49 protein-coding genes (1 of these 49 cut by a window edge) are annotated in these 56,521 nt (G+C 63.4%); 13 read left to right on the forward strand and 36 right to left on the reverse strand.

Features of this window, described 5'->3' with window-relative positions:
- On the reverse strand, positions 1 to 601 hold a 601-nt coding region (gene rpiA, locus P3W75_RS21805; RefSeq protein WP_276229393.1), incomplete at its 3' end, for a ribose-5-phosphate isomerase RpiA.
- Positions 602 to 712: 111 nt separating this feature from the next.
- On the opposite strand from rpiA, the gene ilvA reads away from it, so the two are divergent.
- From ilvA to P3W75_RS21820, 3 genes are all read left to right on the forward strand, one after another.
- Positions 713 to 2,257: a threonine ammonia-lyase, biosynthetic gene (gene ilvA, locus P3W75_RS21810; RefSeq protein WP_276229394.1), complete on the forward strand. Its 1,545-nt coding sequence runs from the start codon at positions 713 to 715 to the stop codon at positions 2,255 to 2,257.
- A 112-nt stretch (positions 2,258 to 2,369) separates the two neighbouring features.
- The gene (locus P3W75_RS21815; RefSeq protein WP_276229395.1) at positions 2,370 to 2,837 is read left to right on the forward strand and encodes a DUF2269 domain-containing protein; all 468 of its coding nucleotides are present in this window, start codon (positions 2,370 to 2,372) and stop codon (positions 2,835 to 2,837) included.
- Between the two features lie 29 nt (positions 2,838 to 2,866).
- A complete protein-coding gene (locus tag P3W75_RS21820; protein WP_276229396.1) occupies positions 2,867 to 3,334 on the forward strand; it encodes a DUF2269 family protein in 468 nt (155 codons plus the stop codon).
- A gap of 6 nt (positions 3,335 to 3,340) precedes the next feature.
- Here the strand turns inward: P3W75_RS21820 and P3W75_RS21825 are convergent, their stop codons facing one another.
- The gene (locus P3W75_RS21825; RefSeq protein ID WP_276229397.1) at positions 3,341 to 4,000 is read right to left on the reverse strand and encodes an HAD family hydrolase; all 660 of its coding nucleotides are present in this window, start codon (positions 3,998 to 4,000) and stop codon (positions 3,341 to 3,343) included.
- 145 nt (positions 4,001 to 4,145) lie between these two features.
- Between P3W75_RS21825 and P3W75_RS21830 the strand changes: the two genes are divergently transcribed.
- The 3 genes from P3W75_RS21830 (at position 4,146) to P3W75_RS21840 (ending at position 8,040) form a co-directional block, all read left to right on the forward strand.
- On the forward strand, positions 4,146 to 4,625 hold the full coding sequence (locus P3W75_RS21830) for an RNA pyrophosphohydrolase (protein WP_276229398.1): 480 nt from the start codon (positions 4,146 to 4,148) through the stop codon (positions 4,623 to 4,625).
- 22 nt (positions 4,626 to 4,647) lie between these two features.
- Positions 4,648 to 6,927: a phosphoenolpyruvate--protein phosphotransferase gene (gene ptsP / locus P3W75_RS21835; RefSeq protein WP_276229399.1), complete on the forward strand. Its 2,280-nt coding sequence runs from the start codon at positions 4,648 to 4,650 to the stop codon at positions 6,925 to 6,927.
- A 78-nt stretch (positions 6,928 to 7,005) separates the two neighbouring features.
- Positions 7,006 to 8,040, forward strand: a complete 1,035-nt coding sequence (locus P3W75_RS21840; protein WP_276229400.1) for a sensor domain-containing diguanylate cyclase — start codon at positions 7,006 to 7,008, stop codon at positions 8,038 to 8,040.
- Positions 8,041 to 8,253: 213 nt separating this feature from the next.
- Here P3W75_RS21840 and P3W75_RS21845 read toward each other — a convergent pair whose 3' ends face one another.
- Complete coding sequence (locus P3W75_RS21845; protein WP_276229401.1) at positions 8,254 to 9,006, reverse strand: NRDE family protein; 753 nt, start codon at positions 9,004 to 9,006, stop codon at positions 8,254 to 8,256.
- A gap of 329 nt (positions 9,007 to 9,335) precedes the next feature.
- Between P3W75_RS21845 and P3W75_RS21850 the strand changes: the two genes are divergently transcribed.
- A complete protein-coding gene (locus P3W75_RS21850; protein ID WP_276229402.1) occupies positions 9,336 to 10,121 on the forward strand; it encodes a sulfite exporter TauE/SafE family protein in 786 nt (261 codons plus the stop codon).
- 20 nt (positions 10,122 to 10,141) lie between these two features.
- Entirely contained in the window at positions 10,142 to 10,975 is an 834-nt protein-coding gene (gene lgt, locus P3W75_RS21855) for a prolipoprotein diacylglyceryl transferase (protein WP_276229403.1), read from the forward strand.
- Positions 10,976 to 11,028: 53 nt separating this feature from the next.
- Here the strand turns inward: lgt and P3W75_RS21860 are convergent, their stop codons facing one another.
- The 3 genes from P3W75_RS21860 to P3W75_RS21870 are packed head-to-tail and all read right to left on the reverse strand — an operon-like array spanning position 11,029 to position 13,647.
- Positions 11,029 to 11,550: a dihydrofolate reductase gene (locus P3W75_RS21860; RefSeq protein WP_276229404.1), complete on the reverse strand. Its 522-nt coding sequence runs from the start codon at positions 11,548 to 11,550 to the stop codon at positions 11,029 to 11,031.
- A gap of 19 nt (positions 11,551 to 11,569) precedes the next feature.
- Positions 11,570 to 12,631 carry a hypothetical protein gene (locus tag P3W75_RS21865; protein ID WP_276229405.1) on the reverse strand — a complete coding sequence of 354 codons (1,062 nt, stop codon included), beginning with the start codon at positions 12,629 to 12,631 and terminating at the stop codon, positions 11,570 to 11,572.
- Positions 12,628 to 13,647 (reverse strand): hypothetical protein, encoded by a 1,020-nt coding sequence (locus P3W75_RS21870; protein WP_276229406.1) that lies wholly within the window; start codon positions 13,645 to 13,647, stop codon positions 12,628 to 12,630. The genes P3W75_RS21865 and P3W75_RS21870 overlap by 4 nt, the downstream gene beginning before the upstream one ends.
- Before the next feature lie 169 nt (positions 13,648 to 13,816).
- Between P3W75_RS21870 and P3W75_RS21875 the strand changes: the two genes are divergently transcribed.
- On the forward strand, positions 13,817 to 15,208 hold the full coding sequence (locus P3W75_RS21875) for a DUF2868 domain-containing protein (RefSeq protein WP_276229407.1): 1,392 nt from the start codon (positions 13,817 to 13,819) through the stop codon (positions 15,206 to 15,208).
- Complete coding sequence (locus P3W75_RS21880) at positions 15,201 to 16,574, forward strand: GTPase/DUF3482 domain-containing protein (protein WP_276229408.1); 1,374 nt, start codon at positions 15,201 to 15,203, stop codon at positions 16,572 to 16,574. The genes P3W75_RS21875 and P3W75_RS21880 overlap by 8 nt, the downstream gene beginning before the upstream one ends.
- Before the next feature lie 39 nt (positions 16,575 to 16,613).
- Here the strand turns inward: P3W75_RS21880 and P3W75_RS21885 are convergent, their stop codons facing one another.
- Both P3W75_RS21885 and P3W75_RS21890 read right to left on the reverse strand, forming a co-directional pair.
- Positions 16,614 to 17,084 (reverse strand): metallophosphoesterase family protein, encoded by a 471-nt coding sequence (locus P3W75_RS21885; RefSeq protein WP_276229409.1) that lies wholly within the window; start codon positions 17,082 to 17,084, stop codon positions 16,614 to 16,616.
- Between the two features lie 49 nt (positions 17,085 to 17,133).
- A complete protein-coding gene (locus P3W75_RS21890) occupies positions 17,134 to 18,522 on the reverse strand; it encodes a nucleobase:cation symporter-2 family protein (protein ID WP_276229410.1) in 1,389 nt (462 codons plus the stop codon).
- Positions 18,523 to 18,842: 320 nt separating this feature from the next.
- Here P3W75_RS21890 and P3W75_RS31945 point away from each other — a divergent pair, with 320 nt between their 5' ends.
- Positions 18,843 to 19,277, forward strand: a complete 435-nt coding sequence (locus P3W75_RS31945; protein WP_430765401.1) for a pilin — start codon at positions 18,843 to 18,845, stop codon at positions 19,275 to 19,277.
- A gap of 134 nt (positions 19,278 to 19,411) precedes the next feature.
- Here P3W75_RS31945 and ilvD read toward each other — a convergent pair whose 3' ends face one another.
- The 3 genes from ilvD to P3W75_RS21910 form a co-directional block, all read right to left on the reverse strand.
- Positions 19,412 to 21,250 carry a dihydroxy-acid dehydratase gene (ilvD, locus tag P3W75_RS21900; RefSeq protein ID WP_276229412.1) on the reverse strand — a complete coding sequence of 613 codons (1,839 nt, stop codon included), beginning with the start codon at positions 21,248 to 21,250 and terminating at the stop codon, positions 19,412 to 19,414.
- 244 nt (positions 21,251 to 21,494) lie between these two features.
- A complete protein-coding gene (locus P3W75_RS21905; protein ID WP_276229413.1) occupies positions 21,495 to 22,691 on the reverse strand; it encodes a class I SAM-dependent rRNA methyltransferase in 1,197 nt (398 codons plus the stop codon).
- A gap of 84 nt (positions 22,692 to 22,775) precedes the next feature.
- Positions 22,776 to 23,315, reverse strand: a complete 540-nt coding sequence (locus P3W75_RS21910; protein ID WP_276229414.1) for a type 1 glutamine amidotransferase domain-containing protein — start codon at positions 23,313 to 23,315, stop codon at positions 22,776 to 22,778.
- A gap of 191 nt (positions 23,316 to 23,506) precedes the next feature.
- On the opposite strand from P3W75_RS21910, the gene P3W75_RS21915 reads away from it, so the two are divergent.
- Positions 23,507 to 24,331 carry an HDOD domain-containing protein gene (locus tag P3W75_RS21915; protein WP_276229486.1) on the forward strand — a complete coding sequence of 275 codons (825 nt, stop codon included), beginning with the start codon at positions 23,507 to 23,509 and terminating at the stop codon, positions 24,329 to 24,331.
- A gap of 271 nt (positions 24,332 to 24,602) precedes the next feature.
- Here P3W75_RS21915 and P3W75_RS21920 read toward each other — a convergent pair whose 3' ends face one another.
- The 8 genes from P3W75_RS21920 to cysC form a co-directional block, all read right to left on the reverse strand.
- A complete protein-coding gene (locus P3W75_RS21920) occupies positions 24,603 to 26,507 on the reverse strand; it encodes a beta-ketoacyl synthase (RefSeq protein ID WP_276229415.1) in 1,905 nt (634 codons plus the stop codon).
- A gap of 281 nt (positions 26,508 to 26,788) precedes the next feature.
- Positions 26,789 to 27,721: a carbamate kinase gene (gene arcC / locus P3W75_RS21925; RefSeq protein WP_276229416.1), complete on the reverse strand. Its 933-nt coding sequence runs from the start codon at positions 27,719 to 27,721 to the stop codon at positions 26,789 to 26,791.
- A 69-nt stretch (positions 27,722 to 27,790) separates the two neighbouring features.
- A complete protein-coding gene (locus P3W75_RS21930) occupies positions 27,791 to 28,801 on the reverse strand; it encodes an ornithine carbamoyltransferase (RefSeq protein ID WP_276229417.1) in 1,011 nt (336 codons plus the stop codon).
- A 111-nt stretch (positions 28,802 to 28,912) separates the two neighbouring features.
- Positions 28,913 to 30,169, reverse strand: coding sequence for an arginine deiminase (gene arcA, locus P3W75_RS21935; RefSeq protein WP_276229418.1), 1,257 nt, complete (start codon positions 30,167 to 30,169; stop codon positions 28,913 to 28,915).
- A 17-nt stretch (positions 30,170 to 30,186) separates the two neighbouring features.
- On the reverse strand, positions 30,187 to 31,635 hold the full coding sequence (gene arcD / locus P3W75_RS21940) for an arginine-ornithine antiporter (protein ID WP_276229419.1): 1,449 nt from the start codon (positions 31,633 to 31,635) through the stop codon (positions 30,187 to 30,189).
- A gap of 603 nt (positions 31,636 to 32,238) precedes the next feature.
- The gene (locus tag P3W75_RS21945) at positions 32,239 to 33,633 is read right to left on the reverse strand and encodes a sigma-54-dependent transcriptional regulator (RefSeq protein WP_276229420.1); all 1,395 of its coding nucleotides are present in this window, start codon (positions 33,631 to 33,633) and stop codon (positions 32,239 to 32,241) included.
- Positions 33,630 to 35,423, reverse strand: a complete 1,794-nt coding sequence (locus P3W75_RS21950; protein WP_276229421.1) for a sensor histidine kinase — start codon at positions 35,421 to 35,423, stop codon at positions 33,630 to 33,632. The genes P3W75_RS21945 and P3W75_RS21950 overlap by 4 nt, the downstream gene beginning before the upstream one ends.
- Positions 35,424 to 35,467: 44 nt before the next feature.
- Positions 35,468 to 36,085 carry an adenylyl-sulfate kinase gene (cysC, locus tag P3W75_RS21955; protein ID WP_276229422.1) on the reverse strand — a complete coding sequence of 206 codons (618 nt, stop codon included), beginning with the start codon at positions 36,083 to 36,085 and terminating at the stop codon, positions 35,468 to 35,470.
- Between the two features lie 208 nt (positions 36,086 to 36,293).
- Between cysC and P3W75_RS21960 the strand changes: the two genes are divergently transcribed.
- On the forward strand, positions 36,294 to 37,661 hold the full coding sequence (locus P3W75_RS21960) for an FAD/NAD(P)-binding protein (protein ID WP_276229423.1): 1,368 nt from the start codon (positions 36,294 to 36,296) through the stop codon (positions 37,659 to 37,661).
- Positions 37,662 to 37,921: 260 nt separating this feature from the next.
- On the opposite strand, the gene P3W75_RS21965 is transcribed toward P3W75_RS21960, so the two are convergent.
- The 17 genes from P3W75_RS21965 to P3W75_RS22045 form a co-directional block, all read right to left on the reverse strand.
- On the reverse strand, positions 37,922 to 41,668 hold the full coding sequence (locus tag P3W75_RS21965; RefSeq protein ID WP_276229424.1) for a glycosyltransferase: 3,747 nt from the start codon (positions 41,666 to 41,668) through the stop codon (positions 37,922 to 37,924).
- Positions 41,665 to 43,191, reverse strand: coding sequence for a glycosyltransferase WbsX family protein (locus P3W75_RS21970; RefSeq protein WP_276229425.1), 1,527 nt, complete (start codon positions 43,189 to 43,191; stop codon positions 41,665 to 41,667). The genes P3W75_RS21965 and P3W75_RS21970 overlap by 4 nt, the downstream gene beginning before the upstream one ends.
- A gap of 90 nt (positions 43,192 to 43,281) precedes the next feature.
- A complete protein-coding gene (locus P3W75_RS21975; protein ID WP_276229426.1) occupies positions 43,282 to 44,559 on the reverse strand; it encodes a sulfotransferase in 1,278 nt (425 codons plus the stop codon).
- Positions 44,522 to 45,862 carry an ABC transporter ATP-binding protein gene (locus P3W75_RS21980; protein ID WP_276229427.1) on the reverse strand — a complete coding sequence of 447 codons (1,341 nt, stop codon included), beginning with the start codon at positions 45,860 to 45,862 and terminating at the stop codon, positions 44,522 to 44,524. The genes P3W75_RS21975 and P3W75_RS21980 overlap by 38 nt, the downstream gene beginning before the upstream one ends.
- Positions 45,852 to 46,670, reverse strand: coding sequence for an ABC transporter permease (locus tag P3W75_RS21985; protein WP_276229428.1), 819 nt, complete (start codon positions 46,668 to 46,670; stop codon positions 45,852 to 45,854). Before P3W75_RS21985 ends, P3W75_RS21980 begins: the two co-directional genes overlap by 11 nt.
- Positions 46,670 to 47,215, reverse strand: a complete 546-nt coding sequence (gene rfbC / locus P3W75_RS21990) for a dTDP-4-dehydrorhamnose 3,5-epimerase (RefSeq protein ID WP_276229429.1) — start codon at positions 47,213 to 47,215, stop codon at positions 46,670 to 46,672. Before rfbC ends, P3W75_RS21985 begins: the two co-directional genes overlap by 1 nt.
- Positions 47,215 to 48,096 (reverse strand): glucose-1-phosphate thymidylyltransferase RfbA, encoded by an 882-nt coding sequence (rfbA, locus tag P3W75_RS21995; RefSeq protein ID WP_276229430.1) that lies wholly within the window; start codon positions 48,094 to 48,096, stop codon positions 47,215 to 47,217. Before rfbA ends, rfbC begins: the two co-directional genes overlap by 1 nt.
- Positions 48,093 to 49,001 (reverse strand): dTDP-4-dehydrorhamnose reductase, encoded by a 909-nt coding sequence (gene rfbD / locus P3W75_RS22000; RefSeq protein WP_276229431.1) that lies wholly within the window; start codon positions 48,999 to 49,001, stop codon positions 48,093 to 48,095. Before rfbD ends, rfbA begins: the two co-directional genes overlap by 4 nt.
- Positions 48,998 to 50,056 (reverse strand): dTDP-glucose 4,6-dehydratase, encoded by a 1,059-nt coding sequence (gene rfbB, locus P3W75_RS22005; RefSeq protein WP_276229432.1) that lies wholly within the window; start codon positions 50,054 to 50,056, stop codon positions 48,998 to 49,000. The genes rfbD and rfbB overlap by 4 nt, the downstream gene beginning before the upstream one ends.
- A 4-nt stretch (positions 50,057 to 50,060) precedes the next feature.
- On the reverse strand, positions 50,061 to 50,987 hold the full coding sequence (locus P3W75_RS22010; RefSeq protein ID WP_276229433.1) for a glycosyltransferase family 2 protein: 927 nt from the start codon (positions 50,985 to 50,987) through the stop codon (positions 50,061 to 50,063).
- A gap of 549 nt (positions 50,988 to 51,536) precedes the next feature.
- A complete protein-coding gene (locus P3W75_RS22015; protein WP_276229434.1) occupies positions 51,537 to 52,685 on the reverse strand; it encodes a site-specific integrase in 1,149 nt (382 codons plus the stop codon).
- Positions 52,682 to 52,900 carry a DUF4224 domain-containing protein gene (locus tag P3W75_RS22020; protein WP_276229435.1) on the reverse strand — a complete coding sequence of 73 codons (219 nt, stop codon included), beginning with the start codon at positions 52,898 to 52,900 and terminating at the stop codon, positions 52,682 to 52,684. Before P3W75_RS22020 ends, P3W75_RS22015 begins: the two co-directional genes overlap by 4 nt.
- Positions 52,897 to 53,184 carry a type II toxin-antitoxin system HicA family toxin gene (locus P3W75_RS22025; protein WP_276229436.1) on the reverse strand — a complete coding sequence of 96 codons (288 nt, stop codon included), beginning with the start codon at positions 53,182 to 53,184 and terminating at the stop codon, positions 52,897 to 52,899. Before P3W75_RS22025 ends, P3W75_RS22020 begins: the two co-directional genes overlap by 4 nt.
- On the reverse strand, positions 53,181 to 54,419 hold the full coding sequence (locus P3W75_RS22030; protein ID WP_276229437.1) for a phosphoadenosine phosphosulfate reductase family protein: 1,239 nt from the start codon (positions 54,417 to 54,419) through the stop codon (positions 53,181 to 53,183). Before P3W75_RS22030 ends, P3W75_RS22025 begins: the two co-directional genes overlap by 4 nt.
- Complete coding sequence (locus P3W75_RS22035) at positions 54,416 to 56,224, reverse strand: DNA cytosine methyltransferase (protein ID WP_276229438.1); 1,809 nt, start codon at positions 56,222 to 56,224, stop codon at positions 54,416 to 54,418. Before P3W75_RS22035 ends, P3W75_RS22030 begins: the two co-directional genes overlap by 4 nt.
- A complete protein-coding gene (locus tag P3W75_RS22040) occupies positions 56,224 to 56,409 on the reverse strand; it encodes a hypothetical protein (RefSeq protein WP_276229439.1) in 186 nt (61 codons plus the stop codon). Before P3W75_RS22040 ends, P3W75_RS22035 begins: the two co-directional genes overlap by 1 nt.
- Positions 56,406 to 56,521, reverse strand: the 3' end of a protein-coding gene (locus P3W75_RS22045) for a hypothetical protein (protein ID WP_276229440.1). 175 nt of this gene lie beyond the right edge of the window; 116 of the gene's 291 nt are visible here — the last part of the coding sequence; the start codon falls outside the window, past its right edge — the gene reads right to left on this strand; its stop codon occupies positions 56,406 to 56,408. Before P3W75_RS22045 ends, P3W75_RS22040 begins: the two co-directional genes overlap by 4 nt.

Consider the following 56,521-nt stretch of genomic DNA (forward strand, 5'->3'; position numbering starts at 1 on the left):
GGCCGTTGGTGACCACGCCGACGATGTTGTTGATCTTCTGCTCCAGGTCCACGGCGCTGTCGATGCGCAGGTTGTGCACGTCGAGGATGATGTTGCCGTTGTCGGTCAGCACGCCCTCGCGGTAGACCGGGTCGCCGCCCAGCTTGACCAGCTGGCGCGCCACGTGGCTGCGGGCCATGGGGATGACCTCGACCGGCAGCGGGAAGGCGCCGAGGATCGGCACCAGCTTGCTCTGGTCGGCGATGCAGACGAACTGCTTGGCCACGGCCGCGACGATCTTCTCGCGGGTCAGCGCGGCGCCGCCGCCCTTGATCAGTTCCAGGCGCTCGTTGGTTTCGTCGGCGCCGTCGACGTAGAACTCCAGCTCGCTGACCGTGTTCAGGTCGTAGACCGGGATGCCGTGGCCCTTCAGGCGCTGGGCGGTGGCTTCGGAGCTGGCCACGGCGCCGTCGAACTCGGCCTTGTGCCTGGCCAGCAGGTCGATGAAGAAGTTGGCGGTGGAGCCGGTGCCGACGCCGACGATGCTCTTGCTGTCGAGGTGCGGGAGGATGTGGTCGACGGCGGCCTGGGCCACGGCCTGCTTGAGCTGGTCCTGGTTCATGTATCGGGTTCCGGCTGGGGAAAGGGACTTGAGCCGCGAATTATAGCGGCGACGCCCGCCGAATGTGGATTCGCCGCCCGGCCGTCCGCCGACTGGAGTAGACTGCCGGCTTTGTGCCCGACCCCTGCGAAGCCCGCCCCGATGCTCGAACAGTACGTCAAGAAGATCCTCACCTCGCGCGTCTACGACGTCGCCGTGGAAACCCCGCTGCAGCCGGCCCGCCGCCTTTCCGAGCGCCTGGACAACCAGGTCCTGCTCAAGCGCGAGGACCTGCAGCCGGTGTTCAGCTTCAAGATTCGCGGCGCCTACAACAAGCTGGCGCAGCTGAACCCCGAGGAGCTGGCGCGCGGCGTGGTCACCGCCTCGGCCGGCAACCACGCCCAGGGCCTGGCCCTGGCGGCGAAGGAGCTGGGGGTGAAGGCGACCATCGTCATGCCGCGCACCACGCCGGAGCTCAAGGTCCAGGGCGTGCGCGCCCGCGGCGGCAAGGTGGTGCTGCACGGCGACGCTTTCCCCGAGGCGCTGGCGCACTCGCTGAAGCTGGTGGAGGAAAAGGGCTACGCCTACATCCACCCCTATGACGACCCGGACGTGATCGCCGGCCAGGGTACCGTGGCGATGGAAATCCTCCGCCAGCATCCGGGGCGCCTGGACGCCATCTTCGTGCCGGTGGGCGGCGGCGGCCTGGTCGCCGGCATCGCCGCCTACGTCAAATACCTGCGCCCCGAGGTGCGGGTGATCGGCGTCGAGCCGGACGACTCCAACTGCCTGCAGGCCGCCATGGCCGCCGGCGAGCGCGTGGTGCTCGGCCAGGTCGGGCTGTTCGCCGACGGCGTGGCGGTGGCGCAGATCGGCCAGCACACCTTCGACATCTGCAAGCAGTACGTCGATGAAGTGATCACCGTCAGCACCGACGAGATCTGCGCGGCGATCAAGGACATCTACGACGATACCCGCTCGATCACCGAGCCGGCCGGCGCCCTGGCGGTGGCCGGGATCAAGCGCTACGTCGAGCGCGACGGCGTGCGCGGGCAGACCCTGGTGGCCATCGACTCGGGCGCCAACATCAACTTCGACCGCCTGCGCCATGTCGCCGAGCGCGCCGAGCTGGGCGAGAAGCGCGAAGCCATCATCGCCGTGACCATCCCCGAGCGTCCGGGCAGCTTCAAGGCGTTCTGCGAAGCCATCGGCAAGCGCCAGATCACCGAGTTCAACTACCGCTACAACACCGACAGCGAAGCGCACATCTTCGTCGGCGTGCAGACCCACCCGGACAACGACCCGCGCGCGGCGCTGGTCGAGCAACTGCGCGGGCAGGGCTTCCCGGTGCTGGACCTGACCGACAACGAACTGGCCAAGCTGCACATCCGCCACATGGTCGGCGGCCATTCGCCGCGGGTCAGCGACGAGCAGGTGTTCCGCTTCGAGTTCCCCGAGCGCCCCGGCGCGCTGTTCAACTTCCTCAACAAGCTCGGCGGGCGCTGGAACATCACCATGTTCCACTACCGCAACCACGGCGCCGCCGACGGTCGCGTGGTCGCCGGCCTGCAGGTGCCGGCCGAGGAGCGCCACCTGGTGGCGCAGGCGCTGGAAGAGATCGGCTACCCGTACTGGGACGAGAGCGACAACCCGGCCTACAAGCTGTTCCTCGGCTGACGCCACGGCGGGCGGGAACGCCGGGGCGGCCGTCGCTGTCCCAGCTCAACCCGCCGGCCGGCAGCGCTGCTAGGCTGATGGAACAGCCCGAACCGCGACAGGGAACGCCCGCATGGAAACCTACCAGACCCTCAAGATCCTCCACGGCGTCGCCGTGGCCGTACCGCTGCTGGCCATCCTCGGCCTGGGCTGGTACGGCTGGCGCAGTTGGCGTGGCGGGGATGCCGGCGTGCTGGCCAAGGCGCTGCAGCGCATCGGCCTGGCCGCCTGGCTGCTGATCGCCGGCAGCGTGATCAGCCTGCCGGTCAGCGGCTGGCAGATGGTCCATCGCGCCGGCTTCGCGTTGAGCCATACCTGGCTGCTGGCCAGCGCCTGCCTGCTGATCCTGGTGGCGGTCTTCTGGCTGCTGTTCACCAGCCGCCTGTGGCGCATCCGCGCGTTGGCGGTGAGCGCCCGCGACAGCGGCGAGCCGTTGGCCGAGCGCGCCGTGCGCGAGCTGCGCTTCGGCGCCGCGTTCTTCGTCATTGCGCTGCTCGGCTGGCTGGCCATACTCGCGCTGATGCTGGCCAAGCCGGTCTAGCTTCAGCCCCGCCCGGCAATGGAGTGCCGATGAGCCCCTACCTGCTGCTCAAGACCCTGCACATCCTGTCCGCCACCTTGCTGTTCGGCACCGGCCTGGGCTCGGCCTACTACGCCTGGCGGGCCTGGCGCAGCGGCAGCCTGGAGGCGATCCGGGTGACCTTCCGCCACCTGGTCACCGCCGATTGGCTGTTCATTGCCAGCAGCGCGGTGTTCCAGCCGCTCAGCGGCCTGGCCATGGCGCACTGGGCCGGCTGGCCGCTGGGCCAGGGCTGGCTGCTGTGGAGCCTGGGCCTGTATGTGTTCGCCGGCGCCTGCTGGTTGCCGGTGGTCTGGCTGCAGATGCGCGTGCGCGATCTGGCCGAGGCGGCGACGGCGGCGGAAGCCGCGCTGCCGCCGCGGGCCTTCTTCTATATGCGCTGGTGGTTCGCCCTGGGCTGGCCGGCGTTCCTGGCCTTCCTGGCGATCTTCTGGCTGATGGTCAACAAGCCGCTGTGACGCGGCTCAGTCGCGCAGGCTGAGCACCGGCCAGCCGCGGGCCTCGGCGGTGGCGCGGAGGACGTCGTCGGGGTCGACGGCGACCGGGTGGGCGACCACTTCCAGCAGCGGCAGGTCGTTGCGCGAATCGCTGTAGAAGTAGCTGCCTTCCAGGCTCAGCCCGGTTTCTTCCAGCCAGCGCTGCAGGCGGGTCACCTTGCCGCCCTGGAAGCAAGGCACGTCGCAGGTCTGGCCGGTGTAGAGGCCGTCGCGCATCTCGCACTCGGTGGCGATCAGGGTTTCCACGCCCAGGCGCTCGGCGATCGGGCCGGTGACGAAGCGGTTGGTCGCGGTGATGATCACCAGGCGGTCGCCGGCGGCGCGGTGCTCGGCCAGCAGGGCCTCGCCCCTGGCCAGGATGATCGGCTCGATGACCTCGTCCATGAACTGGCGATGCCAGATGGCCAGCTGCTCGACCGAGTTGCGCCCGAGGATCGCCTGGGTGAAGGCCTGGTAGGCGAACACGTCGAGGGTGCCGGCCTGGTAGTCGGTGTAGAAGGCGTCGTTGCGCGCCTGGTATTCGTCGGCGTCGACCAGGCCGCGCTGGCACAACCACTCGCCCCAGCTGTGATCGCTGTCACCGGCCAGGAGCGTGTTGTCGAGGTCGAAGAGGGCCAGACGCGGCATGGTTCACCCTTAATTGCGAAAGCGGAAAAGTCGCCTAGAGTAACGGCTTTTGCCGGCCCTGCCCATGCGCGCCAAGCCTCGCGTTGCCGCTCTCACAGGCTTTGTGGAACAATGCGGGCACACGCGTTTTCGAGGATGTCCCGCCGTGATCGATCCCGATGGTTTTCGCCCCAATGTCGGCATCATCCTCTCCAACGAGGCCGGGCAGGTTCTGTGGGCGCGGCGCATCAACCAGGAGGCCTGGCAGTTCCCGCAAGGCGGCATCAATGCCCGGGAAACCCCTGAAGAGGCGCTGTACCGCGAGCTGAACGAAGAGGTCGGCCTGGAAGAACAGGATGTGCGCATCCTCGCCTGCACGCGGGGTTGGCTACGCTATCGCCTGCCGCAACGACTGGTGCGCACCAACAGCCAGCCGCTGTGCATAGGCCAGAAACAGAAGTGGTTCCTGTTGCGCCTGACCGGCGACGAGAACCGCGTACGCATGGACGTGACAGGCAAGCCGGAGTTCGATGGCTGGCGCTGGGTGAGCTACTGGTACCCGCTGGGGCAGGTGGTCACCTTCAAGCGCGAGGTCTACCGGCGTGCCCTGAAGGAATTGGCGCCCCGCCTGCTGGCGCGGGACTGAACAAGGAGATAAGGCCCTGAGCATGCTCAACACGCTGCGCAAGATCGTCCAGGAAGTGAACGCCGCCAAGGATCTCAAGGCGGCGCTGGGGATCATCGTGCTGCGGGTCAAGGAGGCCATGGGCACCCAGGTGTGCTCGGTGTACCTGCTCGACCCGGAGAGCAACCGCTTCGTGCTGATGGCCACCGAGGGCCTGAACAAGCGCTCCATCGGCAAGGTCAGCATGGCGCCGAACGAAGGCCTGGTCGGCCTGGTCGGCACCCGCGAGGAGCCGCTGAACCTGGAGAACGCCTCCGAGCACCCGCGCTACCGCTACTTCGCCGAGACCGGCGAGGAACGCTACGCCTCCTTCCTCGGCGCGCCGATCATCCACCACCGTCGGGTGATGGGCGTTCTGGTCGTGCAACAGAAGGAAAAGCGCCAGTTCGACGAGGGCGAGGAAGCCTTCCTGGTGACCATGAGCGCGCAGCTCGCCGGGGTCATCGCCCACGCCGAGGCCACCGGCTCGATCCGCGGCCTGGGCAAGCTCGGCAAGGGCATCCAGGAGGCCAAGTTCGTCGGCGTCCCCGGCGCCCCCGGCGTGGCCGTGGGCAAGGCCGTGGTGGTGCTGCCGCCGGCCGACCTGGAAGTGGTCCCGGACAAGCCGATCGACGACGTCGAGGCCGAGGTCGAGCGCTTCAAGCAGGCCCTGGAGTCGGTCCGCGAGGACATGCGCAACCTCTCCAGCAAGCTCGCCACCCAGTTGCGCAAGGAAGAGCGCGCGCTGTTCGACGTCTACCTGATGATGCTCGACGACGCCTCCATCGGCCTCGAAGTGAAGCGCATCATCCGCTCCGGCCAGTGGGCCCAGGGCGCCCTGCGCCAGGTGGTGATGGAGCACGTCGCGCGCTTCGAACTGATGGACGACGCCTACCTGCGCGAGCGCGCCTCCGACGTCAAGGACATCGGCCGGCGTATCCTCGCTTACCTCCAGGAAGAGCGTAAGCAGAACCTGACCTACCCCGACCAGACCATCATCGTCAGCGAGGAGCTGTCCCCGGCGATGCTCGGCGAAGTGCCCGAGGGCAAGCTGGTCGGCCTGATCTCGGTGCTCGGCTCGGGCAACTCGCACGTCGCCATCCTCGCCCGCGCCATGGGCATTCCCACGGTGATGGGCGCGGTCGACCTGCCGTACTCCAAGGTCGACGGCATCGACCTGATCGTCGACGGCTACCACGGCGAGATCTACACCAACCCGTCGCCGCAGCTGGTCAAGCAGTACGGCGAAGTGGTCGCCGAAGAGAAGGAGCTGAGCAAGGGCCTGGCCGCGCTGCGCGAGCTGCCCTGCGAGACCCTCGACGGCCACCGCATGCCGCTGTGGGTCAACACCGGCCTGCTGGCCGACGTGGCGCGCGCCCAGGAGCGCGGCGCCGAGGGCGTTGGCCTGTACCGCACGGAAGTGCCGTTCATGATCAACGACCGCTTCCCCAGCGAAAAGGAGCAGCTGGCGATCTACCGCGAGCAGCTCTCGGCGTTCCACCCGCTGCCGGTGACCATGCGTACCCTGGACATCGGCGGCGACAAGGCGCTGTCCTACTTCCCGATCAAGGAAGACAACCCGTTCCTCGGCTGGCGCGGCATCCGCGTCACCCTCGACCACCCGGAAATCTTCCTGGTGCAGACCCGCGCCATGCTCAAGGCCAGCGAAGGCCTGAACAACCTGCGCATCCTGCTGCCGATGATCTCCGGCACCCATGAGCTGGAAGAGGCGCTGCACCTGATCCACCGCGCCTGGGGCGAGATCCGCGACGAAGGCGTGGACATCCCGATGCCGCCGATCGGCATGATGGTGGAAATCCCCGCGGCCGTGTACCAGACCCGCGAGCTGGCGCGCCAGGTGGACTTCCTCTCGGTCGGCTCCAACGACCTGACCCAGTACCTGCTGGCGGTGGACCGCAACAACCCGCGCGTGGCCGACCTCTACGACTACCTGCACCCGGCGGTGCTGCAGGCGCTGAAGAAGGTGGTCGACGACGCTCACGCCGAAGGCAAGCCGGTGAGCATCTGCGGCGAGATGGCCGGCGACCCGGCGGCGGCGGTGCTGCTCATGGCGATGGGCTTCGATTCGCTGTCGATGAACGCCACCAACTTGCCGAAAGTGAAGTGGCTGCTGCGCCAGATCACCCTGGGCAAGGCCCGGGAGCTGCTCGGCCAACTGATGACCTTCGACAACCCGCAGGTGATCCACAGCTCCCTGCACCTGGCATTGCGCAACCTCGGCCTCGGCCGGGTGATCAACCCGGCGGCGACCATCCAGGGCTGAAGCCCGGAACCGCCGCCCTCCCCGGAGCTGAGTCGTCCCCGGGAGCCCGTAGAAACCGGCACCGCCGGAAGTAGGCTTATGGACGAGCAGCAAGACCTCGCGGGCAGCCCCGGCGCCTCCCGCGAAGCCATCGAGAAGACCCTGCGCTACGCCCTGGAAATCGTCAGCGACGGTATCTGGGATTGGGATATCCGCAGCGACGACGTCAAGCGCAGCCCGGGCTGGTACCGCATGCTCGGCTACCCCCTCGACGGCCTGCCGGAAAGCGTCGCCACCTGGCATTCGGTGATCCACCCCGACGACTTCCCGCAGGTCATGCGCGGCTTCCAGGCCTACCTGGACGGCAGCCAGGCGACCTACGCCGAGGAGTACCGCTGCCGTTGCGCCAACGGCGACTACCTGTGGATAAGGGATCACGGCCGCTTCGTCGAGTTCGCCGAAGACGGCAGCGCCACGCGCATGATCGGCGCGCATCACAATATCCACGAGCGCAAGCTGATCGAGCTGGAGCTGCAGCGGCGCAACGAGGAACTTCGCGAGCTCAACCACAACCTCGAACAACTGGTGGCGCAGCGCACCGAAGCGTTGCGCCGCGCGAACCTGGCGCTGGCCGAGCAGGCCGCGGTGGCGGTTCGCCTGAGCGAGACCGATCCGCTGACGCAGATCCACAACCGCCGCCGCTTCGAAGGCAGCCTGCAGCACGAATGGCAGCGCTTCCAGCGCCACGGCTACGACGTCAGCGTGCTGATGTTCGACCTCGACCACTTCAAGCGCATCAACGACAGCCTCGGCCACCCGGCCGGCGACCAGGTGCTGGTGGCGGTGACCCAGGCGGTGCGCCATTCCCTGCGCGAACAGGACTGCTTCGCCCGCTGGGGCGGCGAAGAGTTCGTCGTGTTGCTGCCCAACACGCCGCTGGTGGCCGCCGGCGCCCTGGCCGAGCGCCTGCGCCTGTTGATCGGCGCAGCCGGCGGCGACTTGTTCCCACCGCTCACCGCCAGCTTCGCCCTGGCCGGCATGCGCCGCGGCGAGCCGCTGGAACAGCTGTTGCGACGCCTGGACGACGGCCTCTACCGCGCCAAGCGCCAGCGCGACTGCATCGAGGTGTGCTGATCGGGCGTTCGCGCCGATTTTGCAGGAGCGGATTCATCCGTGATCCAGCATCGCGCCGGAATATCGCGAGAGCGTGCGGCGCGCCCGGTAGGGCGTATAACCGTTCGCGGTTATACGCCGACGCCCGCCACTCCATGGCCGGGCTTGGCGTCAGTCGAGCCTTTCGAGCGGCGGATAACGCTGCGCGCTATTCGCCCTACGTATCGAGGAATCCTATAGACCGAGGTCCAGGTGGATCTCGCCCAGGCGCGCGCCCTCGGGGCCGAAGCTGCGTTCGATGAACTCACGCCGGCCGCTGGCGTGGACCCGCAGCACGCTGCTGGCACGGGTGCCGTAGTTGGCGCTGGCGATGAATACGCTGGACAACAGGCGCTCGGTGGCCAGGCCAACGCCGGTTTCCGGCAGTTGCTCGTCGGCCGGCCGCTCGCGGTCGCCGAGCAAGGCCAGCAAGGCCTGCGGATTGGCTTCGTCGAGGTGTTCGGCCAGCGCGGCACGGGCGCGTTGCAGCTTCGGCCAGGGCGTGTCGAGCTCGGCGTTGGACAGCCCGTGCAGGCCCGCCGGCAGCGCGCGCGGCGCACCGGCGCGGGGGTTGAAGTAGAACAGTTGCCGGCCGTCGCCCAGCAACAGGTTGAAGCCGGAATACTCGCTGGCGCGGCGTTGCACGTCGGCCAGGAATTCCAGCGGCGCCTGTCGCCCGCGCAGGAAACCGGCCACCAGCTCGCCCCGCGAGCGTGGCCCGAGCGGCTGGCCGGGGTCGCGTACATTGGTCAGCGCGGCGAAGCGCCCGCCGGGGCCCACCCCCATCCAGCTGCCGCCGGCCTCCAGGTCGCGCCCGGCGTACACGCCCGGCGCGTCCTCCCAGGCCGCCAGCGGCAACGTCGGGCGGGCATAGAACTCGTCACGGTTGGCCGCGACGACGAAGGGCGTGGCGTGTCCGGGGCGCCAGGCGAAAACGATCAGGCACATGGGGAAGACCGTGCGGTGGTGGTACCGGCAGGGTAGGAAACTGTCGGCGCGGACTCAATAGCTTCCGCGTCGCCCAGCGCTTCCGCGTAAGTGGATTCCCACATCGATCGCGGTGTTTGCCATATATCCCGCTAATCGCCCGACCATTAAAGTGCGCCTCCCACGGACGAACACCGGCTTCAGGACGAAGCCACCTGATTCCACCGTCGCCGGCTGGCGGAGATGAAAGTTTCTTCATCTTGCGCTGCCCGGCGCGGACCATCCCGAGGAGCGGCTGCCGCCCCGGGCGCAATTTCGGTACCATGCCGCTTTTGCCACCCGAGGTCCGCATGGAGTTCCTTCTGTACCTGGTGCTGGGCGCCTGCGCCGGGGTGCTGGCCGGACTGTTCGGCGTCGGCGGCGGGCTGATCATCGTGCCGGTGCTGGTGTTCAGCTTCACCGCCCATGGCTTCCCGGTCGACGTGCTGACGCAGATGGCGGTCGGCACCTCGCTGGCGACCATCGTCTTCACCTCGATCAATTCCATTCGCGAGCACCACCGCCGTGGCGCCGTGCTCTGGCCGGTGTTCGTCTGGATGACCGTGGGCATCGTCGTCGGCAGCGCCCTGGGCGCGCTCACTGCGTCGAAGATCCAGGGTCCGGTGCTGCAGAAGATCATCGGTACCTTCGCCGTGCTGATTTCCATCCAGATGGCCCTCGGCCTGCAGCCCAAGGCTGGCGGCAGCCTGCCGGGCAAGGCCGGGCTGGGCGCGGCCGGCGGCTTCATCGGCTGGGCCTCGGCGATCTTCGGCATCGGCGGCGGTTCGCTGACCGTGCCTTTCCTGTCCTGGCGCGGCGTCTCCATGCAGCAGGCGGTGGCGACGTCCTCGGCCTGCGGCCTGCCGATCGCCATCGCCGGGGCGATTTCGTTCATCGTGGTCGGCTGGCACCGGCCCGAGCTGCCGCAGTGGAGCTTCGGCTTCGTCTACCTACCGGCGCTGGTGGGCATCGCCGTGACCAGCATGTTTTTCGCCCGGATCGGCGCGCGCCTGGCGCACCGCCTGCCGGCCAAGGTGCTCAAGCGCCTGTTCGCCTTGCTGATGTTCTGCGTCGGCATGAGCTTCCTGCTCAAATGATTCACCCTTAGGAGAAAGCGATGCTGCCCTATCCACAGATCGACCCCGTCGCGGTGTCGCTCGGCCCCCTGAAGATCCACTGGTACGGGCTGATGTACCTGATCGGCATCGGCGGTGCCTGGCTGCTGGCCTCGCGCCGGCTCGACCGCTTCGACCCGACCTGGAGCAAGGAGAAACTCTCCGACCTGGTGTTCTGGGTCGCCTGCGGCGTGGTGCTGGGCGGACGCCTGGGCTACGTGCTGTTCTACAAGTTCGATTTCTACCTGGCCAACCCGCTGAACCTGTTCAAGGTCTGGGAGGGCGGCATGTCGTTCCACGGCGGGCTGATCGGCGTGATGCTGGCCACCTGGTGGTTCGGCAAGCGCAACGGCAAGAGCTTCTTCCAGCTGATGGACTTCATCGCCCCGCTGGTGCCGATCGGCCTGGGCGCCGGGCGCATCGGCAACTTCATCAACGCCGAGCTGTGGGGCAAGCCCACCGACGTGGCCTGGGCGATGATCTTCCCGCCCTACAGCGACCCGGCGCAACTGCCGCGCCACCCGTCGCAGCTCTACGAGTTCGCCCTGGAGGGCATCGCGCTGTTCGTCATCCTCTGGCTGTTCTCGCGCAAGCCGCGGCCGACTGCCTCGGTGTCGGGGCTGTTCATCCTCTGCTACGGCTGCTTCCGCTTCTTCGTCGAGTTCTTCCGCCTGCCCGACGCCGACCAGGGCGCCGGCGGCAACGGCGGCCCCGGCTACCTGGCCTGGGACTGGCTGACCATGGGCCAGCTGCTGTGCGTGCCGATGATCCTCGGCGGCATCGCGCTGATGCTCTGGGCCTACCGTCGCGCGGCGGCGAAGCCCCTGGCGAACTGACGCCCGAGCGCAAAAAAAGCCCGCCATTCGGCGGGCTTTTTCGTGGGCTGGGCTCAGGCGCGGTCCCACACCTCGAAGGCGTAGGCCGGGGTTTCCGGCGTGGCTTCGTGGTCGATGCTCGAGGCCAGCTGCCAGCGGCTTTCGTCCACTTCGGGGAAGTGCGCGTCGCCCACCGGGCTCAGCGCCACGCGGGTCAGGTACAGGCGCTCGGCGCTGGGCAGGGCCTCGGCGTACAGCTGGGCGCCGCCGATCAGCATCAGTTCCTCGGCGTCCTCCTCGCGGGCCCAGGCATCGGCGCGCGCCAGCGCGGCTTCCAGCGAGGCGAAGACTTCCGCGCCCTCCAGTTGCAGGCCGGCCTGGCGGCTGACCACCAGGTTGAGCCGGCCCGGCAGCGGGCGGCCGAGGGAGTCCCAGGTCTTGCGGCCCATGATGATTGGCTTGCCCAGGGTCAGCGCCTTGAAGTGCTTGAGGTCGGCCGGCAGGTGCCAGGGCAGGCGGTTGTCGACGCCGATCACGCGGTTCTCGGCGAGGGCGGCGATCATCGCCAGCGGCAGGCGGGAAGGGGCTTGGGACATCGTGGCTCCAGTCTCGTGGTCAGGGGGCGCGGTCAGCGGCAGAGGATACCAGCCGCTGGCCGGGCGCGTCGTTGGCGTAGGGCGGCACGCGCATGAAGAAGGTGCCGTCCTCGTTGACCTGGGTGATCCCGGTGGCCAGCACCTTGCGGTAGTCCTTGAGGTTGAACAGCAGCGTCTGGTCCGGCTGCTCGGCCTTGAGCAGCACCTGTGCGTAGGTGATGAGGATCTCGAAGATCTTCAGGTCGCCGGACTGTAGCCAGACGTAGGACGGCCCGGCCTGGCTCGGCGGCTCGAAGCGCGGCGGCGGGCTGCCGGCCGGGCGCGCGAAGCGCAGGTGCAGGCCCTGCTGGTCGAGCCAGGCGGCGTCGACCTTGCCGTCGATGCCCACCAGCGGGAACACCTGGTGATAGTCCAGGCGCATGGCGTTGTCGCGCAGCAGGGCGCCGGGGCGCTCCAGGCTGACCAGCGAATCCAGGTGCAGGCCGACCAGGCTCATGGCGCCGTAGGCCGGCACGCCGAGGACCTTGACCTGGTCCGGTTGGTAGAGGATCTCGTCGCCTTCCAGGCGCACGCTGCCGGCCAGCCGCAGCGGCAGCCAGGGCCCGATGCCCAGCGGCTGCACCTCGCCGCTGACCAGCAGGCGCTCGCCGTCGACGCTCATGCTGAAGTTGCGCAGCATGCTCTGTGGATAAGCCAGGATGCGCTGGTTGAACAGGTTGGCCAGTTGCTGCGCATCGAGGATCACCTCGCCCTCGGTGACCTGGATGCGCATGTCCTGCGGGCGGTCGAAGTCCACCGGCGCGCCGGCCTTGAGCGGCACCAGCCAGCCCTTGAGCTGCGGGCTGTGGAAGCCGATGCCTCCTTCGAAGTACATGTCCACGTTGTGCAGCAGCAGGCCGACGCCGTCCTGGCCGGAGTCGCGCACGCCGCCGGGACGGCTGGCCGGGTGGCTGGCGTCCGGCGGGGTCTGCTGGAACCAGCCCTGGCGCAGCAGTTGCAGTTCCTGCTGCTGGCGCTCGATGGCGGTCTGGCCCCAGGCCGGCAGGGCCAGGGCGAGAAGCAGGGTCAGCAGGCGCTTCATAGGGTTTTCTCCTGCGGCGCGGGGGCTTTCACCGGCGACACCGCGATATGCACCATGCCGTCCTGGCGCAGGCGGATTTCGCCGTACTGCAACTGCCGGCGGTAGTCGTAGAGGTTGAACAGCAGCGGCTGCCCGGGGCTCAGGCTGGTGAACAGGGCGTAGGCCTTGACCAGGATGGTGCGGGCCATCTTGATGTCGCCGCCCTGGATGAACATGTAGCTCTCCGGGGCCTGCAGCTGCGGCCATTGCAGGCTGGCGAGGTCGTCGCCGAGCAGCAGGTCCATGCCGCCGTCGGCGAGCTTCAGGCTGCGCACGGTGAAGTCCAGGCGCGGCGGCGGGAACAGGCCGTCGAGGTCGACCAGGATGCGGTTGCCGAGCAGTTGCATGTGCGCGGTGTGCAGCTGCAGCACCTCGGACATCTCGATCGAGGCGGCGCTCAGCGAGGGGGTGACGTCGACCTCGTCGACGAAGATCCGCTGCGGCACCAGGGCCACCTTCAGCGGCCCGGCCTGCTCGATCCCGGTGAGCATCCGCAGCGGTCGCCAGCGCCCCTTGCGCAGCAGCTCGCCGCGCACTTCCTGGCCATCCTTGCGGGTGCTCAGGGCCAGGTTGCGCACCGGCGCGTTGGCGTTGCGCAGCTCGGCGTTGAGCAGGGTGGCGAGGGTGGCGTCGGCGACGAAGATGTCTCCGGCCTGGATGCGCGCGACCATCGCACGCGGGTCGTCGAGCATCAGCGGGGTGCCCTTGGGACCGTTGGAGCTCATGCGGATCAGCATGCGCCGGATGAAGAAGCCGATGTCGTCGTGCAGGCGGAAGTCGGTGTGGCTTATCCACAGCTTCGACTCGTCGCTGTCGGAGGCGCGCTGGCCGACCTTCTCGTCCAGCTGGCGCGGCGGCACCGCCTGCATCAGCGGGGTGTCCGGGCCCCAGTCGGAGGGGCGGACCGGAGGCGTTTCCACGGCGGCCGCGTGGGCGGCGGCCAGCAGGAGCAGGGCGCAGGGCAGGACGCGCGGCATGGCGGGCCTCGTTGTTGTTGTTCTGGTTGGCTTTCGCACCCTATACCCGGCGGCGCGCCGGGTAAGCCCTTCCTTGGTTCGGTCCGCTTCCGCCGGTGTTACCCCGTCGGGCGGACGCGCCGCGACGCAACGGTTATGCTTGGCCCCAGGAACCCGTGCCGGAGAGCCCGTGAGCGATAGCGCCCCACCTTCCGCCTTCGACCGACTGTGGCTATGCGAAGCCGTGCGCCTGCGCGAAGAGCAGGCCGGCCCGCTGGAGGACGCCGAGGCCAACCGCCGCGCCATCGCTGGCGGCGGCGAGCTGCCCCGGCGCATCGAAACCCGCGCCCTGTGGCTGGCCGGCCGCGACGGGCTCGACGTCGCCCTGCGCCTGTGGAAACAGGGCGCGCAACTGGCCTTCTACCTGCTGATCGTCCTCGCCCTGCTCAGCGGCGGCGGCCTGGCGCTGGCCGCCCTCGGCGATGGCCAGCGCCCGGTCAATGTGTTCTGGGCCCTGGCCAGCCTGCTCGGCCTCGACCTGTTGATGCTGCTCGGTTGGGCCTGCGGTTTTGCCCTCGGCGGCGGCGAAGCGGCCGGCGCCCTCGGCCGGCTGTGGCTGTGGCTGAGCGGCAAGCTGGCGCGCGACGCCCGCGCCGCGCAGCTGGCCCCGGCGCTGCTGGTGCTGCTCGGCCGCCAGCGCCTGACGCGCTGGGCGCTGGGCATGCTGGTCCACGGCCTGTGGCTGCTGGCCCTGGGCGCGGCCCTGGTACTGCTGCTGGCCCTGCTGTCGACGCGCCGCTACGGCTTCGTCTGGGAAACCACCATCCTCGGCGGTGACACCTTCGTCTTCCTCACCCAGGGCCTCGGCGCGTTGCCGGCGCTGCTGGGCTTCCCGCTGCCGGACAGCGAGCTGGTGCGCGCCAGCGGCGACGCCCTGGTGGCCAGCGAGGCCGCGAGGCACGCCTGGGCCGGCTGGCTGGTGGGCATCCTGGCGGTGTATGGCCTGCTGCCGCGCCTGCTGCTCTGGGTGTTCTGCCTGTGGCGCTGGCGCAGCGGCCGCGCGGCGTTGCGCCTGGACCTGGCGCTGCCCGGCTACAGCCTGCTGCGCGAGCGCCTGCTGCCCAGCAGCGAGCGCCTGGGCGTCAACGACGCCGCGCCGGCCAGCCTGGTCGAGCCGCAGGCCCAGCAACCCGCCGCGAGCGCCGACGGTGCGCTGCTGGTGGCCATCGAACTGGACGACAGCCAGCCCTGGCCGCCGAAACTGCCGGCGGGCGTGGCCGACGCCGGCGTGCTCGACGACGGCGCGCAGCGTCGGCGCCTGCTGGAGCAGCTGACCCGCTACCCGCCGGCGCGCCTGGCCGTGACCTGCGACCCACGGCGCTCGCCGGACCGCGGCACCCTGGCGCTGATCGCCGAGCTGTCGCGCTGCGCCGGCGCCACCCGCGTCTGGCTGCTGCAACCACCGCCGGGCGTGGCCCTGGACAGCGAGCGCCTGGCCGACTGGCACGCCGCGCTCGACAAGCTGAACCTGGCGTACAGCGGCGCATCCCCGCTGGCCTGGCTGGAGAGCGGACATGACTGAGCCCCTCAGGCTGGCCGTGGTCGGCCACACCAACGTCGGCAAGACCTCGTTGCTGCGCACCCTGACCCGCGACGTCGGCTTCGGCGAAGTCTCGCACCGGCCGAGCACCACCCGGCATGTCGAGGGTGCGCGCCTGTCGGTGGACGGCGAGGCGCTGCTGGAGCTGTACGACACGCCGGGCCTGGAAGACGCCATCGCCCTGCGCGACTACCTCGACGCCCTGGAGCGCCCCGGCGAACGCCTGGACGGCCCGGAGAAGCTGCGCCGCTTCCTCGATGGCAGCGAGGCGCGCGGCCGCTTCGAACAGGAAGCCAAGGTGCTCCGCCAATTGCAGGCCTCCGACGCCGGGCTCTACGTGATCGACGCCCGCGAGCCGGTGCTGGCCAAGTACCGCGACGAGCTGGCGGTGCTCGCCGGTTGCGCGCGGCCGCTGCTGCCGGTGCTGAATTTTGTCGCCAGCGCCAACCACCGCGAGGAACAGTGGCGCGAGGCCCTGTCACGCCTGGGCCTGCACGCGCTGGTGCGCTTCGACAGCGTGGCGCCGCCGCTGGACGGCGAGCGCCGTCTCTATGAAAGCCTGGCGCTGTTGCTGGAGCGCTCGCGCCCGCAGCTGGAGCGGCTGATCCAGGACCACGAGGCGCAGGCCGTGGCGCGCCGCGAGGCGGGCGCCCGGCTGATCGCCGAGCTGCTGGTGGACGTCGCCGCCTGCCGCGACCTGGTGCCCGGCGACGCCGAGGCCATCCGCACGGCCACCGAGGCCCTGCGCGACCGCGTGCGCAAGCGCGAGGAAACCTGCGTGCAGGCGCTGCTGCGGCTCTACGCGTTCCGCAAGGACGACGCCCGCGCCGCCGACCTGCCGCTGCTCGACGGCCGCTGGGGCGACGACCTGTTCAACCCGGAAACCCTGCGCCAGCTCGGCGTGCGCCTGGGGGGCGGGGTGGCCGCCGGCGCGGCGGCCGGCGCCGGCATCGACCTGCTGGTCGGCGGCCTCACCCTCGGCGCCGCCACCGCCCTGGGCGCGCTGGCCGGCGGCGCCTGGCAGACGGTCGGGCACTACGGCCAGCGGCTGATCGGCAAGCTCAAGGGCCAGCGCGAACTCTCGGTGGACGACCACGTGCTGCGCCTGCTCGCCCTGCGCCAACGCCAGCTGCTGGCGGCCTTGCAGGTGCGCGGGCACGCGGCGCTGGAGGCGATCCGCGTCGCCTCGCCGGAGGACAAGCAATGGCGCGAGGGCAAGCTGCCCGAGGCCCTGCGCAAGGCCCGCGCGCACCCGGAATGGTCGACCCTCAACGGCCGCAAGCGGGTGGACAGGAGCGAGCGCCAGGAGCAGGTCGACGTCCTGGCTCAGCAGCTATTGGAACCGTAACGCGGCCATCGGCGGATAAAGCGTTCCGCTTTATGCGCCCTACGGGGTCAGCGTGAGCATGTCCACATCGACGTGGCCATCGGCGATGGTCAGGATCGCCAGCGCGATCGGCAGCTTGAAGCGCCGCGGCCCGGCGCTGCCGGGGTTGAGGTAGAGCACCCCGTCGCGCACCTCCTGCGAGGGCTTGTGCGAGTGCCCGGCCAGCACCAGGTCGAAGCCTTCGGCGCGCGGGTCGAGCGCCAGCTGCTTGAGGTCGTGGATCAGGTACAGGCGCAGCCCGCCCAGCTCCAGCGCCAGGGTTTCCGGTATGGCTTCGGCCCAGGCAGCGGTGTCGTTGTTGCCGCGCACCACGTCCAGCGGCGCCAGCTGGCGCAACCCGTCGAGGATCGCCGGCTGGCCGATGTCGCCCAGGTGCAGGATGCGCTGGCAACCGCGCAGGGCGTCCAGCGCCTCCGGGCGCAGCAGGTTGTGGGTGTCGGCGATCACACCGAGGCGCAGGGGCGTGTGCATGCCTGCAGCATAAACGACGACGCCACCCGGAGGTGGCGTCGTCGCTGACTCAGTGAGCGGCCTTGGCGGCCGGCGATTCCGGCAGGAACCAGTTCAGCAGCAGGGCGCAGATGCCGCCGGTGGCGACCCCGGACTCCAGCACGCTGCGCAGCGCCGCCGGCATGTGCGCGAGGAACTCCGGCACCTGCGAGATGCCCAGGCCCAGGGCCAGGCTGACGGCGATGATCAGCAGGGCGCGGCGGTCCAGGTGGGTGCCGGCGAGGATGTTGATGCCCGAGGCGGCGACCGCGCCGAACATCACCATGGCCGCGCCGCCGAGCACCGGCTCGGGCACCGCCTGGATGATCCCGGCGACGCTCGGGAACAGGCCCAGCACCACCAGCATGGCGGCGATCCACAGGCCGATGTAGCGGCTGGCCACGCCGGTCAGCTGAATCACCCCGTTGTTCTGCGCGAAGATCGAGCTGGGGAAGGTGTTGAATACCCCGGCCAGCAGCGAGTTGGCGCCGTTCACCAGCACGCCGCCCTTGATCCGCTGCATCCACAGCGGGCCTTCGACCGGCTGCTTCGACACCTTGCTGGTGGCGGTGACGTCGCCGATGGCTTCCAGCGAGGTGACCAGGTAGATCACCAGCATCGGGATGAACAGGCCCCAGGAGAAGCTCAGACCGAAGTGCAGCGGGGTCGGTACCTGGAACAGCGCGGCCTGGTGCATGCCGGTGAAGTCCAGGCGGCCCAGGTAGCCGGCCAGGGCGTAGCCCACGGCCAGGGCGATGACGATGGCGCCGCTGCGCATCCACACCACCGGGATGCGGTTGAGCACCACGATGATCGCCAGCACCACGCCGGACAGCAGCAGGTTCTCGCCGTTGGCGAAGGTGCCGTTGGCCATGGCGCTGAAGCCACCGCCCATGCTGATCAGGCCGACCTTGATCAGGGTCAGGCCGATCATCAGCACCACGATGCCGGTCACCAGCGGGGTGATCAGGCGCTTCACGAACGGCAGGACGCGCGACACGCCCATCTCGACGAAGGAGCCGGCCATGACCACGCCGAAGATCGCCGCCATCACCTGTTCCACCGGGGTGCCCTGCTTGACCATCAGCGCGCCACCGGCGATCAGCGGGCCGACGAAGTTGAAGCTGGTGCCCTGGACGATCAGCAGCCCGGCGCCGAACGGCCCGAAGCGCTTGCACTGGACGAAGGTGGCGATGCCGGAGATGACCAGCGACATCGACACGATCAGGTTGGTGTCGCGCGCCGAGACGCCCAGCGCCTGGCAGATCAGCAGGCCGGGGGTGACGATCGGCACGATGATCGCCAGCAGGTGCTGCAGCGCGGCGAGCAGGGCGACGGGCAGGGTGGGACGGTCTTCCAGGCCGTAGACCAGGTCGGGCTGGGCCTGGTCGGCGCTGACGGGGTTCTCGAGGGAGCTCATGGCGGCGGTCCGGAAAAAAGAGCGAGATTTTACGGGGCGGCGGCGTGATCGCCCAGTGCCATAGGGCAGGGATTTCCGGCGTGGGTGTCGAACTTCGGCGGAAAGTGACGGCTGTGGGGGCAACTTCTGCCGTTCAGCGGCGCAGTGCCGATGGCCTAATTGAGAGTTTTCGAGCGATTTTCGAGATTGGGGATGTTTCGCTGTCGTTCCAAGGAAGGGGACTACATATCTGGCTTATCCGTGGGGAATTAAATCCGCATCTCCCTCCAGTTCCCGCGTGGGGATGGGGGGCTTCAGACGAGAACCCATGGAGTAGTGAAATGAGAAATTATCGGGCAACGCAGAAAGGCTTCACGCTTATCGAGTTGATGATCGTCGTGGCGATCATCGGGATTCTGGCGGCGGTCGCGATTCCGCAGTATCAGAACTACATCGCTCGTAGCCAGTTTTCGGAAGCTCATAGTTTGATGAGCGGAGCAAAACCAGCGGTTCAAGAGAAGATTGACCAGGGGTTAGCTATCACGGCCGTATCCCTGGGCCTGCAGCTGAACGGAAAATATGGCGCAATTGCATCTCCCACTGATGCGCAAGCAGGCGCGACTTCATACACGTTGACCTATACGTTTGCTGGGGCGAGCCCGAATCTGAATGGAAAGACCGTTACTTACAGCTATAGCCAGGCTGCAGGTGTTTGGAGTTGCGCTACCAATGTTGAGCAAAAGTTTGCGAACAACTGCAGCCCTCAAACTCCATGATTTTGAACGCGCTTAGTCTGGAAGGTTTTTGGGGTTTGCCTTGAGGGGCGCCAAATTCAGACATCAGGAGCGTTTGTTTGATTAGGAATAAAAAGCCCGGAGCAAGTCCGGGCTTTTTGTTTTCTATGGAACGATCAGCCGTCCAGCAGCGCCTTGTTGCGCACAGCACCCTTGTCGGCACTGGTAGCCAGCAGGGCGTAGGCCTTCAGCGCGGTGCTGACGCGGCGGGCGCGCGGTTGCGCCGGCTTCCAGCCCTTCTTGTCCTGCTCGATACGGCGGGCGGCCAGTTCTTCATCACTGACCAGCAGGTTGATGCTGCGGTTGGGGATGTCGATCAGCACCTTGTCGCCGTCCTTGACCAGGCCGATGGCGCCACCGGCGGCGGCTTCCGGGGACGCGTGGCCGATGGACAGGCCCGAAGTGCCGCCGGAGAAGCGACCGTCGGTGAGCAGGGCGCAGTCCTTGCCCAGGCCCTTGGACTTCAGGTAGCTGGTCGGGTAGAGCATTTCCTGCATGCCCGGGCCGCCTTTCGGGCCTTCGTAGCGGATGATCACGATGTCGCCCGGCTTCACCTCGTCGGCGAGGATGCCCTTCACGGCGCCGTCCTGGCTTTCGAAGATCTTCGCGCGGCCTTCGAACACGTGGATCGACTCGTCGACGCCGGCGGTCTTCACCACGCAGCCGTCGAGGGCGATGTTGCCGTACAGCACGGCCAGGCCGCCTTCCTGCGAGTAGGCGTGCTCGACGCTGCGGATGCAGCCTTCGGCGCGGTCAGCGTCCAGGGTGTCCCAGCGGGTGCTCTGGCTGAACGCGACCTGGGTGGGGATGCCCGCCGGGCCGGCCTTGAAGAAGGTGTGGACCTTCTCGTCGCTGGTCTGGGTGATGTCCCACTGGGCGATGGCGTCGGCCATGCTCGGGCTGTGCACGGTCGGCACGTCGGTGTGCAGCAGGCCGCCACGGGCCAGCTCGCCGAGGATGGAGAAGATGCCGCCGGCGCGGTGCACGTCTTCCATGTGGTACTTCTGGATGTTCGGCGCCACCTTGCACAGCTGCGGCACCTTGCGCGACAGGCGATCGATGTCGCGCAGGTCGAAGGCGATCTCCGCCTCCTGGGCCGCGGCCAGCAGGTGCAGGATGGTGTTGGTCGAGCCGCCCATGGCGATGTCCAGGGTCATGGCGTTCTCGAACGCCTTGAAGCTGGCCACGCTGCGCGGCAGCACGCTCTCGTCGCCCTCGCCGTAGTAGCGCTGGCAGAGCTCCACGGCCAGGCGGCCGGCGCGCAGGAACAGTTGCTCGCGGTCGGCGTGGGTGGCCAGGGTCGAACCGTTGCCCGGCAGCGACAGGCCCAGGGCCTCGGTCAGGCAGTTCATCGAGTTGGCGGTGAACATGCCGGAGCAGGAACCGCAGGTCGGGCAGGCGCTGCGCTCGTACTCGGCGACCTTCTCGTCGGAGCAGGAGTCGTCGGCGGCCACCACCATGGCGTCGACCAGGTCCAGACCGTGGCTGGCCAGCTTGGTCTTGCCGGCTTCCATCGGCCCGCCGGAGACGAACACCACCGGGATGTTCAGGCGCAGCGCGGCCATCAGCATGCCGGGGGTGATCTTGTCGCAGTTGGAGATGCAGACGATGGCGTCGGCGCAGTGGGCGTTGACCATGTACTCGACGGAGTCGGCGATGATCTCGCGGCTGGGCAGCGAATAGAGCATGCCGTCGTGGCCCATGGCGATGCCGTCGTCCACGGCGATGGTGTTGAATTCCTTGGCCACGCCGCCGTGCTTCTCGATCTCGCGGGCGACCAGCTGGCCGAGGTCCTTCAGGTGCACGTGGCCGGGCACGAACTGGGTGAAGGAGTTGGCGATGGCGATGATCGGCTTCTTGAAGTCTTCGTCCTTCATCCCGGTGGCGCGCCAGAGGGCGCGGGCGCCGGCCATGTTGCGGCCGTGGGTGGAGGTTTTCGAGCGGTAATCGGGCATGACGAGTTCCTGCGGCTGATCAGGCTTCGGTAAGAGTCTTATCGTGAGCGTCGTTCGAAGCACATGCAAACGGCAGATGGAGCTGCATGCTCGGAGGGGGCTGCTAGGCGTGGCGGGGTCACCGCCCGCGCGGCCGGGGCTCACGGGCCCGCCGGGGGATGTTGGCGAGGGATGGTCAGGATTCTACGCCTGCCGCCGCCGCCAGGGAAAGGCTGGCGGTCGGCGGGGCGTCTTGCGGCCGGTTTCAGCTGTTGGGCAGCAGGCGCACGGTCAGGCTCTTGATGTAGCGGGTCTCGGGGATGGCCGGGTGCACCGGATGGTCGGGGCCCTGGCCGCCGCGCTCGAGCAGCTGGATGTTGCGGTCGAGATGGCGGGCGCTGCCGAGCAGGATGTCCTGCAGGTCGTCCTCGGGCAGGTGCATCGAGCAGGAAGCGCTGACCAGGATGCCGTCCTTGTTCAGCAGGCGCATGGCCTGTTCGTTGAGGCGGCGGTAGGCGGCCTCGCCGTTCTTCAGGTCCTTCTTGCGCTTGATGAAGGCCGGCGGGTCGGCGATGACCACGTCGAAGCGCTCGTCGGCGGACTTCAGCTCGCGCAGGGCGTCGAACACGTCGCCTTCGACGCAGGCGACCTTCTCGGCCAGGCCGTTGAGGGTGGCGTTGCGCTCGACACCGTCGAGGGCGAAGCCCGAGGCGTCCACGCACATCACTTCGCTGGCGCCGAAGGCCGCGGCCTGGATGCCCCAGCCGCCGATGTAGCTGAACAGGTCGAGGACGCGCTTGCCCTTCACGTAGGGCGCCAGGCGGGCGCGGTTCATGCGGTGGTCGTAGAACCAGCCGGTCTTCTGCCCGGCCAGTACCGGCGCTTCGAACTTCACGCCGTTCTCTTCCAGCGGAACCCACTCGGGAACTTCGCCGTAGGCGTTCTCCACGTAGCGCTCCAGGCCTTCGGCGTCGCGCGCGCTGGAGTCGTTCTTCCACAGCACGGCGCTGGGCTTGAGCACCTGCAGCAGCGCGGCGAGCACGTCGTCCCGGTGGCGTTCCATGGTGGCCGAGGCCAACTGCACTACCAGCACGTCGCCGAAGCGGTCGACGACCAGGCCGGGCAGCAGGTCGGAGTCGCCGTAGACCAGGCGGTAGCAGGGCTTGTCGAACAGGCGCTCGCGCAGGCTCAGGGCGACGTTGATGCGATGAACCAGCAGCGATTTGTCGAGAACGTGCTTGGTGTCGCGGGACACCAGGCGCGCGCAGATCAGGTTGTTGGGGCTCACCGCCACCACGCCCAGGGGCTTGCCGTTGGCCATCTCGAGGATCGCCTGGTCGCCGGCGGCGAAGGCGTTCAGCGGGGTGGCCTGGACGTCCACCTCGTTGCTGTAGACCCACAGGTGGCCGGCGCGCAGGCGGCGCTCGGCGTTGGCTTTCAGACGCAAGCTGGGCAGGGTCATGGGAGAGGCTCCGGCAAAAGAGCGCGATTATAGCGCAGCGGCGCGCGCCGCCGGAGCCGGGCGCGCGCCTTTCGGTCGGGCCGCCTAGGCGGCGAGGCTGTCGATCAACTGCTTGCTGAAGGCCGGGATGTCGTCCGGTTTGCGGCTGCTGATCAGGTGGCCGTCGCGGACCACCGGGCGGTCGACCCAGTGGCCGCCGGCGTTGCTGATGTCGTCCTTGAGCGAGTTCCAGCTGGTCAGGGTGCGGCCCTCGACCAGCCCGGCGGAAACCAGCAGCCAGGCGCCATGGCAGATCACCGCGATCGGCTTGCCGGCGTGGTCGGCGCGCTTCACCAGTTCCTGGGCCTTGGGCAGGCTGCGGATCTGGTCGGCGTTGAAGACGCCGCCGGGCAGCAGTACGGCGTCGTACTCGTCGATGCGTGCCGTCTCGAAGGTGCCGTCGACCTTGAAGGCGTCGGCCGGCTGGTCGTGGTTCCAGCCGCGCACCTGGTCGGTGTTGTCGGAAAGGATGTGCACCGTGGCGCCGGCGTCTTCCAGCGCCTGGCGCGGGCCGGTCAGTTCCACCTGCTCGAAGCCGTCGGTGACCAGGACGGCGACGGTCTTGCCTTTGAGTGTCTGGCTCATGGCGGGTCTCCCATTTCGTCCGCTGGGTGTAAAGGTTCCGACACTCCCGCCGATGAAAGTTCAGTCTAAAACGCCAGTTCCAGAAGTCCTCCGTCTGGGTAAACTGTGCACCTCGTCAACTTTCCAGACCGCCCACCATGGTCCAAGAACTTTCCGCCGAACAGATTCGCCAGGCTCTGCAGGGCATCAGTGTGCCGCCGCAGCCGCAGATCATGGTCGATCTGCAGATGGAACAGGTCATGCCCAACCCCGACCTGAAGACCATCGCCAAACTGATCAGCCAGGACCCGGGCCTCTCCGGCGCCCTGCTGAAACTGGTCAACTCGCCGTTCTTCGGCCTGGCCAACCGCATCACCTCGATCCAGCGCGCGGTCAACCTGCTCGGCAGCCGCTCGGTGATCAACCTGATCAACGCGCAGTCGATCAAGGGCGAGATGAGCGACGACACCATCGTCACCCTCAACCGTTTCTGGGACACCGCTCAGGACGTGGCCATGAGCTGCCTGAACCTGGCCAAGCGCATCGGCTACGAGGCGGTGGACGAGGCCTACGCCCTGGGCCTGTTCCACAACTGCGGCATCCCGCTGATGCTCAAGCGCTTCCCGCACTACATGGCGGTGCTGGAAGAGGCCTACGCCAGCGCCAGCGACGAACGCCGGGTGGTGGACACCGAGAACCGCGTGCTGAACACCAACCACGCGGTGGTCGGCTACTTCACCGCGCGCTCCTGGCGCCTGCCGGAGCACGTCTGCGAGGCCATCGCCAACCACCACAACGCCCTCTCGGTGTTCAGCGACGAAAGCTGCCGCGACACCCAGCTGAAGAACCTCCTGGCGATCCTCAAGATGGCCGAGCACATCTGCGGCTCGCACCGCGTGCTGGGCAACCAGCCGGACGACCACGAGTGGGCCAGCATCCGCCCGCTGGTGCTGGATTACGTGGGCCTGACCGAGTACGACTTCGAGAACCTGAAGTCGAGCATCCTCGAGCTGGGCGTGGGGCAGGGCAGCTACTAGCGAGCGCGGATGGAGCCCGCTCCGGAAAACGGAGGCGGGCGGGGCGTAGGGCGAATAACCGTTCGCGGTTATCCGCCGCTACACCTTCGTTGCCGACAGCGTTGGCGCCTACCCAGCCAGCGCCAAGCCCAACAGCGAGCTGGCCGGCAGCCAAGGCCAGGCGGCGGATAACGCCGTAGGCGTTATGCGCCCTACGGGCTGGAGCGGCGCAATGGAGATCGCTTCAATGAAAAAGCCGGGCAGATGCCCGGCTTTTTCATGTGCGCGGCGCTCAGTCGAGCATGTCGCTGAAGCGTTCGTCCTTCTTGTACACCAGCGGCTTGGCGAAGCCCGGCACGCTCAGCTGGTCGGCGCCGATCTGGATCTCGCGGTCGTCGATCATGTCGTTGCCGAAGTTGTAGATGATGTCGAACTGGCCCTTGAGCGCCTGTTCCTCGTAGCGCCGGGCGGCGGCGCGGGTTTCCTCGCGGCGCGCCTGGTAGGCGTCGAAGGCGGCGGCGCCGTGGCGCTTGCGCAGCATCTTCTCGGCCACGCGCGGGGACAGCAGCACACCGGTGGCGTTGTTGCCGCCGAAGCCCTTGGAGTTGATGAAGCAGACGTCCAGGTCGTCGCGCTGGCGGTCGGTGTTGGACAGCGCGAGGCGATCCTTGTGCACGTCGTCGGCGAAGCGTTCGACGGTCTTGATGCCCGGCAGCAGGCCGTACTTGAAGGTGCCGAGGGCGGAGACCAGCTGGTCGGCGCTGGCGGTGGCCAGGGAGTGGCCGACGAAGGCCTTTGCCGCGGCCACCGGCCAGTCGCTGATGCCGAAGGCCTGGGCCACGCGGTCGAGGATTTCCGACTCGGTGACGCGGTTCGCCGGGGTGCTGGAGCCGTGGGCGTGGACGAAGCTGTGGCGGCGCACGCTGTCTTCGCCGACGATCTGCGCGGCGGCGGCCACGGCCTTGGCCATGGTCAGGTAGTTGCCAGGGCCGGGCGCGGAGATGGACTTCTTGAAACCGTCGGCGTTGGTGAATACATCGGTCACCGCGCCATGGATGTCGGCGCCCAGCTCCAGGGCCAGGGCGTCGTCCATCAGCACCACGTACTGGCTCGATTCGGCCAGGGTGAAGCCGCAGTTCTCGCCGAACGGGCGGCTGGCGCGGCGGAAGTCGACTTCGCCGCCGTCGCCCAGGTTGCGCAGGCCTTCTTCGGTGGCCAGCGCGCTCATGGCGGCGTAGCCCTCGACGACTTCCGAGGTGATCGGCGCTTCGCTGTTGCCCACCACCACCACCCGCGCCTGGCCGGAGGTAATCACCTCGATACCCTTCTGCAGGTTGTAGAGGAAGGTCGCGCAGGCGCCGGTGATGCTGCCGGTGAGGCCGACGCTGCCCAGCACGTAGGCGTTGATGAAGTCGGTGGGCATGCTGTTGAAGCCCAGCGGCAGCTGCTTGGCGCTGACCCGGTGGCCGCGCAGGCGCGACTGCAGCAGGCCGCCGAAGCCGTTCTCGTCGAGCTGGCTCATGATGCTGCTGGAGAACACCGCGATCTCGTCGGGCTGCACGTGGTCGACGATGCGCTGCCAGTCGATGCCCACCGAGCGGATCGCGTCGGTGGCGCCGACCACGGCCATCTGCAGGCCGCGCGGGTGGAAGCGCGAGGCGTACAGCTCGCCCGGCTCGAAGCCGGTGGGCAGTTGGCCGGCGGACTTCACCGGCATCTCGCGGTAGCTGTCGACCTTGACCTCGACGCTGTCGTGCAGGGTCACGCGCACCTGGTTGTCGGCCAGCTCTTCCACCGACCAGTTGGCCGGCAGCGGCTCGGGCAACTGCTTGCGCACGGTGACGAAGCTCAACGGCTGGGCGGCGCTGGCTTCAAGGGTGAGGTTCTTGTGCCAGTGCGCGGCGTCGACGTCGAAATACTGCGCCTCGATGCGGCGGATCAGGGTCGAGCCGAGGATCTGCGCGGCGTGGCGCTGTTCTATGGCGGCCAGGTCCAGGCGCTCGCCGTCGGCGGCGTCCAGATAGTGGCCGTCTTCGAATTTCACCAGCTTCATCATCACGGCCAGGCCGGCGAGGGTTTCCTGGCGGGCGCGCGCGTCCAGGGACTCCAGGACGGTACGGCGGAACGCGTGGTGGAAGGAACTGCGACCCGCTGCGTTATACCCACCAAAACCTACGATGACCGGTAGTCGAGACATCTCTCGCAAACTCCTTCATATGGGCCCGTCCTGTGCAGGACCGGATGGCGCGACCGGGAGCGTACGCGAGACGCAGGGGCGGCATCACGGATCGGGGCACAAGCCCGGCGGCAGTTCTGTGATTGGAATGCTTATGCTGACGAGGATGATGACTGCCGAGTCACGCTTTTGGCCAGGGATTGACAGCGAAAGGCGACGAACTTGCACGGAAGGGGGCGGGCGCGCGGTTGCGCAAGGGCGCCGGGAGCCAGGACGGCTCCCGGGCGGGGTGTTGCGAAGACTCAGCGGTACTCGATGCCGGGCTTCTTGGTGCTGACGCGAGTGCCGGACTTGCCCTGGGTGATCGCGACGATGTTCTCCAGCGAGCCGATCACCGCGTCCTTGCCGGTGGCGCGGGCGAACTCGGCGGCGGCCTGGACCTTCGGCCCCATGGAGCCGGCGGCGAAGCCGAGGCGTTCGAGTTCGTCCGGGTGGGCCTGGGCGATGCCTTTCTGGGTCGGCTTGCCCCAGTCGATATAGGCGGCGTCCACGTCGGTGGCGATGATCAGGATGTCGGCGTTCAGTTCCTGGGCCAGCAGCGAGGAGCACAGGTCCTTGTCGATCACCGCCTCGACGCCGGAGAGTTTCTTCCCGGAGTCGTCATACATGGTCGGGATGCCACCGCCGCCGGCGCAGATGACGATGGTGCCTTTCTCCAGCAGCCATTTCACCGGGCGGATCTCGAAGATGCGCTTGGGTCGCGGGCTGGCAACCACGCGGCGGAACTTGTCACCGTCCGGAGCGATGCTCCAGCCTTTTTCCTTGGCCAGGGCTTCGGCTTCTTCCTTGGAGTAGACCGGGCCGATCGGCTTGGTCGGCTTCTGGAAGGCCGGGTCCTTGGCGTCCACCTCGACCTGGGTGAGGATGGTCGCGAAGGGGACTTCGAAGGGCAGCAGGTTGCCCATTTCCTGTTCGATCATGTAGCCGATCATGCCCTCGGTCTCGGCACCGAGGACGTCCAGCGGGTAGGGCGCGACCTTGTCGTAGGCGGCGCCCTGCAGGGCCAGCAGGCCCACTTGCGGGCCGTTGCCGTGGGCGATCACCAGCTCGTTGCCGGGCGCCACTTTAGCGATCTGTTCGGCGGCGATCCGCACGTTTTCGCGTTGATTGTCCGCAGTCATGGGTTCGCCACGACGCAGCAGGGCGTTACCGCCCAATGCGACGACGATACGCATAGTCATTTCCTCCTGAAGGTGAAAACGCCCCCGGGCCAGTGCAACCGGCCCGGGGAGCGCATCCGTCGATCACATGTCGGCGAGGGTCGAGACGAGGATCGCCTTGATGGTGTGCATGCGGTTTTCCGCTTGCTCGAAGGCGATGTTGTACGGGGATTCGAAGACGTCTTCGGTGACTTCGATGCCGTTCTTCAGGTTCGGGTACTGGGCGGCGATCTGCTGGCCGACCTTGGTTTCGCTGTTGTGGAAGGCCGGCAGGCAGTGCATGAACTTCACGCGCGGGTTGCCGGCGGCTTTCATCATCTCCATGTTCACCTGGTAGGGCAGCAGTTCCTTGATGCGTTCACCCCAGGCTTCCACCGGCTCGCCCATGGACACCCAGACGTCGGTGTGGATGAAGTCCACGCCTTTGACGGCGGCCTTCGCATCTTCGGTGATGGTGATCCGGGCGCCGCTTTCCTCGGCGAATTTCTTGCAGGCGGCGACATGCTCGTCGGTCGGCCAGAGCTCCTTGGGCGCGGCGATGCGCACGTCCATGCCGAGCTTGGCGCCGATCAGCAGCAGCGAGTTACCCATGTTGTTGCGGGCGTCGCCCAGGTAGGCGTAGCTGATGTCGTGCAGCGGCTTGTCGCTGTGCTCGCGCATGGTCAGCACGTCGGCCAGCATCTGGGTCGGGTGGTATTCGTCGGTCAGGCCGTTGAACACCGGAACGCCGGCGTACTTCGCCAGTTCCTCGACGATCTCCTGCTTGAAGCCCCGGTACTCGATGGCGTCGTACATGCGGCCGAGCACGCGAGCGGTGTCCTTCATGCTCTCTTTGTGGCCGATCTGCGAGGAATTGGGGTCGATGTAGGTGACATTGGCGCCCTGGTCATAGGCGGCGACCTCGAAGGCGCAACGGGTGCGGGTGGAGGTCTTCTCGAAGATCAGTGCGATGTTGTTGCCTTTCAGGTGCTGTTGCTCGGTACCGGTGTACTTGGCGCGTTTCAGGTCGCGGGACAGGTCGAGCAGGTAGCGCAACTCGCGAGTGCTGTGATGCATCAGGCTGAGCAGGTTGCGGTTGTGCATATTGAAAGCCATGTTCTTTCTCCTTGTGGGATGGAATCTCGGCCCTCGTCAGTACAGCTCGTGGCTGGCGGGGCGGGCGGCCCTGGCTGGGGCCGCCGCATTGAGCAGGGTGAACTCGGGCGATCAGTAGTCGATCGGGTCGCGGATGATCGGGCAGGTCATGCAGTGGCCGCCGCCACGGCCACGGCCCAGTTCGCCGGCGCTGATGGTGATGACTTCCACGCCGGCCTTGCGCAGCAGGGTGTTGGTGTAGGTGTTGCGGTCGTAGCCGATGACCACGCCGGGCTCGACGCAGACCACGTTGTTACCGTCGTCCCACTGCTCGCGCTCGGCGGCGAAGCTGTTGCCGCCGGTCTCGACGACACGCAGTTTCTTCAGGCCGAGGGCGTCGGCGACCACGCTGATGAAGTCTTTCTCCTCGCGCTGCACGTTGATGCCGTAGGGGCTCTTCTCGTCCGGGCGCAGGGTGAAGCCGATGATTTCCTTGACCACTTCCGGGAAGACGGTTACCAGGTCGCGGTCGCAGAAGCTGAACACGGTGTCCAGGTGCATGGCCGCGCGCGACTTCGGCAGGCCGGCGACGATGACTTTCTCCGCCGCGCCCTTGGCGAACAGCGACTGTGCGACCTGGCCGATGGCCTGGCGGGAAGTCCGCTCGCCCATGCCGATCAGCACCACGCCATTGCCGATGGGCATGACGTCGCCGCCTTCGAGGGTGGAGGAACCGTGGTCCTTGTCCGGATCGCCGTACCAGATCTCGAACTCGGCGTTGGTGAATTCCGGGTGGAACTTGTAGATCGCGGTGGTCAGCAGGGTTTCCTGACGGCGCGCCGGCCAGTACATCGGGTTCAGGGTCACGCCGCCGTAGATCCAGCAGGTGGTGTCGCGGGTGAACTGGGTGTTGGGCAGCGGCGGCAGCAGGAAGCTGGAGTGGCCGAGGTAGTCGCGGAACATCTTCAGCGGCTTGGAACCTTCGCTTTCCGGTACGTCATCGGCGGTCACGCCACCGATCAGGAATTCGGCCAGGCGTCGCGGTTCCAGGCTTTCCAGCCAGGAGCGCAGCTCATTGGTCAGGCCCACACCGACGCTATTGGCAGTGATCTTGCGATCGAGGATCCATTTCAGCGCTTCGGGGTTCTGGACGGTCTCGGTCAGCAGATTATGCATTTCCAGGACGTCTACACCGCGCTCGCGCATTTTGGTGACGAAGTCGAAGTGGTCGCGCTTGGCCTGGTTTACCCAGATTACGTCGTCGAACAGCAACTCGTCGCAGTTGCTAGGGGTCAGGCGTTGATGGGCAAGACCAGGCGAGCAGACCATCACTTTGCGCAATTTGCCAGCTTCGGAGTGGACGCCAAGTTTGGTTTTTTCCGTGCTCATGAGTGTCTCCAGTGATGTCACAGAGTGAGGAAGCCGTCGTAGAGGCCATACGCCGCGATCAGGGCACCGACCACGACCACTGCGAAGATGAGCTTCTCGACGTTGGTGAAGACCGGTTGGCCGACTTCACGTTTCGCTTTCGCGAAGAGGATGACGCCAGGCGCATACAGCAGCGCCGACAGCAGCAGGTACTTCAGGCCACCGGCATAGATCAGCCAGACGGCGTAGATGACCGAGATGCCCGCGATGATCAGGTCCTTGCTGCGCTCGCCCGGATCGCTTTCGTAGGTCTCGCCTTTCACCGCCAGCAGCAGGCCGTAGGCGGCCGACCAGAAGTACGGGATCAGGATCATCGAGGTCGCCAGCAGCAGCATCTTGGTGTACGGGTCCATGCCGCTCGCGTCACCCGAGGTGAAGAACACGACGACCAGGAAGACCTGTACGCAGATGTTGGTCAGCCACAGGGCGTTGGCCGGCACCTGGTTGGCGTTCTCCTTGCGGAGGAACTCCGGCATGGTGTGGTCCTTGGCCGCGGCGAACATGATCTCGGCGCACAGCAGCACCCAGGACAGCAGGGCACCGAGCAGGGAGATCAGCAGACCGACGCTGATCAGCACCGCGCCCCAGTGGCCGACCACGTGCTCCAGCACCAGTGCCATCGACGGGTTCTGCAGCTTGGCCAGTTCCGGCTGGGTCATCACGCCCATGGACAGCACGTTTACCAGCACCAGCAGAAGCAGCACGGTGATGAAGCCGATGACCGTGGCCTTGCCGACGTCGGAACGTTTTTCCGCACGGGAGGAGAAGATGCTCGCGCCTTCGATGCCGATGAACACCCAGACGGTGACCAGCATCATGTTGCGCACCTGGTTCATCACGCTGCCCAGGTCCGGATTGCTCGCACCCCAGATGTCGGCGGTGAAGATGTCCAGCTTGAAGGCGAACAGGCAGATGAGGATGAACAGGAACAGCGGGACGACCTTGGCGACGGTGGTGATGGTGTTGATGAACGCCGCCTCCTTGATCCCGCGCAGCACCAGGAAGTGCAGGGCCCAGAGCAGCACCGAGGCGCAGACGATGGCCGCTACGGTGTCACCCTTGCCGAAGATCGGGAAGAAGTAGCCGAGGGTGCTGAACAGCAGGAGGAAGTAACCGACGTTGCCCAGCCAGGCGCTGATCCAGTAGCCCCAGGCCGAGGAGAAACCCATGTAGTCGCCGAAGCCGGCCTTGGCGTAGGCGTACACCCCACCGTCGAGTTGCGGCTTGCGGTTGGCCAGGGTCTGGAAGACGAAAGCCAAGGTCAGCATACCGACCGCAGTGATGGCCCAACCGATGAGAATGGCGCCGACATCCGCACTGGCGGCCATGTTTTGGGGCAGGGAGAAGATACCCCCGCCGATCATGGAACCTACGACCAGGGCGGTCAGCGCCCCGAGTCGCAGTTTTTGGCTGCTTTCTTGCGACATTTTCGGAATCTCCCTATAGGAGTTGGAGAGTGTAGTCATTAGGCGCCGACTGTCAGGGACGGACCCTGACGCAAATCAATAGCCTGCTAACAAATGTTTCCAACTGCGTAGCGGTGTCGGTCCGCTTGCTGAATTACGATAGGAGAGGTTTGCCGATATCGCCTGATCTAGAGGGGATTCTTGTGAGTTTCCTACCGCGCGGAGATGACAGTGGAGTGTCAGTCAGGCGTACGAGTGCGCAGTCGGAAGCGACAGATTTCAGCCTGGGGAATTTGCTTTTCTGTCAGGAGATGTTGCCGGGGCGGCGCGGAAGAAAGAAAAAAGCCCGGTGTGACCGGGCTTTGCTTCTTTATGGGATTGCCCGCCCAGGGTCGCTGTGCGGGCGGCGCCATCCGCGGGGAAGGGCGCCTGGGCCGAATGGCCGGAGGGACACCGCCGGGCTTGTGGCCCGCCGGGCGCCACGGACGAGGCCGTGGCGAAAGGGTGCATCGAGCACCTGTCGTGCAGAGGGCAAGCTCCGTGCCAGCCCGCAGCCGCGACGGAAAGCCGTGTAACTCGCGGCTCCGCGGTGCGGGAGCGCCGGGCGCATAGGCAAGAATCCGCCTATGCGTCGCCTTCGTCGGCGGGATTTCCGCCGTTGCCGGCAAACAGCAACCCATGCTTGCGCAGCTTGTCATGCAGCGTCTTGCGTGGAACGCCCAGCGCCTCGGCGAGGCTGCGCAGCGAACCGTGCTGGTTGGCCATTTCGCCGGTGATCAGGGCTCGCTCGAAGGCTTCCACCTGTTCGCTCAGGGAGCCGGTGGTGGAGAGGGGAGCAGCGTTGGCGGGATGGTCGTCCAGGCCCAGGTCCAGCCCCAGGGCGAAGCGTTCGGCGACGTTCTGCAGCTCGCGCACGTTGCCCGGCCAGCTGTGCCCCAGCAGTTGCGCGCGTTGCGCCGGCGCGATGGCGCGGGGCGGGACACCATGGCGTTGCGCGGCGCGTTCGCTGAAGAACTGGAACAGCAACAGGACGTCTTCGCCACGTTCGCGCAGGGGCGGGATGCGCAGGCTGGCGACGTTCAGCCGGTAATAGAGGTCGGCGCGGAAGCGGCCGTCGTCGGCGGCCAGGCGCAGGTCTTCCTTGGTTGCCGCGATGATGCGGATGTCCAGCGGGATCAGTTGGTTCGAGCCGAGGCGCTCGACCACGCGCTCCTGCAGCATGCGCAGCAGCTTCACCTGGACGTCTAGGCTCATGCTTTCGATTTCATCGAGGAACAGGGTGCCGCCATTGGCGAATTCGAACTTACCGATGCGGCGCTTCTGCGCGCCGGTGAAGGCGCCTTGCTCGTGGCCGAATAGCTCGCTCTCCACCACCGATTCTGCCAGGGCGCCGGCGTTGATGGCGACGAAGGGGCCGTTGCGGCGGCCGGAGAGATCGTGCAGCGCGCGAGCTACGACCTCCTTGCCGGAGCCGGTTTCGCCGAGGATCAGCACGTCTGCTTGTAGGCCGGCCAACGCGGCCACCTGCTCCTGCAGGCGCTGCATGCCGGCGGACTGGCCGAGCAGGCGGCCCTTCACTTCCTTGCGCTCGGCGAGGGCCATGCGCAAGCTGCGGTTTTCCAGCACCAGGCGGCGGACTTCCAGGGCGCGGCGCACGCTGTCGATCAGGGCATCGCTGGGGAAGGGCTTCTCGAGGAAGTCGTAGGCGCCGGAGCGCATGGCCTTGACCGCCAGGGGCACGTCGCCGTGGCCGGTGATGAGGATCACTGGCAGCTCCGGGTCCTGGGCGTGCAGTTGTTCCAGCAGTTGCAGGCCGTCGACGCCGGGCATGCGGATATCGCTGACCACCACGCCGGGCCAGTCGCGGGCGAGCGTCGCGTCCAGCTGGCGAGCGTCGCCGAGGCTGGTGGCGCGCAGGCCGGCGAGGTCGAGGGTCTGGCCCAGGGCCTGGCGCAGGTAGGGGTCGTCGTCGATCAGCAGTACCTGGGTATCGGCTGCGAATGCTGCGCTGCTGGTCATGCGCGGGTTTCCTCCTGGGGCGTCGGCATCACGCCGGGGATGCCCGGCAACAGGTGCAATTGTACGAGAGCGCCGCCCTCGGGGTGATTGCCCAGTTCCAGGTGGCCGCCCAGGGCGCGCAGCAGGGTATCGCAGATGGCCAGGCCAAGGCCCAGGCCCTTGGCGCTGGTCTTGGTGGTGAAGAAGGGTTCGCGGGCGTGGGCCAGGGCCTCGGTGGAGAAGCCCGGGCCGTTGTCGCGCAGGTAAAGGATGACGCCCTCCGGCTTCTGCTCGGCGGTCAGCCAGATGCGCCGTGGCGGCGCTTTTTCGCTGAGGGCGTCGAGGGCGTTGGACAGCAGGTTGGCGAGGATCTGCCGCAGCCGCGTCTCGCCGGCCTGGACCCAGATCGGGGCGTCGGGCAGGTCGCGCTGCAGTTCCACGCCCATCGCCTGGCGACGGCTGGCGACCAGCGCCAGGGCATCGATGATCGCCGGTTGCAGGGCCACGTTTTCCGGTGCGCGGCGGGCACCGCGGGCGTAGGCCTTGAGGTGGGCGATGATCGAGGCCATGCGTTCGGTGAGCGAGCTGATCTGTTCCAGGTTGCCTCGGGCGTCATCGATGCGCTGGTGGTCCAGCAGCACGCGGGCGTTGTCGGCGTAGCTGCGGATCGCCCCCAGCGGTTGGTTCAGTTCGTGGCTGATGCTGGCGGACATGGTGCCCAGGGCGGTCAGCTTGCCGGCCTGCACCACTTCTTCCTGGGCGTGCATCAGTTCGCGCTGGGCCTGCTCGCGGTCGTGCACCTCTTGCTGCAGCCGGGCGTTCGCGCCCTCCAGCTCTTGTGTGCGTTCGAGCACGCGCATTTCCAGTTGGCGCTTGGCCTGGGCTTCCAGGGCGATGCGTTCGAGGTAGTGGCGGCGGCTGATGCTCAGCAGGGCGAGCAGCAACAGCAGGGTCATCAGCGTTGCGCCGCCGATCATCAGGACGCTGCGCACCGGCCGATCGATCTGCGAGCGCGGCGTATAGATGCTCACCGTCCAGCCGGTCTCCGGGAGTTCGCGGCTAAGGCTGATCCAGCGCTTCTCGTCGATCCGCAAGGGCTTGGGGTCGAGCACCGGATAAGGAATGTTCTCGGCGATCTCGCGTTGCTTGGCGGGCGAAAGCGAGCGGCTGGCGTGGAAGCGCCAGGCGCCGTTGGAGGAGAGGATGGCCACGCCGTTGCTGTCGGTGACCAGCAACTGCTCGGGGGTGTTGCCCCAGAGCTGCTCCATGTGTTCCAGGTCGAGCTTGACCACCAGGACGCCCAGGAGTCGGTCGCCATCACGCACTTCGTTGGCGAAGTAGTAGCCACGTCGGTTGGAAGTGGTGCCCATGCCGAAAAAGCGCGCCGGCTTACCCTGGATCGCCTCCTTGTAGTAGGGGCGGAACGAGAAGTTGCGGCCGACGAAGCTGTCCGGCTTGTCCCAGTTGGACGCCGCCTGGGTCAGGCCGTCCGGGCGCATCAGGTAGATAACGTCGGCACCGGTGCGTTGGCAGATGTCGGCCAGTCTCGCGTTGGCGGCGTCACGGGCCTGGGTGTCGTCGGTGTGCTGCAGCGTGGCGCGAAGTGTCGGTAGTTCGCTGAGAACCGGCGGCAGATCCTCGTAGCGGCGCAGGGTGCCGAGCAGGTTGGCGACGTAGAGGTCGAGGGTCTGCTGGTTCTGCTCGGCGAGTTGTTCGCTGTAGTAGCGTTCGGCGAAGTGGTGGAGGGGCCAGAGGAGGAGTGCGGGAAACAAGAGGAGCGGAATCAACCGCCCCTTGGAAAAATTTGCCATTTCCTTGCCCGAAATATCAGTTGCTGGGACTACTCCCTGCAATTCTATGCTGGTTCTATCTCCAGCACGGCGAGCAGTTCGTGCACACACTCCGCCACACTCAGCCGACTGGTGTCGAGGCTGAGTCGTGCCGAGAGAGGCTCCTCGTAGGGAGCACTGATACCGGTGAAGTTCGCCAACTCACCAGCTCTGGCCTTGCGGTATAGGCCCTTGGGGTCGCGCAGTTCGCATTCAGCCAGTGGAGTGCTGACGTGAACCTCGATGAATCGCCCCTCACCCGTAATAGCGCGGGCCATTTCCCGATCCTCCCGATAGGGGGAAATGAACGAAGAGATAACGATGAGACCCGCATCGTTCATCAGACGGGCTACCTCCGAAATTCGGCGAATGTTCTCCGAACGGTCAGTCGCGGAAAAGCCGAGATCTCGGCACAGTCCGTGACGGACGTTGTCGCCATCTAGGGTATAGGCAAGTTTGCCGCGCTCCATCAGGGCCTTTTCCAAGGCGAACGCCAGCGTCGATTTGCCGGAGCCGCTAAGTCCGGTCAGCCAGACGGTCATTGGCTTCTGCCCCAGCAATCCCTGGCGGTCGGTGGTCGTCACCTGACTGGCGTGCCAGACAATGTTTCCTTCGCTGTTTCCCTTGCGATAAAGCTTCTGCATATGGCCCCAATCACCTCAAAGAAACGTCACCCCGTAGCCGCGGCGGCACCGGCTAGGGATAGAAGGTATTCCCGTTGGGTGGCTTGGGCAAACCCGACGAGCGAATTTGTAGACCGTTTGCGATGTCTACAATTCCCTCTGAATCGAAGTGTTGCTGACGAGGTCGCATGGGATATGGCCAATCGTCGCAAATTGCCTAGGAGGGGACGTGGAGCGAATCGCAATCATCGGAAGTGGGTTCTGTGGTACGGCATTGGCCATCCAATTGCTACAGAAGGCGTCCAAGCCGCTGCAGATAGCGTTGATTAACAAGTCTGGCCGTTTCGCCAAGGGTTTGGCCTATGGAACCTCATCGCCGAGCCACATCCTGAATGTCCCCGCTGAGCGCATGAGTCTGTTTTCGGATCGACCGAGCGACTTCCTGGATTTCGCTCGCGATCGTGCTGCCGAGGCGCGAGCCGGTGATTTCCTCTCACGTCACCTATATGGGGATTATCTCCAGGCCCGGTTTCAGGAAGCGCTGGAGAATTCCCACCCTAAAGTCACGTTCGAAAGCTTGAGTCGGCATGTAACAGATTTGCAGATGGTCGATGGGCGGATGAGTCTCGCTCTGGATAATGGCGAGAGCCTCGAAGCGACCCGAACGATTATTGCCACCGGCAACTTCTCGCCCGCAACACCGGCCTCCCTTCGAGAGTTGCAAGCGGACCCGCGTTATATCCGTGACCCCTGGAAGCACGGGGCTCTCGATGAGATTCCCGCGCACGCCCGTGTTCTGTTGCTAGGGACTGGCCTGACTATGTACGACATTGCGCTGGCGCTTGAGGACAACGGCCATAGCGGCCCTGTACTGGCCATTTCGCGTCGCGCTTTGCTGCCTCAAGCTCACCGCAACAATACGCGGCATCCTGATCTTCCGGCATTGCCGGAGTGCTTCAGGCAGCCTATGGGGCTGTGCACGCTCATCGCGACATTGCGCAACTTCATCCAACAGGTGGAAAAGGCCGGATATGACTGGCGAGATGCGGTCGCTGCCATTCGGCCCATTACGCCGATGCTTTGGCAAGGCCTGGACAATAAGGATCGAAGTCGATTCCTACGCCATCTACAACCGTACTGGGACACTCATCGTCACAGGGCAGCTCCTCCCGTCGCCAAACGTGTCGAAGACTTACGGAGCGCTGGCCGACTGCAAATACAGGCGGCCCGAGTTGTGGCGGCCCGAGGTGATGGCAATGGAATCCGCTTGGAGCTAAATCCCAGAGGCGAAGGTCAATCGAAGGAATGTGTGGTGGACTATCTGGTCAATTGCACGGGGCCTTGCACCGATCTGCGTTCGGCAAACGAGCCGTTACTGGCGCGGCTTCTAGCCCGTGGAGAAATCGAACAGGATGAGCACAAGCTCGGGTTGAAGGTCGATGGTGGATTCCGTGTAATCGATCGCCACGGAAATGCCAACCCCGGATTGTTTTTGCTCAGCCCGATGCTACGCGCCTCTTATTGGGAAAGTACTGCGGTGCCGGAGCTTCGCCAGCATGCCGAAAGGCTTGGTGAGCTATTGCTTGCAGATCATTGAACAAGATATCCGTGATTCTATTCAGGGCTATTGAATCACCGGTGTCGCCGTGAGAGGCCGCCCCGGTCAGGGATGATGGTCTGCGAACCTTCTCCCGACGGCTAAATGACGTAGTGGGCCGTAATGGGTAGGTTTCAACAGGGGCGAAGAATGGATTGCTGAAGACTCCCTGTGGGGCAGAGACCGCCCCACAGGTTACGGCTGGAGTGCTCCCTCAGAAGGGTTCAGTCCTTTGATTGCCGAACTCCTTCAAGACGACCCTACGACAACTCCGTTACCGCGGCCTGCCTGGAAAGCGCTGCTGGAGGTAGCGGCGTCACCCTGGCCTGCTCTGTAGGCGCAATGATGTCGTAATTCGTTCCGTAGAAAGAAAGGTTAGGGCTGTAGTGCGGATCCGAGTTCAGCAGATCAGCGTAGTTTTGAATTATATAGTTCTGCTCTTTGTCGGCGCGTTGTTTTTTCGCTGGATCTACATCTAGACCGCGAGATGCAGACTCCAAATGATAGACCTTGGTATGTGGCGTATATAGGTTTTGGTATCCCGCTAGCGCCAGCCTGATACAGAAGTCTACATCGTTAAATGCGATTCCAAGATTGCATTCATCGAGCCCGCCAATCTCCAGGTACTTTCTCTTGTCTACCACGAGGCAGGCACCGGTTACCGCAGATATCCAGCGAGTGACCTGAGCGATGTTCTTCTGTTTCGAAACACTCTCGGGAAGGTCACGGAATACGTGACCAACCGAGCCATTTGGGCCTAGAAGAATCCCGCCGTGCTGCAGGGTGTCGTTAGCAAACAAAAGTCGGGTTCCTACGGCGCCGATATGGGCTTTTCGGGCATGGCTAACCATCTCCTTAAGCCATTGCGAGTCCTCGACTACGATGTCGTTGTTCAGCAAGGCAACTATTTCCCCGCGCGCCTCCTTGACTGCCATATTCTGGATTTCGGAATAGTTGAATGGCCTATCCCAGTGAATGACTTTGACGCGATTGTCTGCCTGCAACGACTCGAAAAGAGCAAAACTCTCTGCTTCGGTGCTGCCATTGTCGACAAGGATGATCTCGAGGTTGCTGTAATCGGTCTTCTGCAGAATGCTGCTTATACAGTCCTCGGTCATTGCAGCCTTATCACGCATGGCGACAATGCACGAAACTGCTGGTAACGGCTCTGAAATTACATACTCAATACGATTCGTACCATTTCCTTGCGAATGTACGATTGCATCAATGCCTTTCTTCTTCAGATAGGCCGCGACGGCCTGCCGGCTCTTTTCGACCTGTTCTCCGGTAAACAAGCAAAAATCATCGTGGCCAAAGTGATAAAGCACTCTGGGGATATGCCGGATCTGCGTGTCATCGCTGAGTAATGCCAGTTGAAGCGTAGCGTCGTAGATATGACAGGGTTTCATTTCATCGCGAAACCCTTGAATCTGTTTAAGCTGCTGGGTTCTGTAGGCGACCAGACGGCTAATATAGTCCTGCCCGAGAAAAAGCTCTTCATTCCATCCGGATTTGAAAAAAGGCTTTTGACGAACGCCGTCAATGAGCACATCCGTGTCGGAGTAGATGACGCGGGAGTTTGGGTGAGCCAGAGCTTCCTTGGCGACGAAGTATAGTGAGAATTGAGGGAGTTGGTCTCCGCTACTTAAAGGTATGAAGAACTCGCCAGAGCATTCTTGGAGAGCGAAATTCTCCGGGAGTGCGTGAGCAGAGTCCATCTGGACAATATTTGCTCTAGAGTCGCTTCCCAGCTCGTCCGTCAGATACTTTCGGGATCCGGCGTCCAAAGCAGGACTGGTAGTAACCAAAAGCTCCCACTTTGCGTAGCACTGCTTCAAGACCGAAGTTATCGTTTCTTGCAGCTGAGAAAGCTTTCCGCTATCAGCGTGTACATGCAGCGATAGCAGTGGTTTATTTACCCATGCTTGAATTTCGTCGTTAATATCCGACAGCTCACGCTCAGAGCTAGGCTCAAAACGCTTTATGTACGAGGAGTATCGTAAAGCATCCTCCGAGGTGGCTTCGGTATGCGTAGAGGCGATGCCGTCTTTGGCCTTGGACGAGCCAAAGAGCGCGGTGCGCACGCCACGAAAAGCAGCACGCAACGAGTCAGTATCTCTGAGCAATACTGCCCTGTTCAGCATCTTTCGAGCAATTTTATGGAACGTATCGTTCTGCGAGTTCGTGCGGGAGGCGATGCTGCTTTGATTCTTCAGCACCGAGGAAAAAAATGCCCGCCCTTTACGGGCTTCGCGCAGCCAATTTTTTATACCGCCGGCGTATATGACAGAGGCAGGAAGGAGCAAGACCGCTATCAGGGACTTCACCAGTATATTTCGAATCTTGCGTGCGTGTCTGGATCTGCCGATTGCACTGCTTACGCGCTGAGGCAAGGAGTGGAGCAGTCGTCTGCCGCCACCGAAGGTTGGCGCGTAAATCGAGATGGCTTGTTCTCGATAGGTTTTGAGGAGTGGGTTTCTGCTTTCATCAAGAGTGTGTAGAACACTGTTGGCTTTCAAACAGTTTGCAAAGGAGTCATTCGGTGCATGTTGCACTTTCATGATGTACTGGCAAACGAACGAGTGCGGGTCATGGAAAATTGTTTGCTTGGCCGGTATCGATAGATACGGATAGGGGTCTCCAGGTTGGAATCCCCACATGTTGGCGGCCGTGCACTCGAAATCTTCGATTTTGAGAAGATTCTTGGCAAGGAATGCTGGAATGGTTTTGTGTGTGAAGAATCTGATGTGCGTTGTATCCAGAAGTCCCACATCGGTATAGGTGAACTCATCCAATAGCAATTCAGCTTTGATGCTGGCATGCGCAAGGTTCGGGAGCGAAATGAGGAAGCGCCCACCTGGTGCGAGATACGCAAGCATCTTTCGCAAGACTTCTTGCGGATCATAGACGTGCTCGAGTACGTCACCAAAGATGATCCAGTCGAATTTTTGCGCATATTCCGGATGATGATTGTCAGCCAGCATATTGAGATCGATCTGGCTTACCCGCTCATAAGCATTGGTGCTTTGCGCGATAAGCACGGACTCGGGGTTGTATTCGAGTCCATGAACTGTGCAGTTTTTGTGATGATGAAGCGCAATGCCTAAATCACCACACGCACAGCCAACGTCGAGAACCGTTGAGTTACGCGACACGTACCTATAGAGGGTGCTTCTGGAATCGTTGGGTGCATCAGGTGCGACTTCGGGGACCTGATAGATGGTCGACCTTGCATCCTGTGAGTCATTTGCAGCAATTAGCTGCGGAGTGACACTCTCACACTCAAGCTCTGCAGAGGATTTGCCGCCTTTTCCGATTAAGGTAACTACGCCAGCATAAATGTTTTCTGAATATTTGCTATTGCAGTATTCCAGGTCGACAAAGTAGTCGTCGCGTCCTTCCATGCTGTCGGCCTGGTTCCAGTGGCAGCAATGGATGTTGAGTATCCTGCTTTTGACGCCATGCTTTTCTTTGGCGCTGAGGCAGAAGTCCTCTACATAGAGATTGAAGCTCAGGCTCTCATCAAAACGCAGTGCATATCGTTCTACTAGAGAGGAGTGTACTATCATGCACTGACAGTCAAGCGTGTCGACCAGAGTGCCTGTTTGGAATAATTGACAGAGTTGCTGGCGCTTGTTTGAGCCGTCTCTCTTGCGCTCAAAGCATTGCCCACGATACTCACGAATCAAGGACCCGTCGGTATTTCTGCAGAGGATCGCCCCTATGGGGCCGTAGATGCTCTCTGTGTCGAGTTTTTCCAGTAGGGGGTGAATATCTTCGCACAATTCCCAATCGCTATGGCAAAAAACGAACCACGCGGGAGTTTCGTAATTGTAGCTGCTCAGGAACTGATTATAGCGTTTTGAAATTGGCTGGTTATCGTTTGAATTGTCAATGCTATGAATTTTTATAGAAGAGTTGTTCTGTATGAAAGAATTATTTTCTATGCAGGAGGTTTGCAGTTTCTTGTCAATGAATACTGATATGAATATTGCCTTTGACATCATGCATCCTCCCTGGTCAATGCATTTTTAGTTGCTTGCAGATAAGCGTAGCCGTATCGGCTGTCAGGTTCAAGATGCGCGCCTTCTGCCCATTCGTTCCAAGCATTTATGAAAATGAAGCGCTCATCCTCAGAATGCTTTTCCCGGGTATGGGTTATACATCCGGATAGCCACTCTTGATAAATTTCTGGCGTTATATTGTCAATGACGGAGGCGTTGCTGTAGGCCTTTCGAGGGGTATTATCCCACGAAGGGGAAACTCCTTTGAATAGCTTGTAATCAGTTTCATAGAGATAACGCTTTTGCGTTACATAGTCCGCGCCGTCAAATACATGGCCATTGAAGTGCGGGTTCACGAAACCATTCAGAGGCTTCTCTTTTAGGCCGTGGTTCAGCATGCAATGAGGTGGGAATTCCGCCATAGCATCCAGTCCCCACAAGGTTGGGTCTTCCTGGAAACTATGGGAGTTCACGGAGACAATATAGAGTCCAGGGAATCCATTCTCTACGGATTTTTCCCGAAGTGTTTTTACAAACTGCTGGCAGCGCTCTTTGGAGAACAAATGGGGTCTATAAATTAGTAGTAACGGCTTGCCCTGGATCTTAATGTAACGACGGTCCTTGAAGAAAGGCAAAATGTCCGAGAAGAATTTTTCATCATCTCCAGGAAGGAGCTCCTGCTTGTAGCGAACCTCACGGTTGCCTCCATCCCAAAGTTTCGACCAGTTTTCGTTTGCCCAATTCAGGCAGAACGGGAAGTCTATATCCTGATTCTCCAGCCAGCTGAAAATCGGCTTTTCCATCAGGCGAGCGCCAGAGAACCAGTAGTAGTGGAAACAGAAGGCATGGATTCCATAAAGCTTTGCCAACTCTACTTGCCGGTGCATGACCGACACATCGTTCAAGTTGTAATAGCCCATGTCAATGGGGAGCTGGGGCTGATAGTGATCAGTGTATTGTGGAATGGCCTTGGTGACATTGGTCCATTCGGTAAAGCCCCTTCCGTACCATTCGTCGTTCAGTGGGAAGGCATGGAACTGCGGTAGGTAGAAGGCAATAAGCTTTATGTCGGTAGGATAGGTTGCAGCTCGGCCGTTTTCGATAAGTTGAACAAAATCCGCCGAGTGCTCCTGTGCCGATCTTTCTGTAATAAAATCAACGTAGCTGCGATATGAGTTGTTGTCAGACTCAAGGTTCTGCACTACGGGAGCGGGTGTTGGAGCTCCTTCCGAGAAAGCAGGGGCGCCTCCCAGTACTTTGAATACATGTTGGGTGGCAAGCTTGAACGAACGCGTCTTGTGCAGAATAAGTGCTATGCTCAACGATGACTTGACTAGCGCTCGCGTGATCTTGTTGCAATAGTCGAGTCGGCGAATTATTGCCGGGTAGTTTGCAAGTGCGTCCCTGAATGATTGCGGGGCTCGGGCGAAATTCCGTAATAATCCGCCATCCGAAGACGCGACCGCTGGGGTTAAGCATCCTGCGATTGCAATCTTCAATAATATTAAGTGTGCCGCTCTCAACATGTATCGTCTCCGGGGGCGTCCTGCCATCGCTTTAACTTTCTCTTTTGATAAAGAGAAATGGATCTGTAGTTTCAAGCCAAGTACGGGTTATTACTTCGCCTGGCGTATTATTTTCGCCGCTTCGCGGAACGGCGCAGTGAATTTCCAGCTGGAAGAGGAAAGCATGGCATCGACTTGATCCTGCTTTTCTTGGAGTTTCCGACTTTGGGTGTCGAGCTGAAATTGTTTTTCTTGGAGATGTCGATCTAGAGAGGATATTTTATATTGCATTTCTTCAAGTTTCTGGCTCAAGGAAATGACCTGCTGGCGCTCTTCCTGAAGTTGCTGATTAACAGTTATAAATTGGTGCTGCTTCTCTTCCAGTTGTTGCGTTAGGGAAGTTATTTGAGTGTCGCGTTCACTTGTGATCTGATTTAGGGCTGATATTGTATTGCTATACTTGTCCAGGCACGTAAAAGCTGGTTGTAGCTCTATCATGCGCTGATTGATTTTCAAGAATTCGTCACGTACTTCCGGGGTGTTGACTGGTAGTTCATCAGCCGAAAATTTTTCCAGAAAATTATAAGCGCTGACTAGGTCTCTCGGTATGCCAGATACGGTTTTCAAATCGTTGTAGTGAAACGTCGCATGGCGCAATTCATCAGCCAGAAAGTCACAGCAGTACTCTTTCGTGGCCGAGGATTCTTCGCTGAAAGGCAGGTTCAATGCGCTGGCAATCCGGCGGAGTTGATCTTTGGGGTGCGCCATCAGCCGGTCGTAATCAACCACAATCCTTGGTCTTCCTTCTGAGTCCAGAAGGCTGGGTACCATATGGCCCAACCAGAGATAACTACTTTTCTCTAGCTCAAAGCCGTCCCGCTTATGAAGCGAGCTTGCGACGCTTAGGGGGTTCCGCAATGCAATTACGTAGCTGACATCAATGTCTAGTTTCTCAAAGATTGGCTTCCAGAACGGTAGTAGACGAGCTATACGTGGGTCCTTTATACCGAAAGTATTAGCGCTTTCCATTTTTGTGCATAGCAGTTCAATAGCGCGCGCTTTAAATGGTGCTAAGCTCTCATTATAAAAGTCCGGCTCTGATATAGAGCTCGTACTGTGCCAGTTATGGCCTAGAAAAATTAGAATATCATTGTTCAGCGTGTTTATCTCGATATCTTCCCAGAAGCCTTTGGCGTTGTTCTCGGGTATTGCGCCAAACAAGGACTCTCCGAGTTCAACATCCAGGGCTTGAAGCCCCCGCGTGAGTGCGCTAGTACCGCTGCGGTGCATGCCTAGTACGACAATCAGCTTCTTCTTGTGATTTTCTTTTTCCACAGTATGCTTCTCTATATCAATATTTCTCAATTCTTGATTGGCAAGAAAAGTCAACTACTCCGGTAGAGAGTAACTCTGTCTCTGGCATGACACGGAACATGGCGACATCCAGCAGTCGATGAAGGTAAAACTCTCCGCCATTTGTACCTCCAACGACTCCAGCGTTCAAAAAATAGACCCCAGGATTAAGGGAGCATGTGAACTCAAACTCCACGTCTATTGTAGAGTTTGCCGGGACATACGGAATGCTCGAGCTTTGAGGGGAGGAGGTACCGCCTCCTAGCTCCACACCTGAAGTTGTCTTTATAAGCATACCGAATCGAACGTTTGTTGCGCTTTCTTCGAAATTTACCCGGTAGCAGTATCGGTAGGATCTGCCTCGTTTCAGGTTGTTAACTGGAGCTCCCTGACGGCATAGGATTTTCGGAGAGTGAATTTTCGCTCCGTTGGACTCGTATTCCAGTGTGCTGCTGGGCTTCAGGTTTGGGTCGAAAGTCTCCCCGCAGGACTCCACTTCGAGTTGCACTGGAGGAGGCTGACCGGATAAGGGAGTAGAAGGTGCCTGGCTATCACGAGCCTTCAGCTTCAGCTGATCGCGAAGCTCTGTTAGCCGCTCCTGCGGTGCGTAGAGTAGCCGTTGGTATTGTCCAATGACCAATTTCGGCGGGCCATCATAAAGCAGCTCGCCGCTGTCTATGAGTACTGCACGATCGCAGAGTTCTATGATGGTAGAGCCGGAGTGGGAGACGAATAGTATTGTCGCGCCTCTTTCCTTAATCTGCTCTATCTTTGCGAAGCATTTGCGCTGAAATAGCTCATCGCCAACCGAGAGAGCCTCATCAACAATCAGTATCTCGGGTTGTACGCTTACCGCCACCGCGAACGCCAAGCGTACGACCATGCCACTGGAGTACGTCTTGATCGGCTGGTCGATAAATTCACCGATCTCTGAGAAATCAATGATCTCGTCTAGGCGAGCAGTTGTTTCTGCTTCCGTGAGGCCAAGGATAGTCGCGTTGAGAAAGATGTTTTCGCGCCCGGTGAATTCCGGGTTGAAGCCGGATCCGAGTTCGAGCAGCGCAGCAATTCGCCCGTTGGTTTTGATCACTCCACCCGTTTGGTTGAGTGTGCCGCAGATCATTTGTAGTAATGTGGACTTTCCGCTTCCATTGCGGCCAACTATGCCAACAGTTTCGCCTTTCTTTACTTCGAGCGATACGCCTCGTACGGCCCAGAATTCGCGGAAATATTGCTTTCGGCCGCGCATTACCATCTGCAACAATCGATCACGAGGCTTTTCGTAAATGTGGTAGCACTTACTGAGATTCTCTACTCGAATGGCGGGCTCAGAGAACATCGGCAAAACCCTTTCTTGTTTTCTGGAACCAGGCAAATCCGAGCCAGGCAAATATCGCAGAAATCAGAGTGTAAATAGCCAGGCTGGTGAAGTCCGGGATTTTTGCCCAAAAGAGTACTTCGCGAGTCTGCTCAATTATCAATGTAAGCGGATTCATGTAGAGAAACTGCCGGTATTCTTCTGGGAGGGCGGTTGCTGGATAGAATATTGGCGAGACAAACATGAGGGTCGTGGTGATGATGCCGACGAATTGGGCGACATCCCGGAGGTAAACTCCGAGCGAGGCCAGCACCCAGGATATGCCTATCACCATCAATACCAGCGGAGCGATGACCAGCGGTAAAAGGATAATGGTGAGATGGGGCATTCCGAATAGCACGGTATACACCGCTACCCAAACGATAAGGCTGATGAGGGCATGGAAGAGTGATGCCCCAATGGAGACCCACGGCAGAATCTCCAATGGGAAAACAACTTTCTTGACATAGTTGACATTGGCTAGAACAAGGGTTGGTGCCCTGTTCACGCATTCGGCGAAGATGTTGAAAACCAGCAGGCCGCAGAATAGTACCAAGGCGAACTCGCTCTTCGAGTCGCTACTCACATTCCAGCGAGCCTTGAATACGTAGCTGAAAACGAACGTATAAACCGAGAGCATGAAGAGTGGGTTGAAGAAGGACCACAGAATCCCCAGAAGCGAACCACGATAACGGCCGACCACTTCGCGCTGTACGAGGGTTCGTATTAGGCTGCGATTTCGCCAGAGGCTACTGGCCATCGCTTTTGGGGACACCGAGAACTCTTGCATCAGCGAAAGACCTCGGCCTGCTCCAAGGGAAGACCGAGGGCATCTTTTCCAGACAGGGTCGGTGTTTCGCGGGACGGCCATGCAATGCCCAGGGTCTTATCGTTCCATGCAATGCAGCGCTCGTGGGCAGGCGCGTAGTAGTCGGTGGTCTTGTAGAGGAATTCTGCGCTGTCGCTCAGCACGAGAAATCCGTGGGCGAAGCCTTCTGGCACCCAGAGTTGCCTCTTGTTCTCCGCGCTCAGGTATTCACCTACCCACTTACCGAACGTCGGTGAGCTCCGGCGAATGTCTACGGCTACATCGAAGACTTCACCTTGTACGACGCGAACCAGTTTCCCTTGCGGGTTCTGGATCTGATAGTGGAGCCCGCGTAGAACTCCTTTTACCGATTTCGAATGGTTGTCCTGCACGAATGAGACGGATCGGTCGATGCTTTCCTCGAACTGCCGATGATTGAAGCTCTCGAAGAAAAAACCACGGTCATCGCCGAAGACCTTGGGTTCGAACAGGACGACATCAGGAATTGCAAGGCGGGTGGCTTTCATCAGTAGACGGTCTCGACCAGCAGGCGTTTCAGGTATTGGCCATAGCCATTCTTGGATAGAGGTGCTGCGAGGGCCTCGAGTTGCCCAGGGCTGATCCATTTCTGACGGAAGGCGATTTCCTCGGGACAGGCAACCTTGAGGCCCTGGCGATTCTCGAGGGTGGCGATGAAGCTACTGGCTTCCAGTAACGAATCATGGGTGCCGGTATCCAGCCAGGCGTACCCCCGGCCCATAATCTCCACGGAGAGTGCTCCGGCTTCGAGATAGGCCTTGTTCACATCGGTAATTTCCAACTCGCCACGGGCCGATGGCCGGATGCTCTTGGCGATCTCGACAACCTGGTTATCGTAGAAATAGAGTCCCGTCACGGCATAGTTCGACTTCGGTCTGTCTGGCTTTTCTTCCAGGCTGATAGCTGTGCCGTTGGCATCGAACTCGACCACCCCGTAACGCTCCGGGTCATGAACGTGATAAGCGAAAACGCTGGCGCCAGAGGTGCGCTGCATCGCGCTGACCAGCAATTCCTGGAAGTCATGGCCGTGGTAGATGTTGTCGCCAAGGACCAGTGCGCATAGGTCATTGCCAATGAAGTCTTCACCGATCAGGAAGGCCTGGGCGAGGCCATCCGGAGAGGACTGCACGGCGTACTGCAGGTTGATGCCCCAGCGGCTTCCATCGCCCAGCAACTGTTCGAAGCGGGGCGTATCTTGCGGCGTGGAAATGACGAGGATGTCTCGGATACCGGCCAGCATCAGGGTGCTCAGCGGGTAGTAGATCATCGGTTTGTCGTAGACGGGCAGAAGTTGCTTGGAGATGGCCAGTGTCGCCGGGTGCAGGCGGGTACCGGAGCCGCCAGCCAGAATGATTCCTTTGCGTTTCATACTGCTCCTAGATCTACCAGTTCTCTGATCATGCGTTGAACGTGATGCTCCCAGGCGGGAAGCGTCACTCCGAAGGTCCGTTGCAGTTTGCTGTTTGCCAGGCGCGAATTGGCCGGCCGTTTTGCCGGTAACGGGTACTCGCTGGTGGCTATGGGCGCTACCTTTTCCGGTGTGGTGCGCAGTACGGTGCCCAGGCGGATAGCCTCGGAGATGACGAATTGAGCATAGCCGTGCCAGTTGGTTTCACCGCCGGCAACCAGGTGGTAGGTACCGGACGCGCGTTTGCTCAGCTCGCTATCTCGGGCCAGGCGATACAGGACCAGTGCCGTGACGTCGGCGATCAGCTCTGCGCTGGTGGGCGCGCCGAACTGGTCGGCGATCACTCTGAGTTCGTCCCGCTCCCGGGCCAGGCGCAGCATGGTTTTGGCAAAATTGGCGCCACGGCTTGCATAGACCCAGCTGGTTCGGAAGATCAGGTGGCGGCAACCACTCTCGCGAATGGCCTGTTCGCCTTCCAGCTTGGTCTGCCCATAGGCACCGAGGGGGCCGGTGTTGGCATCTTCCTCGAACGGAGTATCGCCACTGCCATCGAAGACGTAGTCGGTGGAGTAATGCACTAGCCAGGCGTCGAGCTGGCGTGCCGCGGTGGCCAGGGTGGCGACCGCTTCGGCGTTTACCCGACGAGCACCGTCGATGTCGGTTTCGGCTTTATCCACCGCGGTATAGGCGCCGGCGTTGACGATGACGTCCGGGCGCTCTTCGGCGACCAGGCGGGCCAGGCTCTCCAGGTCGCTGAGGTCGGCGCGTCCACGCTCGCAGATCACCAATTCTGCCAATGGCGCCAGGGAACGCTGCAGTTCCCAGCCGACCTGGCCATTGGCGCCCAGTAGAAGAATCTTTTTCATGCGTACTGCTTACCCACCCACTCGCGATATGCGCCACTGGTGACGTTACTGACCCAGGCTTGATTTTCCAGGTACCAACGCACTGTTTTGCGAATGCCGGTTTCGAAAGTCTCGGCCGGCTTCCAACCCAGCTCGCGCTCCAGGCGGCTGGCGTCGATGGCGTAGCGACGGTCGTGACCGGGTCGATCTTTGACGAAGGTGATCTGCTCGCGATAGCTCCGTCCATCAGGACGTGGCTGTTCTTCGTCGAGGATGTCGCAAAGAGTATGGACCACGTCGATATTGGCTTTCTCGTTCCAACCACCGACGTTATAGGTCTCGCCGGTTTCGCCGGCTTCCAGCACCCGACGGATGGCCGCGCAATGATCCTTCACATACAGCCAGTCGCGGATCTGCTGCCCGTCGCCATAGATGGGCAAGGCCTTGCCGGCCAATGCGTTGTGGATGACCAGTGGGATCAGTTTTTCCGGGAAATGATAGGGGCCGTAGTTGTTCGAGCAGTTGGTCGTCAGTACCGGTAGCCCGTAGGTGTGATGGTAGGCACGGACCAGGTGGTCGGAAGCGGCCTTGGAGGCGGAATACGGGCTGTTCGGCTCGTACTTGTTGTCTTCCCGGAATGCCGGATCGTTGGTGCCGAGCGAACCGTAGACTTCGTCGGTGGATACGTGGAGGAAGCGGAAGACAGCCTTATCGGCATCTTCAAGTTTGTTCCAGTAGCCGCGTACCTCTTCCAGAAGGCGGAAGGTGCCGACAATGTTGGTCTGGATGAAGTCTTCCGGGCCGTGGATGGAGCGATCCACGTGAGATTCGGCAGCGAAGTTCAGCACGGCGCGGGGCTTGTGCTCGGCGAGGAGACGTGAGACCAGTTCCCCGTCGCCGATGTCTCCATGGACGAACAGATGGCGCTCATCGCCTTCAAGGCTTGCGAGGTTCTGGCGATTGCCGGCGTACGTCAGCTTGTCGAGGCTGATGACTTTTTCATCGTGCGCGGCCAGCCAGTCGAGGACGAAGTTGGCGCCGATGAAGCCGGCGCTGCCGGTTACGAGGATGGTCATTGAGTCAGATCCTTTGGAGAATGGCGGCGGCCGTCAGGCCCAGGTTGCCGAGCAGAGTCTGCCGGTGAACACCGGAATCGTGGATGAGTTTCAGGCGTTTCCAGAGGGGCGCCCTACGGCCTTGCTCGAACAGTTCGAGGCGGCTGCGGTTTTCGGAAGTCAGACGCGCGCGGAACGGCGAAAGTGCCTGGAGGTTGTAGTCGGTCCAGCAGCGGAATGTCCCGTGCAGCAGCTTGCGCAGACGAACCAGTCGGTCGCGGAAGGAGTTGTTGGAGCCGATGATGTTATTGCCATGCTGGCGATAGCCGATGGTTGGTACGGGGTCGTAGCCGACCGAGCCACCACAGCCGCTGACGACGATATACGCCCACCAGTCATGGGAAACGATGTGATCCGAGAGGCGTGTCTGGCGAAGCAAATCGCGCGCATGGGCATTGATCAGCATCGTATTGCCCCCAGCGATGCTCTGGACCAGAGCGTTCTCGAAACAGGGCAGGCGTCTGAACTCGGGAGACATACCCAGAGGGTGTCCGTGGGCGTCGACCAGTTGGGTCCGGGAGCAGAAGAGCGCGGGTTTGTCCTGGGGGTGTTGCCGCATCCAGCGCAGACCGCGTTCCAGACGGTCGGGCATCCACAGGTCGTCCTGATCGCAGAAGGCGAAATAGCGAGCCTGTACCTCCGCCCGGGCCAGCAGACTCAGAAAATTCGCGGCGAAACCCCGTTGCGGTCCCTTCAGAATCACCAGGCGTTCTGGGCCGAGGCGCTCCTGGAATTGGCGGAGAACGTCCAGTGTCTGGTCGCTGGAGCCGTCGTCCGAGGCGTAGACAGTCCAGGCGGTGTGCGTCTGGGCGACCAGCGAATCGAGCTGCTCAGGTAGATAGGTCGCGCCATTGTAGGTCGACAGGAGTATGGCGACCTGTTCGCTCGACATCTCGGCACTCAGCCCTCCATGGGTGGGCGCGGAGGGAGAGGGCATCAACGCATTGCCTCCGTCGGATCCATCCGATTGAAACTGTGAAACCGTTCTCCTAGAGCGATTGCGAGCCTGTCGCAGTACTCAGGAAACGGTCCTGAAGAGAAGTCGGCCATTATATGCAAGGTCCCTAGGGAGTAAACCCGCAATCCTGCTAAGGAAATCCAGAGGCCCCCGAGGAACTGGATAGGGGCGCATCATTTGTCGTGCATGAAGAAACCTATAAAGCGATTTTCGATTTCGCTCAAGGCAAAAAGTTTCTTAACACTTACGATCAGATTTTTCTTGGCCCTGATACGACTTAGGCCCACCCGAGGGTGAGCCTAAGTCGTATTGGAAGGAGATGGTGCCGGCACCAGGAGTCGAACCCGGGACCTACTGATTACAAGGAAGCTGCTTTCTAGGTGCTGGACAAGCACTTAGCCGATCCCTTGTTACGTAAGGCATGCGCTGGCGGCCAGGCTCCATGGGGAGCCCGACCGCGCTGTTACGCAGGGTGGCGGGGGATCAGATTGCGGAGGGGTCTACCGTCGGTACGCTGAGGTCGTAGATGTCGAGCATGGACTCGTCGCGGTGGCCGCTGGCTTCCTGCTTGTCGGCGCGCGTGCCGGGGGTGTCGGTGATGCCGCGGCGCTTGAGGTCGTGCAGGCCGAAGCGCTGTTCGGGGAGGATGACGCCGGCCTCGATCGACCTGGTGATGAACCGTTGCCAGGCCGTGTCCAGGCCCGACTTGCCCAGCGCGCCGCCGTGCTCGGCGGTGATGATGAAGCGCTGCTCGGGGTGGATCGGTATGGCTGTTCCCCGCGCATGCCAAATCTCACTACGGCGCCTCTTGGCGGCTTCCCAGGCAGCGCGTAGGCGCGGCGTCCAGCGCACGATGTTGTCGCGGCTTCCCTTCCGACGATTGGTCAGTACTCCGGACGGCGTCTCGTTGGCGTCGGTCAGGGTGACGACCTCGATGCCGCGCAGTCGGCAGAGATAGGCGATTTCCATCACGTAGCTGAGGTGGCGAGGGACGGCGCCGGCCTGGCCGCGCGTGAGTTGGCCCAGTTCGCGGGCTCGGTCGATGAGGCGCTGCATCACCGCCGGGGACGGCAGCCGTCGCAGCTTCCGCTCGATGGGGGCTTCAATGCCCAGCGCGGGGTTGCTTTCCAGGTACCCGCGGTTGCGGCCCCACTGCAACACAAGGCGGAGGTAGCGGAGGGCGTGGGCCGCCTTCGACGGGGTGCCCTGGTCGGCGATGCTGTCGACGATCCGTTGCACCAGGGCGGGGGAGAACTTCCGAACCGCCAGTTCGCCCAGGGGCTTCTTCAGCTTGGTGGGCATGCTGAGCAGCACGTCGCGCGAGTAGCAGTAGTCCTTCTGCGACTTCGGGCTCAGCTTCTTGAACTTGATGCTGTCGTGATACTGCTGGCACAGGTAGTTGAGGCTTTCACGGTCGAAGCCTTCGCGCTCTTCCATGATTCGGTGCAGTTCGGAGAGGGTGGCAGTGCTGGTGGCGATGTTCTGGCGGCGCTGCCGCCCGGCCTCGTCGCGGTTCGACGTGTACCAGACGCCATTACCGCGGTGATCAAAGAAAACGGCCGCCGGAAGGGCGGCCTGATCTATGTGTGGGGGGATGTTCGGATTGTGCTTCCGTTTACGGGACCGCCTCATATGATCTCGCTGTCGTACTTCTCGGGGCTGGCCGGCGATACGCCGCCGGCCTGGTTGACCAGGTCGATGGTGGTCCAGGGGCCGTGCCGGCCCCAGAACCAGCGGATGCCTTGCTTGCGCAGGGCTTTCTCCACGCCTGACCGGCGCGTGTAGCCGGTCAGCCGCTGCAGGTCTTCGAAGGTCAGGACGGTGCCTGGCGGCGGTTGACTGATCATACCGTTGCCCATCCCGTGAGGTGGACTAGAAGAACCTCGGGGTGCTTCTGGTCCTCGATGACGACGTGACGGTCTGCCCTGGCCAACATGGCCAGGGCGTTGCGCACAGCACGCCAGTCGCTCGGCGTGCTGCTGGTGTGGATGAGGGGGCGCCCCGGCTTCGACAGCCGCAGGTGCCCGCCGTTTGTCCGGCTGATCGTCCAGCCGAACTGGGCCGCATAGAGGAACAGCGCCTGCAGCCTCTTTCCGGTACGCCGCGGCGAACAGAGCACATGCGTGGTCATGGCTGGGTCTCCAGAAACAGTAGAGGCTGCACCGCGCCATCGGCATACACCTTGTCGAGCGGTGTGGTTGCGATCGGTTCGTCGCCATCCCAACCGTCTGGCCAGGTACCGGCAGCGATCAGCTCGCGGATGCGGGCCTCTTCCTCGGCGTTGATCAGGTCGATGCGAGGGCGCCCGAGGCGGTCGGCCGCGGTGTTGCACTCGGCCTGGATGGCCAGGACCCGCTCCAGGGCCATCAGGCGCGAATCCAGCAGGATCGGGCCCATGCGCTGCGGATTGGCGGCTATGCTGCCGTCCTTCAGCCGCTCGATGCCGGCTTTGCGCAGGCGGTGCTGCGGTTCGCGGAGTTCCCGCCACAGATCTTTCAGACCCCGCAGCGGCGCCAGGTACGCCCAGTGCGGCATGGCCAGGACCGTCTCCAGAGCTTTTTCCTTACTGGCCAGCGGGCAGCCGGTGCAACCGGTTCGAGCGTTTATCTCCTCTGCCTCCTCGCCGCCGTAGGCATCGGCGATCATCGCGGTGGACCAGTCGCCGAACTCGGCGAGCGGTGCCCAGTGCTTCAGCCATTCCCAGACATGGCAGACGCGCCAGTGCAGGAGCGGGGCGAGGGTGGCGAGCCTGCCCTTCAGGCCCTTCGCCTCAGGCAGGACCTTCTGGTACCAGCCCTGGCCACACTCGGCGCCGTCTTTGCCGCAGGACATCTCGATGCGCTTGTCGCGGATGGCGCTCTCGCCCTGGCGCACGCCGGTGATCATCAGCACGTTGCCCTCGAGCGCGGCCAGGCGCTGCTCGAGGGCGGCCTGCATCGGGTCGATTTTGATCTGGCGGGTGCACCAGCGCAGCGTATTGTTGTTCGGCGGGGGCACGCCGCGGCCCAGGATGTAGACCATGAAGCGCTTGTCGAGCGGGGCGCACACCACCTCGACGTGGATGCCGCGGTCCTGCAGCTCGTCCATGATCTGGTGGGCCGCGATGGCCAGGGGTGGCAGTTCCTGGCGGGTGTCCGCGTAGAACACGGTCAGCGTCTTCGGTGCCTTGACCCGGCCAGTGTCGATCAGCCAGATGAGTAGCGTCAGGGTGGCGCTGGAGTCCTTGCCGCCCGACCAGGCAATGGCCCAATGCTCATGATCGGCACCGTAGGCCTGCAGGGACTGGATCGTCAGCTCGATGCTCTCGGTCATCTGCAGGCGCTGAGCGCCTGCAGCGAAAATGTCGCCCTGGCGAAGGGAACTCATGGCTGCACCTCCGGCTGAGCCACGCTCAGCGCAACCGCCACCGGGCGCACCCATATCGGCATGCTGCTCAGCATGAAGGTTTCACCCATGCCGGCGAGCAGCAGGGTGGTACCCATCACATGGCCGATTGCCTCGGCCGCGTGAGGCGGTACGGCGTTGCCGATACGCTCACGCCAGTCGCTGTCGCTCAGCCCGTCGAGGATCAGCTGTTCCTCGGGGTCCACCAGGCTCTGCAGCGCGGCCAGCTCCAGGGTGGTGAAGGGCCGGTGCCAGGTGCCGTCCAGCGACTGGATGATGCAGGTGAGCCGGTCGTTCGCCGCCGGCATGCGCGGGTCGGCGACGCTCCACCGGCCATTGTCGTGCCGCGCGCTGGCGGATACTGCACCGGCGGACTGGTCGAACCCGACTACGCCGTAGTGCCCGCCTGTGAGGTAGGCGTCGCCCTTGGAGCGACCGAGCACCCGCGGGTCAGCGATTGACAGCGCTCCGCTGGCCACCTGCTGGGAGCCGGTGACCGTCCCGGTCGAGCCCGACCATGGCACGACATTCAGTTTCCGGCTGCTCGCTCCGGGATGCCAGTTGTGGTAACGCGGGTCGGCAACGGCCTGGCCGCCAGCAGTTGGGGAGCCGCCGCCAGTGATGACGCCGCAGTGGCTGTCCATGCTGACAACGCGAAACACGTTGTTGTGGCGCACGCCGCTGGGGCGTGGGTCTGCCACAGCGAACCTGCCCTGATTGGGCCACTGCTGGCCGCTGATGGTGCCGGTGGCGCCTTCCCACCCAACCACGCCGTAGTTCTGGCCGTGGTTCCAGCTCGCAGAAGGTTGTGCTCGAGGATCGGCAACCGAGAAGCGGCCGTTCACGGGGCGGCTCGCTCCGGCGACGACGCCGCTCGAGTCTTCCCAACGGTTCACGCCCAGAACTCCATGGTGGTACTCCGGCACGATGATCAGGTTGCGCAGGTGCCCATCCTCGACGGCGAGGTCGTTCAGGCTGCGCCAATCGCTGCCAGCGCGCACCAGGGCCAGACGTACCCAGGTCTTCCACTGCAGGGAAGGCACACGGTGCATCGGGCCGCCGGCGTCGATGTCGCCGGGCAGAGGCATGCGACCGAGGATGTCGCCGACCGCGCGCAGGCTCTTCTTCTCTGGCTCGTACAGGAACGGCGGCACCTTCTCGACGTGGCGGGCGACCAGCAGAAAGCGCTTCCGGCTCTGCGCCAGGCCGCCCAGCTCGCCGCAGTCATGGGTGGTCTCAGCCACTGCGTAGCCGAAGCTGCCGAGCAGGCTGTTGATCTGGTCCAGCAGGTGCCGGCCACGGGTGGCCAGGCGCGGGACATTCTCGAACACGATCAGCGGCACCGGGTCATCTGCCCAGGCCTCGCCCATCAGCCAGATGCAGCGCAGCGTCAGCTCGTTCAAGGCCTGGTACTTCGGGGTGAGGCTCATCTTCTCGGACAGCAAGCCGCTCGCGCCTTTGCAGGGGGAGCTGATGAACACGGCATCCGGTCGCTTGCCCTGGGCGGCGCGCCGAACATCGTCGGGGGTTGCCTCGCGCCAACCGGGCGGCGGCTCCTTGCCATGGAAACGGATGTACTGGTCGCGGGTGAACAGGTCCAGCAGCGTGCCAGGCACCCCGGCCAGGCGGGAGAAGTCAGCCAGGCCGGCAGGGTCGACATCGATGCCGCCCAGGCATTCCCACTGGGCCTCGACGTTGCCCACGCGCGGGCGCGCCCGGTTGAAGCCCTTGGCGCCACCGCCCAGGCCGCAGCAGAAATGGAAGTGGTACAGGGTGCGCTTGATCATCACAGTGCACCTCCCGAGCGACTGCAGGTGCAGGTGCAGGTGCAGGGAAGCCGGCCCTGGTTGCAGTCGCAGAAGGGAAACGCCGGCCGATGGGCCTTACGGCCCTCCTTATCGGCGGTGCGGGTGGCCATGTACTCGGCCCGTTCGGTGTTCTTCGCCTGAAGGCGGATGCTCAGCACCTTCATGTCCTCACCTCCGAGAGCTCGGACAGCGAAGTCACCGCATAAACGGTCATGTCCCCCATGGCCGCGCCATGATTTCGACGGATGCGCTTGAGCTGCTGCAGCTGTGGTGCAT

Origin of the sequence: Pseudomonas citronellolis (genome assembly GCF_029335315.1) — a bacterium.
Taxonomy (GTDB): Bacteria; Pseudomonadota; Gammaproteobacteria; order Pseudomonadales; family Pseudomonadaceae; genus Pseudomonas; species Pseudomonas citronellolis_A.

Bases quoted from the DNA above. Each gene is read 5' to 3' on its own strand.
- P3W75_RS21880 (WP_276229408.1), top strand. From the start codon at position 15,201: ATGACTGAGCCCCTCAGGCTGGCCGTGGTCGGCCACACCAACGTCGGC.
- P3W75_RS21985 (WP_276229428.1), bottom strand. From the start codon at position 46,670: ATGCAAGAGTTCTCGGTGTCCCCAAAAGCGATGGCCAGTAGCCTCTGG.
- P3W75_RS21890 (WP_276229410.1), bottom strand. From the start codon at position 18,522: ATGAGCTCCCTCGAGAACCCCGTCAGCGCCGACCAGGCCCAGCCCGAC.
- P3W75_RS21840 (WP_276229400.1), top strand. From the start codon at position 7,006: ATGGACGAGCAGCAAGACCTCGCGGGCAGCCCCGGCGCCTCCCGCGAA.
- P3W75_RS21905 (WP_276229413.1), bottom strand. From the start codon at position 22,691: ATGACCCTGCCCAGCTTGCGTCTGAAAGCCAACGCCGAGCGCCGCCTG.
- arcA (WP_276229418.1), bottom strand. From the start codon at position 30,169: ATGAGCACGGAAAAAACCAAACTTGGCGTCCACTCCGAAGCTGGCAAA.
- P3W75_RS21870 (WP_276229406.1), bottom strand. From the start codon at position 13,647: ATGCCGCGCGTCCTGCCCTGCGCCCTGCTCCTGCTGGCCGCCGCCCAC.
- P3W75_RS21965 (WP_276229424.1), bottom strand. From the start codon at position 41,668: ATGATGTCAAAGGCAATATTCATATCAGTATTCATTGACAAGAAACTG.
- rfbA (WP_276229430.1), bottom strand. From the start codon at position 48,096: ATGAAACGCAAAGGAATCATTCTGGCTGGCGGCTCCGGTACCCGCCTG.
- ptsP (WP_276229399.1), top strand. From the start codon at position 4,648: ATGCTCAACACGCTGCGCAAGATCGTCCAGGAAGTGAACGCCGCCAAG.
- P3W75_RS21930 (WP_276229417.1), bottom strand. From the start codon at position 28,801: ATGGCTTTCAATATGCACAACCGCAACCTGCTCAGCCTGATGCATCAC.
- P3W75_RS22040 (WP_276229439.1), bottom strand. From the start codon at position 56,409: ATGAAGGTGCTGAGCATCCGCCTTCAGGCGAAGAACACCGAACGGGCC.
- P3W75_RS21920 (WP_276229415.1), bottom strand. From the start codon at position 26,507: ATGTCTCGACTACCGGTCATCGTAGGTTTTGGTGGGTATAACGCAGCG.
- lgt (WP_276229403.1), top strand. From the start codon at position 10,142: ATGCTGCCCTATCCACAGATCGACCCCGTCGCGGTGTCGCTCGGCCCC.
- P3W75_RS21945 (WP_276229420.1), bottom strand. From the start codon at position 33,633: ATGACCAGCAGCGCAGCATTCGCAGCCGATACCCAGGTACTGCTGATC.
- P3W75_RS21865 (WP_276229405.1), bottom strand. From the start codon at position 12,631: ATGAAGCGCCTGCTGACCCTGCTTCTCGCCCTGGCCCTGCCGGCCTGG.
- rfbD (WP_276229431.1), bottom strand. From the start codon at position 49,001: ATGAAAAAGATTCTTCTACTGGGCGCCAATGGCCAGGTCGGCTGGGAA.
- arcD (WP_276229419.1), bottom strand. From the start codon at position 31,635: ATGTCGCAAGAAAGCAGCCAAAAACTGCGACTCGGGGCGCTGACCGCC.
- P3W75_RS22030 (WP_276229437.1), bottom strand. From the start codon at position 54,419: ATGAGTTCCCTTCGCCAGGGCGACATTTTCGCTGCAGGCGCTCAGCGC.
- P3W75_RS21885 (WP_276229409.1), bottom strand. From the start codon at position 17,084: ATGCACACGCCCCTGCGCCTCGGTGTGATCGCCGACACCCACAACCTG.
- P3W75_RS21825 (WP_276229397.1), bottom strand. From the start codon at position 4,000: ATGCCGCGTCTGGCCCTCTTCGACCTCGACAACACGCTCCTGGCCGGT.
- P3W75_RS21850 (WP_276229402.1), top strand. From the start codon at position 9,336: ATGGAGTTCCTTCTGTACCTGGTGCTGGGCGCCTGCGCCGGGGTGCTG.
- cysC (WP_276229422.1), bottom strand. From the start codon at position 36,085: ATGCAGAAGCTTTATCGCAAGGGAAACAGCGAAGGAAACATTGTCTGG.
- P3W75_RS22020 (WP_276229435.1), bottom strand. From the start codon at position 52,900: ATGATCAGTCAACCGCCGCCAGGCACCGTCCTGACCTTCGAAGACCTG.
- rfbC (WP_276229429.1), bottom strand. From the start codon at position 47,215: ATGAAAGCCACCCGCCTTGCAATTCCTGATGTCGTCCTGTTCGAACCC.
- P3W75_RS21820 (WP_276229396.1), top strand. From the start codon at position 2,867: ATGAGCCCCTACCTGCTGCTCAAGACCCTGCACATCCTGTCCGCCACC.
- P3W75_RS21860 (WP_276229404.1), bottom strand. From the start codon at position 11,550: ATGTCCCAAGCCCCTTCCCGCCTGCCGCTGGCGATGATCGCCGCCCTC.
- P3W75_RS22010 (WP_276229433.1), bottom strand. From the start codon at position 50,987: ATGTCGAGCGAACAGGTCGCCATACTCCTGTCGACCTACAATGGCGCG.
- P3W75_RS21815 (WP_276229395.1), top strand. From the start codon at position 2,370: ATGGAAACCTACCAGACCCTCAAGATCCTCCACGGCGTCGCCGTGGCC.
- ilvD (WP_276229412.1), bottom strand. From the start codon at position 21,250: ATGCCCGATTACCGCTCGAAAACCTCCACCCACGGCCGCAACATGGCC.
- P3W75_RS21970 (WP_276229425.1), bottom strand. From the start codon at position 43,191: ATGTTGAGAGCGGCACACTTAATATTATTGAAGATTGCAATCGCAGGA.
- P3W75_RS22025 (WP_276229436.1), bottom strand. From the start codon at position 53,184: ATGACCACGCATGTGCTCTGTTCGCCGCGGCGTACCGGAAAGAGGCTG.
- P3W75_RS22035 (WP_276229438.1), bottom strand. From the start codon at position 56,224: ATGATCAAGCGCACCCTGTACCACTTCCATTTCTGCTGCGGCCTGGGC.
- P3W75_RS21845 (WP_276229401.1), bottom strand. From the start codon at position 9,006: ATGTGCCTGATCGTTTTCGCCTGGCGCCCCGGACACGCCACGCCCTTC.
- P3W75_RS22015 (WP_276229434.1), bottom strand. From the start codon at position 52,685: ATGAGGCGGTCCCGTAAACGGAAGCACAATCCGAACATCCCCCCACAC.
- arcC (WP_276229416.1), bottom strand. From the start codon at position 27,721: ATGCGTATCGTCGTCGCATTGGGCGGTAACGCCCTGCTGCGTCGTGGC.
- P3W75_RS21980 (WP_276229427.1), bottom strand. From the start codon at position 45,862: ATGTTCTCTGAGCCCGCCATTCGAGTAGAGAATCTCAGTAAGTGCTAC.
- P3W75_RS21910 (WP_276229414.1), bottom strand. From the start codon at position 23,315: ATGAGCCAGACACTCAAAGGCAAGACCGTCGCCGTCCTGGTCACCGAC.
- P3W75_RS21950 (WP_276229421.1), bottom strand. From the start codon at position 35,423: ATGGCAAATTTTTCCAAGGGGCGGTTGATTCCGCTCCTCTTGTTTCCC.
- P3W75_RS31945 (WP_430765401.1), top strand. From the start codon at position 18,843: ATGAGAAATTATCGGGCAACGCAGAAAGGCTTCACGCTTATCGAGTTG.
- rfbB (WP_276229432.1), bottom strand. From the start codon at position 50,056: ATGACCATCCTCGTAACCGGCAGCGCCGGCTTCATCGGCGCCAACTTC.